The following is a 53,303-nucleotide window of genomic DNA, read 5'->3' on the forward strand; positions in this document are numbered from 1 at the left end:
AGGATCAGGTCCGTGCCGCCCGCGCCCCGGCTCGGCCGCGTCTCGACCGACTTCACCCCGGCCGGCGGATCGACCTTCAATCGCGAGACGTCGGGCGCGGCGGTGGTCCCCAACCGAACGACGACCTTGTCGCCCTCGCGGCTGATGCGCGAGCGCACCCCGATCACGCCGCCGAACTCGACCCGCGTGAACTCGGCGTTTGCGCCGATATTGATGGACAGCGGATCGCGCGAGCGCCCGACTTCCTGGGCCAGCGGCGCCATCGGCGCGAACACGACGGCGCCGGCCGTGGCGGCGGCCACGGTCGTCTTCAGGATGCGCTTTGTCGGCGAGGCCCCGGACATATCTCCCGACCCATGCCGCACAAGGCCTTTAATCGCGGTTAACCGCCGTTCACCGTGATCGCGCTGGATTAGGACAACCCGTCCACGCGACAGGACCGCCACAAAGGTCCATACTCGTCCAATGACCGATTATCCGCGCCTCAGCACCCTGAAGACCGGCCTGGCCTGTCGCTGCCCCCGCTGCGGCAAGGGTCCGCTGTTCAAGGGCTATCTGACGCTTCAGAAGGAATGTCCCGCGTGCGGGCTCAGCTACGCCTTCGCCGATCCGGCGGACGGCCCAGCCTTCTTCGTCATGACGGCCGTCGGGGTGGTGGGGATGATCCTGCTGATGGTGTTCGACTTCACCGTCCACCCGCCGATCTGGGTGCATCTGGTGGTGACCCTGCCGATCCTGGTCGCCCTGTGCCTGGGCTGCCTGCGCCCCTTCAAGGCCTGGCTGGTCGCCGAACAATATGTCCACAAGGCCGCCCCGCCCGAGTTCTCCTCGAACGGCAAGCACGGGCCTTTCTGACACCGTGACGTCGTCATTCCGGGGCCGCGCATCGCGCGGAACCCGGAACCCAGGACCGCGCACTCCGACCTCGCCGCATCCGGCGCCCGGACCGTCCCCCCTGGCTTCCGGGTTCGTCCTGCGGACGCCCCGGAATGACGGTGAATCGGATTAGGGTTCGATCACCGTCAGCTCGGGCCAGCGCGCCCGCGCGCTGTCGACGGCCTTGGCCCAGCCCTTGGCCACCGGCCGGTTCGGGTTGGGCCGGATCGTCAGGGCGAACACATCCTCCAGCCCGAACGGCGCGGCGACGCTGAGGCTGTCGTCGGCCTCCAGCCGCACCCCGACCGCAAAGGTCGGCGCAACGAACCGCCCCAGGGCCTCATCCGTCGAATGCAACGGCGCATAGGGTTCGCCGAACCGGTTCTGGAACCACAGGTGCACCCGCGCCTGGTTGCGGACCTCGACCTGGCTGCGGACCGGTTCGTCGAAGGCGGCGGCGACGCGTTTGATGACGACGTCCTCGGCCTCGTAGGACAGGTCCGAACCGTCGAAATAGGCCAGGTCGTAGTCCTTGACCCCATAGCCCGCCGGCCGCCCCGTCATGGCGTTCCATACGGCCTGATAGACCGCCCCCGACACCAGCCGCCAGTCGGGCAGCTCCAGCGCCCTGACCGTCGTCAGGACGTGCATCAGGCCAGCGTCGGCGCGCACGAGGGCCGCCAGTTCCGCCTCCAGCTCGCTCATCCCCGCACCGGCCAGCCGTGATCCAGCGGCCCGTGTCCGCCGCCCAGGCCTGGCGCCCGGCGGATCGCCTCGCCGACATAGGCCCAGGCTTCGGCCACCGCGACCTCCAGCGGCCGCCCCATCGCCAGCCCGGCCGCACAGGCGCTGGCCAGGGTGCAGCCGGTGCCGTGGGTGTGGCGGGTGTCGACGCGGTCGGCCTCCAGCGCCGTCTCGCCGTCGGGCGTCAGCAGAAGGTCGATCACCGTCGCTCCCGGCACATGGCCGCCCTTCATCAACACCGCCCGCGCGCCCATGGTCAGCAGGGCCTCGCCCGCCCGGCGCTGGCCGTCCAGATCATGCACCGCAAAGCCTGTCAGGGCCTCGGCCTCGGGCGCATTGGGCGTCAGCAGGGTCGCGCGCGGGATCATCAGCCGCTTCACCGCCTCTACCGCCGCATCCGGCAACAGGGGATGGCCGCCCTTGGCCACCATGACCGGATCGACCACCGTCGGGGCGTCCGCCTCGTCCAGCAGGGCCGCGACCGTCTCGACCACTTCGACCGAGCCCAGCATGCCGGTCTTGACCGCATCGGTCCCAATGTCCTCCAGCACGGCCCGCGCCTGGGCCGCGATCAGATCCAGCGGCAGCGGATGGACCCCGTGAACCCCCAGGGTGTTCTGCACCGTGATGGCCGTAATGGCGGTGGCGGCGAACCCGCCCATCATCGTCACGGCCTTGATGTCGGCCTGGATGCCCGCGCCCCCGCCGCTGTCGGACCCGGCCAGGATCAAGACGCGTCCTTGATGAAGCGCGCTCATGCCGCCGCTCCCGAAAACAGTTTCAGTCCGACGATGCCCGCCACGATCAGCAGGATGCACACGGCCCTGATCGCCGTCGCCGGCTCGCCATAGACCAGGACGCCCACCACCGCCGCGCCCACCGCCCCGATGCCGGTCCAGACCGCATAGGCCGTGCCGATCGGCAGCTTCTGCGTGGCGACCCACAACAGGATCATGCTGCCCGCCAGCGCGATCAGAACCGCCAGCGAGGTCCACGGCCGGCTGACGCCCACATTCTTGAGCCCAGAGGCCCAAAGCACTTCCAGCAGACCGGCGACGACCAGCGTCGCCCACGGATTGATCGACATCACCCAGGACATGGCGACCAGATGGAACAGGCCGCGGTCCGGAGCAAGCCGCGATCAGCCGCCCAGCGGCCCCTTGAAGATGAAGAAGGCCCCAAGCGCGATGAAGGCGAAGCCGACCAGATGGTTCACCGTCAGCTTCTCGCCCAGATACAGGACCGAAAAGCCGGCGAAGACCAACAGGGTGATCACCTCCTGCATCGTCTTCAGCTCGGCCGGCGAATAGACCTGGATGCCGATGCGGTTGGCCGGCACCGCCAGCCAGTATTCGAAGAAGGCGATGCCCCAGCTGGCCATGACCAGGATCCACAGCGGCTTGTGATCGAACTTCAGATGGCCGTACCAGGCGAAGGTCATGAAGACGTTCGACAGGCACAACATGACGATGGGGGCGATATAGGCGGTCAGGGGCATGAGGCAGATCAGGGCTGTTGCAGACCTGCCCTCTACACCGGCTGCGACGGTCCGTCGCGGGCCTTTAATCCGCCGCCGTCACCGCCGTTTGAACCTTCAGCGCCTGCACCGTCTCGCGCACGTCGTGGACCCGCACCATCCGCGCCCCGCGCCGCGCGCCTTCCAGCGCCAGGGCCAGTGACCCGCCCAGCCGGTCGGTTGCCGCGACCGCCGTCGCATCGATGGCCTGGATCGTGCGCTTGCGGCTGGCGGCGTACAGCACCGGAAAGCCCAGATCGACCAGCGCCCGCAGCCGCGCCGTCAGCGCCAGATTGTGCGCCAGGGTCTTGCCGAACCCGATGCCGGGATCCAGCCAAACCCGCTCACGCGCCACGCCCGCCGCCATCGCCGCCGCGGCCCGCCCGCGCAGATAGTCCCGCACTTCGACCACCACGTCGTCATAGCGCGGGTCCGCCTGCATCGTCCGGGGTTCGCCCTTCATGTGCATCAGCACCACGTCGCAACCCAGTTCGGCCGCGACCGCCGCACTGTCGGGCGCATGGCTCAGCGCCGTCACGTCGTTCCACATCGTCGCCCCGGCCGCGACGGCGGCGCGCGCGACGCCGGGCTTCATCGTATCGATGCTGATCGCCCCGCCCCACCGCGCGCGGACGCCGGCGATGACCGGCGCGACCCGCTCGATCTCCTCGGCCGCGCCCACCGGCTCGGCCCCCGGCCGCGTGCTCTCGCCGCCGATGTCCAACACGTCCGCCCCGTCCGCGACCAAACGCATGGCCTGGTCCACCGCCGCCTCGACCGAGATCCACCGCCCGCCGTCCGAGAAGCTGTCGGGCGTGACGTTGACGATCCCCATGACCTGAGGCCGTCCCGGTGTTTGACTTTCATGGGCCATGGGACCAGCCTGTAGCCGTGATCGCGCATTTCGTCAGCCAGGCTCGACGCCTTTCCCACGCGGGACGCCTCGTCGCAGGCGACTGACCCGGAACGGCCGCGCGCCCATCGCCCCGTTCCGGGCATTGATCTGAACCCCACTCCTTTTCGCCGCCGCACGACGCCACGCGCGTGCGGCGTCCCATGCCGTCTGCGAGCCCGCCATGACCAAATCCACTCTGCCCCTCCGCCCCGACATCTTTCTCAGCGCACAGGACCACGATACCCTGTCGCGCCTGGTCGGCGACATGCCCGGCGACGGCGTGGCGGGCATGCTTCAGGAGGAACTGGAGCGCGCCGTCATCTGCGAACCGGGCGACCTTCCCAAGGGCGCCGTGCCCCTGAACCGTTGGCTGCACTATATCGACGGCCGCGCGTCCGATCCGCGCCGCATCCAGATCGTCCTGCCCGCAGACGCCGACATCGATGCGGGCAAGGTCTCAGTCCTGTCCCACGTCGGCGCAGGCCTGATCGGCCTGATCGAGGGCCACGCCATCGCCTGGACCGACCCCTCCGGCGCCGCGCGCAGCCTGACGCCGGTGATGATCGAGGACGCGGAAATCCTGCCCGCCTGATCCCCAGCGGCCGCTCATGAAAAACCCGCCGGGAGAGCGATCTCCCGGCGGGCCCATCTTCAGATCAGGCCTTGGTTCAGTGAACCGTCGGCACGCTGGTCGCGGCCGGCGCGGCGACCGGGACCTCGATGTCCGTGCCGTCCGACACCGGCGTCACCGGCACCGAGACCGAAGGCCCGGCGTTGGGGAAGTTGTTCTCGTCACGGTTCGGCGCGACGCCCTTCTCCAGCAGGTCCTTGATCTCCTCACCCGACAGGGTCTCATATTCCAGCAGGGCCTGAGACAGCTTCTCGTGATCCTCGGCCTTGGTGGTCAGGATGGTGCGGGCCTCGTCCCAGCCCGAGGTCACCAGGCGACGGACTTCCTCGTCGATAGTGCGCGCCGTCTCTTCGGAGATGTTCTGGCTGCGGGCGACCGAGTGGCCCAGGAAGACCTCTTCCTGGTTCTCGCCGTAGGCCACCGTGCCCAGCTTATCCGAGAAGCCCCAGCGGGTGACCATGGCGCGGGCCAGCTTGGTCGCCTGTTCGATATCCGAGCTGGCGCCCGAGGTGATGTTTTCCGGCCCGAAGATCAGCTCCTCGGCGACGCGACCGCCTGCCATGATGGCGATCCGGTCGATCATCTGCTGATATTTCATCGAATAGCGGTCGCCTTCCGGCAACTGCATCACCATGCCCAGCGCCCGGCCGCGCGGGACGATGGTCGCCTTGTGCACCGGGTCGGCCGCCTTGACGTTCATGGCGACGATGGCGTGGCCGGCCTCGTGATAGGCGGTCAGGCGCTTTTCTTCCTCGTTCATGGCCATGGAGCGACGCTCCGAGCCCATCAGCACCTTGTCCTTGGCGTCTTCGAAGTCGCGATGGGTGACCATGCGACGGTCCTTGCGCGCCGCCGTCAGGGCCGCCTCATTGACCAGGTTGGCCAGGTCGGCGCCCGAGAAGCCGGGCGTGCCGCGCGCGATCGTCTTGACGTTGACGTCGGCCGCCAGCGGCACGTCCTTCATGTGGACGCGCAGGATGCGTTCGCGGCCCGAGACGTCGGGGTTCGGCACCACCACCTGGCGGTCGAAACGGCCGGGACGCAGCAGGGCCGGGTCCAGCACGTCGGGACGGTTGGTCGCGGCGATCAGGATGATGTTCTCGGACGCCTCGAAGCCGTCCATCTCGACCAGCAGCTGGTTCAGCGTCTGTTCGCGCTCGTCATTGCCGCCGCCGAGACCCGCGCCCCGGTGGCGACCCACGGCGTCGATTTCGTCGATGAAGATGATGCAGGGCGCATTCTTCTTGGCCTGTTCGAACATGTCGCGAACGCGACTGGCGCCGACGCCGACGAACATCTCGACGAAGTCCGAACCCGAGATGGAGAAGAAGGGCACGCCCGCCTCGCCCGCGACCGCGCGCGCCAGCAGCGTCTTGCCGGTGCCGGGAGGGCCGACCAGCAGGGCGCCCTTGGGGATCTTACCGCCCAGACGCTGGAACTTGCCCGGATCCTTCAGGAAGTCGACGACTTCCTGCAGCTCGTCCTTGGCCTCGTCCACGCCGGCGACGTCGTCGAAGGTCTTGCGTCCCTTGTGCTCGGTCAGCAGCTTGGCCTTGGACTTGCCGAAGCCCATGGCGCCCTTCGCCCCACCCTGCATCTGGCGCATGAAGAAGATCCACACCCCGATCAGCAGCGCGATCGGCAGGATGCCCAGCAGCAGGCTCATCCAGATCGACTGACCGCCCGACTTGGCGTCGATCTCGACGTTGGCGGCCAGCATCTGGGCCACCAGCTGTTCGTTCGGATAGACGGTGGTGGAGGTGAAGCGTTCGCCGTTCTTCAGCTCGCCGTTCACCTTGTCCAGGCGGATGGTCACCTGTTTGACCTCGCCCGCGTTCACGCGCTGCACCAGCTGCGAATAGCTGATGGCCTCGGGCTTGCCGGCCGGCTGGCCCGTCACGCCGTTCATGGCGCCGCCCTGCGACAGCGCCGCATAGCCCGCCAGCAACGCCAGAATGATCACGCCGGTGATCGCCAGATTACGCAGGTTCATTGAGGTCCTCGGTCGTCCGCGACCCCGGTGGGATCGACGGTCTGGATGTGTCTGTCTGGGAAAATAGGGGCTTAATCAGCGTTACGCTATCGGGTGGCGGAAATCAGGTCGTCTTCGTGCGTCGTTTCGTCCAGCGCCAGCCTGAGCCGTTCCGCGACAAGGCCGCGCCGTTCGACCCCTTCGCCTGCAAGAACCGGGGCCACCGCGTCGTCCCTGATCAACACAGGCCAGGCCCCGCGCGTCGCCGCCGGCAGCCGATTGATCTCGGCCCTGTCGGCGTCCGACAGGCTGGCCAACCGCCCCCGCGCCGGAACCACAGACCAGCCGGGACGATCGGCGCAGAAGACGAACCGCCCGTCCCACACCGCCTCGACGCCGGGCGTCAGCGCCAGCGGCGAAATGTCTCGGCGGCGAAGTTCGCCGGCCTCGCGCATCAACCGCGCCGTCGCGCCGACAGCCTCGATGCGCGCCCCGCACAGGGTCGCCGCGAAATCCTCGCCCGCCTTCAGCCGCGCCATCAGAGCTTCCAACCGCGCACCCCGAGGCGGCGTCGATCCGCCGCCGACGCAGACCAGGGCCGCCGCCAGCGCCCGCGCGCCCACGTCCCGATCCACACGCACCATGGCCTCGCCGTCGATGATCGATCGCGCCCCGGTTTTCGACGGCGCCTGATTGATCAACCGGGGCGTCGCGCCCGCCAGCGCCTGCCGCGCCCGGCTGCGGCCGAAACGGGGATCGGCGTTGGCGGGATCCTCGATCCAGTCGGCCCCCTGCGCCGCCAGCCAGTCGCGCAAGCCCGCCCGCCGCTCGCCCAGCAGCGGCCGCAACAGCATCAGGCCGCGACCCTCGGGCCAGGCCGGCGACGGCGACCATTCGCGCACCCGTCCCAGCGTCGAGCCTTCGCTGCGCATCAGATCGGCCTCGGCGATGTCGTCGGCGGTGTGGGCGAACAGGACGACCGAGGCCCCCGCCTCGCGCGCCGCATCGGCGATCAGCCCATGCCGCGCCGCCCGCGCCGCCGCCGTCAGACCGGTCGCGGGCTTGTCCGCATCCCAGCTCAACCCGCGCCAGTCGGCCCCGGCGTTCCGCGCCGCCCCGGCCGCAAAGTCGGTCCAGCGGCCGCTGTCCGCATTCAGCCGATGATCGACGGTCAGGGCCAGCACCGAACGCCCGCGCGTCCGCGCCCAGTCTGTCGTCAGCCGCAACAGGGCGATGGAATCTCCGCCGCCCGACAGGGCCAGCGCCAGCGGCCGGCCCGTGTCCCGCGTCAGTCGCGCATCCAGCCGCGCGAAGGCTCGCGCCGTCAGATCGTCCCCAATCGCTGGGCTGGGCGTCAGGCGCAGGAACCCGTGGTCTTCAACTGCGCCGCCCGCGCCTTTTGCGGGTCCGAGGCGGCGGGCGCATAGCGACGCGTGAATTCAGCCAGGGCCGCGCACCCTTGCGGCTTCCTCTGCGTGGCGAACAGGGCGTCGGCCAGTTTCAGCGTCGTATCCGCCGCCCAGCCGATGCGCGGCCAGTCCTTCAGCGCGGCGGCGTAATAGGGCACCGCCCCCGCCTTGTCGTTCGCCGCGACCCGCAGGTCGCCCAGGCGCGAGTTGGCCTCACGCGACTGCGGCGTATCGGGCCAGGCTGCGATCACCGTTTCCAGCGCCCGCTCGCCGCGTGGCTTGTCGGTCGACAGCAGGGCCACCGCCGCCGCCAGGTCGCGCGTCGCATCGCCGGTCGGCGAGGTCGCCTCGATCGGCGCATTCAGTTCGGCCTGGGTCTCCAGCTTCTGCAACCGGCCCTCGGCGTCCGCCAGACGCGTCTTCAGCGTCTCGTTCTCGCGCGTGGCCTCGTCCAGTTGGAAGGTCAGCCGCTCGTTGTCGCCGTTGATCCGGCGCACCGTGGCTTCCAGATCGCCCAGGCGTCGGTCCATCAGGGCGAACTGCCCCTGCAGCGTCACCACCTCGGGGTCCGGCTCGACCAGCACCGGCTGGCCGGCGGCGTTTCTCTGGGTCAGGGCGCGCTCAAGCCGCCGCACATTGCGGTCCAGCTGGTCCAGGCGGCGATTGTCCCACTCGGTCCGCTCCATGATGTTGGGCTGGGCCTGCTGGGCGACCGCGCCGCCCCCGATCAGCAGGACGCCAAGGGCGGCGGCGGCGAGGAGATGAACGCGAGAGATCGAGAGCTTGGTCATCCGTCTAGCTTTCACCGATTTGGGGCCGCCGCAAGGCCGAGCTAGTGGCCGAGACCCAGATAGACGATGGCCGTGACGAACAGGCCGACCACGATGTTGCAGAACACCAACAGCGCGATCGTCCGCCACAGGGCCGAGAACCAGGACAGCGAATAGGCGCCCTTCATCTGGGCGAACACATGCACGGGCACCGCGAGCAGGCCCAATGTAATGACGATGCCGCCCAGCCACCCGGCGATCGTCGCCGACACCACCATCAGCATCAGCAGCATGGCCATGAAGGTCAGCGAATACAGAACGAACACCCCGTGGTCGTACAGGGTGAAGCCACGCTTCCACAGGAACAGCAGGGCCACGAACGGGATGGACAAGGGCACCAGCAGGAAGGCGAACTTGTACATCGTCTGCTGCAACTTATAGACCGCCAGGTCCGGATTCTGCAGCTTCTTCAGCACCGTGGCGACGACGCCGTGCCCCTCCTTATCGGCGTCCTTGCCCATGACCTTGATCTTGGTCTCCCCGGCTTCTTCGGTCGCCATGTCCTTGATGCTGGCCTGCCAGCTGCCGGGCTTCAGACCGTCGGCGCGGCCGTCGCGCTGCTCGACCTCCAGCCGGGCCAGGGCCGCGCGGCGGTCGTCGACCAGCTTCTGTCCGGCGTTGATCGCCATCTGCATCGTCGGGTCCGGCTGGGCGCCGCTTTCCGTCCGCATCTGGACCAGGGCCTTTTCGGCCTCGGCCAGGCCGACGCGCTGGGACGCGATCCGTTCGGCCAGGCCCGCACCGCCGGCCTTTGACTCGGGATGCGGCATGAAGCTGAGCGCGAAGAACATCACGAACAGGGTGAAAAGGAAGATCGCCAGCGGCGAGACATAGCGCGTGCGCTTGCCTTCGACCCATTCGCGCGTCAGTCGGCCGGGGTTCAGCCACAGCAGCGGCAGGGTGCGCCAGATACGGGCGTCGAAATGCATGACCCCGTGCAGCAGCTCTTCGCCCAGGTGCAGCAGGCTGCGATGGACATGGGTCGGCTGGCCGCAGTTTGCGCAGAAATTTCCGCTGGTCTCGGCCCCGCAGTCGGAACAGACGCCGTGGGCGTGATCCTCGCCCGCCTTGCCCGTCGGCTTTTCGATCGCGCCCGCCGCCAGGCCGCTCGTGACGACCGCGCCCGCCCCTTCGATATCCATTCGTTGATCCCCCGATCCCTGTGACGACGTTCTTGCCGCCGGCCCGGCGTCAGGACAAGCGCGGAAACGAAAAGAGGCGCCGACCCTGCGGCCGGCGCCTCCTTCAGATCAGCCGATCAGCCGGTCGTCAGCGCGGCGCGCCCGAGACGATGGCGGTGTGGGCGTTGCGGTTGCGGGCGAAGGCGTCCTCGTTCGAGCCTTCCGCGATCGGCCGCTCCTTGCCGAAGCTGATGGTGTCGATCCGGCCGGCCGGAATGCCCCGGTTGATCAGATAGGTGCGCACCGATTCCGCACGGCGGGCGCCCAGCGCCAGATTGTATTCGCGCGTGCCGCGTTCGTCGGCGTTGCCTTCGATGCGGATCGTCACGGACGGATAGCGTTGCAGCCACTGAGCCTGGGCGTCCAGGCGCGGCATGGCCTCGGGACGGACCTCATAGGAGTCCAGGTCGAAATAGATGCGGTCGCCGACGTTGACGACAAAGTCCTGTTCGGTGCCCGGCGCGGCCGAACCCATGTTTCCGCCGGTCACCGGACCGGTGGGCGCGGTCGGATAGGCCGGGCCCGTCGGTTGCGTCGTGCCGTCGTTCGGACCGGGCACGCCGGTCTCGACCGGGGGCTTTCGGGTGCAGGCGGCCATGGCGGCGACGGCGCAGCCGACCATCGCCAGTTTGAGAATGCGGGAAGTCTTCATGGGGTCGTCTCCTGACGTATCGTTTCTGGCAAGGGGGCGGGCCTCAAGCTTGGCTTTACTGTCTGCCTCGGGCGATTTTTCGACGCCAGAGGTGATAACGCACAGTTGAGCTTTAAGGCTCCGACGGTGTCGGTGCGGCGTTTAGGCCGGGCAGCTGTCGGCGCCCTGGTTCACGCCCAGATTGCTCGGGCCGCGGTCCAGCAGCGGCGACCAGGCCGGGTCGGTCCCGCGTCCGTTATAGCCCGCCTGCGACACCACGCGCCCCGACAGGTCTACGGTCCACAGACGCGTGTCGCCGCCCGGCGTCTGGCGCGCGAACATCACGTAGCGGCCATTCGGCGCCCAGTTCGGCCCCTCCTCGAAATAGCTCGAGGACAGGATGCGCTCGCCGGAGCCGTCGGCGTTCATCACCCCGGTCGAGAACCGGCCGCCGCCCTGTTTGGTGAAGGCGATCAGATTGCCGGTCGGGCTCCAGGACGGGGCCGTATAGATGCCGCCGCCGCGCGAAATCGGCCGCTGGCCCGATCCGTCCGACCGCATGACATACAGCCGCGCCGACCCCGAACGGTCCGAGGTGAAGACGATCTGGCTGCCGTCCGGGCTGAACGACGGCGAGGTGTCGATGCCCGGGTCGCTGGTCAGGCGCGTGATCTGGCGGCTGCGCAGATCCATCACATAGACGTCGGTGTTGCCGCCCCGGATGATCGAAAACGCAATCTTGTTGCCGTCGTTGGAGAAGCGCGGCGCCAGCACCTGACCATCGAACTCGCCCAAGCTCTCGCGGCGGCCGGTCGTCAGATTATACAGGTAGATGCGGCTGTAATCCTTGCCCAGCGCCACATAGGTGATCTCGTCCGGCTGGGACAGCGAGAAGCGCGGCGACATGATCACCTCGTCGCCTTGCGTCAGATAGGTCGGGTTGAACCCGTCCTGATCGGCGATGGTCAGGCGGTTGATCCGGTTCAGCTGCGTGCCCTCCTCGGACACGAAGATCACGCGGGAATCGAAGAAGCCCGCCTCGCCGGTCATGCGCTGATAGATGACGTCGGAAATCTTGTGCGCGATCCGGCGCCATTGCTCCTGGGTCGCGGTGAACTGATAACTGACCAGCTGGCACTGGCGGTAGGGATCATAGAGGCGGAAGCCTACGTCCAGCCTCCCGTCGCCGCGCGTCGTCACCCCGCCGTACAGCACCGCCTGCGCCCCGATCTGGGTCCACTGAGGGAAGTTGGGCGCATTGGCCAGCGTCAGCCCGGTCTCGATGAAGCTGGACGGGTTCAGCGGCTCGAAGAAGCCCGACCGCTTCAGATTGGCGCTGACCACATTGGAGATGTCCGACCCGTGCGTCCCGGCGAACGGCACGACCGCGATCTGAAGCGGGCGCAGCACGCCCTGATCGATCTCGACCTCGACTGGCTGGTTCTGCTGAGGCGTCTGCGCCGCCGTCGTCAGAGGAGCCGCCATCGCGACAGCCGCCACGGAGGCCAGAAGAAGGTTCAGACGCATCAGATGCTCCCATAAGTCTCGAAGGATCGCCGCCCCTTATCGCCGGGCCGTTCGACTTTCGCCAGCTTCACGGGGAATGGGGCGACATTCGGGACAAGCGCGATCATTGATGCGTGATGCGTGATGCATTATCTTGCGTCCATGCGCACCACCCTCGCCATCGATGACGACGTGCTGAACGCCGCACGAGCCATCGCGGTCCATCAGGATCGCACGATCGGCGAAGTCGTGTCCGAACTGGCGCGACAAGCGCTGCAAAAACGGCCGACGACCGTCCGGTTTCGCGACGGTGTCCCGCTGCTGCCTGATCGGCCAGGACCAATGGTCACATTGGAAGACGTCAATGCGCTGCGCGACGAGTTGCCTTGACCTATCTGCTGGACGTCAACGTGCTGATCGCCCTTGTCGATCCGCGTCACGTCTTTCATGACACGGCCAATATCTGGTTCCAGCGTGAAGCCGTCTCGTCATGGGCGACGTGTCCGATAACTGAAAATGGCTTGGTCCGCATCGTCGGCAACAGCCGTTATCGCAACCCGGTCGGAACCCCTTTCGAAGTCATTGGCACCCTAAATCTTCTGCGTGACATGCCGGGACATGTGTTCTGGCCGGATACCCTCAGCCTGGCGGACGCCAGTGTTTTCGATGGTTCGGCGATCACGACGCCTGAGCAGGTCACAGATGCTTATCTGCTGGGGTTGGCGGTTTCGAACGGTGGGCTTTTGGCGACTTTCGACCGCCGCCTGTCGCCTCAGGCGGTCATCGGCGGGCGCGATGCGCTTCACCTTATAGCCCCGCCTCACGCCTAGCGATTGCGGCACGCCCGTTCGGTGTTGAAGGTGGGGCGATAGACACCGCCGGGGAAGCCCTGCGGCACGTCGAAGGGCGCGGTCTGGCGCAGGGCGCGCAGGGCGCCGTCGGCGGCGGCGCGATAGACGTCCGATGATTGGGCGTTGATCAGGCTGGGCCCGCGCGTGATCCGTCCATCGGCCGACAGGGTCAGCTCGACCTGGATGCGCAGCTGGTCCGCGCCGGGGATGTCGCAGGGCAGAATCCAGTTCGGATAGACCTGATTGAAGATGGCCGTGATCTGCGGCCCTGTGGCCTGGGACGCCGCGCCCGCCCCCTGCTGCCCCGTCGCCGGTCGGCCGCGATTGTTGGTCGGGCGCGTCGGTCCGGCCAGGGCGTCCAGGTCCAGGCTCGGCTCGGTGCGCTGGGGCGCGGGGCGGGCGGGTGCGGGCGTCGCCGGGCGCGGGGTCGGCTGGGCCTTGGTCGGCGGCGCCGGCGTCGGCGGCTGGGGTCGAGGCGTCGGACGCGGCGGCGTCGGCGTCGGCGTGGGCTTCGGCGTTGGCGTGGGCGTCGGGGCCGGGCGCGGCGGCGTGGGTCGCGGCGGCGTCGGGGTCGGGCGCGGCTGGGGTTGCGGCGGCGTCGGCTCGGGCGTCGGCGGCACGGGATCGGGCTGCTGCACCGGCGCGGTCGCGGCGTCGTCGGGCGAGGGTTCGGGCTGCGGATTGTCCGCCGGCGCCGCCTGGATCACCTCCTCCGAGACGATGGTCACCGGCACCGAGGCCACCAGCGGCGTCTCGTCCTCGTCCGTCTTGTGCGACACCATCACGAAGGCGAGCGCGATCACCCCGGCGTGCAGGGCGAGCGATCCGAGGATGGCGGGGCTCGGCCGACGCAAAGGATTCAGGCCTCCGGCGCCGTGTCGGTGATCAGGTTCAGCTTGGTGAAGCCCGAGGCGCTCAATCGCGCCATCACCCGCGCCACCGCCTGATAGGGGGCGCGCCCGTCGGCCCGCACGAACACCGGCCGCTCCGCCGCCTTGTCCGCGCCGCCCGCCTCGGTCTGCAGTCGCGCCGATAGCTGTTCGAACGCCGTCTCGCTGTCGCCGACGAAGATCGCGCCCTGCTGGTCGATGCTGACGGACAGGGGTTCGGACTTGATCTCGACCGCGCTGGCCTCGGTCTTGGGCAGTTCGACGGGCACGCCCACCGTCAGCAGCGGCGCCGAGATCATGAAGATGATCAGCAGCACCAGCATCACGTCCACCAGAGGCGTGACGTTGATCTCGGTCAGAGGCCCCTTACGCCCCCTGCGTCCCCGACGCCCGCCGCCGCTCGCACCACCGCCCAGGGCCATGGCTCAGACGCCCCGCTTCAGGCTGAGGTCGCTGGACGGCGGGGGCGGAGGCGGCGGAGCCGACGGGCTGCCCAGGCGGCGCGCCACGGCGGCCTGCAGATCGTCGGCGAAAGCCTCCAGCCGGCCGACGAACTTGCCCGCGTCGATCGAGAACTTGTTGTAGGCGATATAGGCCGGGATGGCCGCCGCCAGGCCGATAGCGGTGGCGAACAGGGCTTCCGCGATGGCCGGCGCCACCGTCGTCAGATTGGTGTTGCCCGCCGCCGCGATCCGCCCGAACGCATTCATGATGCCCCACACGGTGCCGAACAGGCCGATGAAGGGCGAGGCCGTGGCCACCACCGACAGCACGCCCAGGCCATTCTCGATCCGCTGGCCCTCGCGCGAGATCAGGCTGTTCATCGCCTTGTCGATCCGCACCAGCAGCAGGTCGCCCTGATGCTCGTTCAACGCCCCGCGCTGACGCGCCTCGCGCCAGTCCGACAGGGCGATCACCAGCATGCGCGGCAGGGCGTGGTCCGGCTCGGGTCCGGCCTGGGACGCCACCTCTTCCAGCGACCGGCCGGACTGAACCGACTTTTCGAAGTCGTCGGCGCGCTTATTCAGCGCCGTGAACCGAACCGCCTTGTCGATGATGATCGTCCACGACCAGATCGAGGCCGCCGCCAGCCCGATCATCACGCTCTTGACCACCCAGTCGGCGGTCAGGAACAGCTCGACCGGGTTCATCATCGCGGCGTCGACAGGCGTGGTCATTCAGGCGCTCCGGGCGGAATCGAGATCGTCACGTTCCCTCTTCGACCGAGCGGACGTGACCATTGTGTGGCGTCCGGCCCGTTTAGCCCCGACCCGTCCGCCCGTCATCTGACAGGCGCGTCATAAGGGTTAACGGCAGGTTACTCGGACGCCGTCCGCCGCGCATTCGGATCGACCGCAACAGAGACCGGGGCGCCGACGCTGATGATGACGCCCTCGTGGCCTTCCTTGGCGATGGAATAGGTGGCGGCGTCCTTCAGCAGTTGCTCCTCGCACTGGCGATCGCCCGACCGGCCCAGTTCAGCGCAGCCGCGCTTGGCCGCATCGGTCCAGCCCAGGACCCGGCGCGTCGCCGCCTCGGCCCGCTTGATCGCCGCCTCGTCTTCTGCAGCAGCCTGGGCGATCAGGGCCTGGCGCGCGCCCTGCTGATATTGCAGCTCGGCCTGGCCCGCCATCTTGCGCTCCCAGACCTTGTAATAGGGACAGCCTGCCAGCCCGCCGCCGACCAGCAGCACGAACAGCAGGATCGTGACGATCACCGCGCTGGCGGACATCTTGTAGGTTTCTGCGGCCATGACGTTATCCCCCTCGTTGGCGCGATTTTAGTCGGCGGCCCCGCCGGCCGCCAGCCACGGCGTGACCTTCTCGACCAGACCCTTCGACGGCCGTCGCGGCCGCCCGTCCAGATGGATGCATACCGCCGTCACCTCGGCCCGGCACAACACCTCGCCGGCCCGCTCCACGCTCTGGCAGATGATCAGCCGCACGCCCTTCACCTGCTCGTAGACGGTGCGCACCACCAGGGCGTCGTCGATCCGCGCCGGTTTCAGATATTTGATGTTCAACTCCGACACCACGAAGGCCAACGGCTCGGCTTCCTCCAGAAGATCGGCGTGCCCCACCCCGATGGCGCGCAGGAAATCGGACCGCCCTCGCTCGAAATAGCGCACATAGTTGGCGTGATAGACCAGGCCGGTGAAATCTGTGTCCTCGTAATAGACGCGCACCGGCAACAGGTGATCGCGCCCCTCGAAACGGCCGGCGGTGGGTTGGTCGGAGATTGCGGTCACTGAAACCTCGTGCGTCGTGCAGTCGCCATAGCCAGTCCGATCGCGACAAGCCATCCGATCACGGGCGAAGCGCCATATCCCACCACCGGCGCCGGATAGGCGCCCAGCAGATTGGCCGCCGACAGACCGATCCAGAACCCGGCCATGGCCAATCCGACTGAGGCTCCGACGCCTTGCGCGCGCCATCCCATCCAAAGCAGCGGGGCCGACAGCAGGATCAGAGCCATCACCGCCGCCACACCGAGGACCGGCGCCACCGCCCAGACGATCGGCACGACATCCTCGACATAGGGAACGCGCGGCAGGGCCTGCGAACGCGTCAGGCTCCAGAGCGCCAAAATCCAGGACAGGGCCGCCAGCGGCGCCAGCGTCTTCCACGACCCTCTCGCCGCCGTCAGCAATCCGGTCGTTCCCACCGCGAAGGCCAGGCTGGCGGCTCCGTCGAAGCCGAGACCGAACGTCAGGATCGTCAGGGCCGCGACGCCTGCCGTCCACATATCGTCTGCATCCTGCGCCACGAGCCAGAGCAGCGGCGCGCCCAGCAGCGAAGCGGGATGAATCAGAACCGGCCCCAGCGCCAGCCAGCGATGCGCGCCCTGCATCTCCACGCCCATCGTCAGCATCAGGAGGGCGACGACCAGGATCGCCGCCGCCAAGATCAACCTCGGACCCCGGCCCGGCCGCGCCGTCCGCGACGCCGCCCACAGCGCCACGGCCCCGATCAGAAACGCCGCGCCCTGGACCACGACCGACGCCGTCCCCGCCCCGGCCGCCCGGACCGCCAGCAGGCTGATCGCCGCCGTCGCCATTATCTGTGCGATCAGGGCGAGTGCTGGCCCATTCAACCGACGACGGATCACGGCCGGCGGTTCGGCGCGGCCATGAAGCCGGGGCAGTAGCTTTGGCGCATTTCGCGGAACTCGGTCGGGAGGGGGTCGTCGCTGAACAGGATGCGGTTGGGGATGGAAACGAAGCCCACCGCCGGCCCGCCGGCGGCGCGCCCGACATAGCCGCATACCGATCGCCTTTGCCCGTTCTCGGCGTAGCGCAGCTCGGCGCCGCGCCCCGCCTGGGTGCGGATCTGGCGCATCACCCGCGCATCGGCCGCCTCGGGCGACGGGGTATTCGAGGGCTGCATCAGCACCCAGACGCCGACCGCGCACAAGGCCAGAACCAGCGCCGCCGCGATCATCACACGCTGCTGAAGCGGGCTGCGATGGCGCATCACCCTCATGCGGCGGGCGCTTCCAGGGTGAAGTCCAGCGGCGTGTCGGCGGCGGGCAGGCAGGTCCGATCCACCGGCTTGGACGGATCACGCAGGAAGTCGCGCGCCATCTTGCGCGTGCAGGGGCTGGCGTTGATGACGCCGTGGGTCGCGTTGGTCACGATCACCACCTGGCTGTTCGCATAGCCCCTGGCGGCCGCCTCGGTCAGCGGCGGCGGGCAGCCCGGATCGATCTCGGCGGCGACGAACAGGGTCGGGATGTCGGTCTGGACCGGCAGGTTTTCGATCGGCAGCGCCGGCCGTTCACCCACCGCAGCGCAGACGTCGAACAGCCGCGACAGCGACGGAACCAGCACCTCGGCGACCGGATCACCGGCCGCCCCGGCCGCCAGCCGCGCCTTGGACTCGAACGGCAGCTCTTCCTTGCACAGATGGGCCATGTGCTGGCCCTCGAAATAATAGGTGCGGTCCTCTGCGATCTCCGCGACCGGCGTCAGGTCGCCGGCGATGATCTTGTCCAGATCGACCGGCAGGCTGCGCACGCCCGTCGCGCTATAGGTCGTGTCCATCAGGAAGGCCGACAGGTCGTCGACGTTGAAGGTGCGCCCATCCTTGCCCGTCACCGGACCGGCCAGCCATTTGCGCGCCTCGGCCTCGAACCGCGCCTGAAGGTCCGGATGCTGCGCCGCGCAGGCCGCCTGGGCCGCGCATTTGGCCAGGATGATCCTCACCGCCGCCGAGACCTGTTCGGGCGTGCCGACGGCCCAGCTGCCCTCGGGCGGCCAGGGGCTGTCCATCACGGCGGCGCGCACGATCTGGGGCTGGTGGGTGATCACCGCCGCCTCGATGCGCGGCCCGTACGATCCGCCCCACAGGTCGATCTTGGCCAGACCCAGGGCCTGGGCCATGTCCTTCACATCGTCGGCGATGGCGGCGGCGTTGTACTGGTTCAGGTCGATCCCTTGCGCCTGATAGCCCTTCAGACAGGCGATCAGCCCGTCGCGATCCTTGTCGGACGGCGGCCCCGCATCGGTCAGTTCGACGCCCGGACAGTCCATCGACGGGTTGCTCGCCCCGCCGCCCCGCTGGTCGAACAGGATGACGTCCTGATCCACCGCAAAGGCTTCCGGGTTGCGACGCAGCGCCGCCAGCATCCGCCCCGCCCCAGGCGTCAGGGCCCCGCCCGGCCCGCCGTGGAACATCACCATCGGCGGCAGCGCCTGGCCCGAGGCGTCCTTGTACGGCGCGCTGGCCTTGAAGATGACCACCGCGATGTCGATGCGCCGGTCGCTGACCGAGCCGTCGCGCGCCTCGTCCACGGTCAGGGTCCCGCACCGCACCTCGCGCAGCCCTGTCGGCCAATCACTGGGACAGGCCTTGTCGGTGAAGACGGGGGCCGCCGCTCGCGCAGGCGGCGCCAGACCGATCAGGCCGGCCGCAAACGCCATCACGGCCAGGGTGCGCAGGATCATGGGACGAAGGCTCCGGTTCGCCCCCAGCAAACCCCCGCCCGCCCCGCTTGGCAACGCCTATTCGAACAGGTCGCCCGGCACCGGTCCGGCGGCGGGTTGCGCCGGCGCGCTGAGGCCGAGATGCGCATAGGCCTTGGCGCAGGCCATGCGGCCGCGCGGGGTGCGCATGATGAAGCCCTGTTGCAGCAGATAGGGTTCGATCACGTCCTCGACCGCGTCGCGCGCCTCGGCGATGGCGGCCGCCAGGGTGTCCATCCCGACCGGCCCGCCGCCATAGTTCTCGATCAACGCCTTCAGGAAGCGCCGGTCCAGGCTGTCCAGCCCGGCCTCGTCCACCTCCAGTCGCGCCAGCGCCCGCGCCGCCACCAGCTTGGAGATCGTCTCCGCCCCTTCGGCCGAGGCGAAATCCCGCACCCGGCGCAGCAGGCGCCCGGCGATGCGCGGCGTGCCCCGCGCCCGCGACGCGATCTCGCGCGCGCCCGCCTCGTCGATGGCTGCGCCCATCTTGCGCGCCGTGCCGCGCACCACCGCCGTCAGTTCGTCGGGGGTGTAGAACTCCAGTCGCAGCGGAATGCCGAACCGGTCCCTGAGCGGCGTAGCCAACAGGCCCGCCCGCGTCGTCGCCCCCACCAGGGTGAACGGCGCCAGGTCGATCCGCACCGAACGCGCCGACGGCCCCTCGCCGATGATCAGGTCCAGCACATGATCCTCCATGGCCGGATACAGGATCTCCTCGACCTGAGGGCTTAAGCGATGGATCTCGTCGATGAACAGGACGTCGCGCGGCTCGAGGTTGGTCAGGATCGCCGCCAGGTCGCCCGCCTTGGCCAGGATCGGCCCGGAGGTCGCCCGGAACCCCACGCCCAGCTCGCGCGACACGATCTGCGCCAGCGTCGTCTTGCCCAGTCCCGGCGGTCCGAACAGCAGCACATGGTCCAGCGCCTCGGCCCGCCCGCGCGCCGCATCGATGAAGACCTTCAGATTGCCCTTGGCTTGGGACTGGCCGACGAACTCCGACAACGTCTGCGGCCGCAGCGCGCGATCGAAGGATTCGCCGGTCTCGGCCTCGGGGGAGATGACGCGGGTCATACGGAAATCCAGACGTGAGTCGTGAATCGTGACGCGTAAATCATGTCCGTGAGAGACTTCGCGCTCGACTCACGAATCACGACTCCCCCATCACGCCCCCTCACCGCCCCAACTCCTGCAGCGCCGCGCGGATCACCGCCGACAGCTCCGCCTCTTCGCCCAGACGGATCAAAGCCTGATCCACGGCCCGGCGCGCATTGACCTCGGCGACGCCCAGTCCAAGCAGGGCCGACACGGCCTCGCCGGTGATGGACGGAACGGGCGGTGCGATCTCGACGTGCATGCCAGGTGCGACAGGCGCAAAACTGACGTCACCCAAGGGCTTGCCCTTCAGCTCGGTCACGATCCGCAGCGCCAGCTTCGGTCCCACCCCGTTGGCCCGCGCCACCGCCGCCTTGTCCTCGCGCGCCACCGCCGACGCCAGTTCGCCAGGCGGCAGAACGTCCAGCACCGCCAGCGCCGCCTTGGGCCCCACGCCCTGAATGGCCAGCAGGGTCGTGAAGGCCCGCCGCTCGTCGCGCGTCAGAAATCCATACAGGCGCGGCCCCGCATCCTCGCTCCACTGGGAATGGACATGCACCGTCGCCTCGTCGCCCGGCGCCGGCAGTCGCCCCAGCGTCCGCGCCCCGCACGACACGACATAGCCCACGCCGGCGCAGTCGATCAGGCATTCCGCCTCGCCGACCTCGGCCAGCACGCCTCTCAACCGCCCGATCACGCCGCCCCCCGGTGCATCGCTTCCAGCAGGGACCGCTTCCTGAGCTGCGCATGGGTGATCGCAACCGCCAGGGCGTCGGCCGCATCCGCCTTCACGTCGCCCGCGGTCGGCAGCAGCCGTTTGACCATGAAGGCGATCTGGCTCTTGTCCGCATGGCCTGCGCCCACCACCGCCTTTTTGATCAGGTTCGGCGAATATTCCGCCACCGTCAGGCCCGCCTTGGCCGGCGCCAGCATCACCGCCGCCCGCGCATGACCCAGCTTCAGCGTCGAGGACGGGTTCACATTGACGAACACTTCTTCCACCGCCGCCTCCTCGCAGCCGTGGTCGGCGCAGATCGTTCCCAGCGCCTCGAAAAGATGCAGCAGACGCTCGCTGAACGGCGCGGTCTCGGGCGGGGCCACCACCCCGTGCGCCACCCACCTCAGGCGCGCGCCATCCGACACGACGACCCCCCAGCCGGTGCGTCGCAGACCGGGGTCCAGGCCGATGATTCTGACAGGTTCGTTCGCCATCCGTTCCCCTCATGCCGCAAAGAGGGTTATCGGGCAATGAACGGTTTCAGTCGTCGCGCGGGTCCAGGCTGTAGGCGACCACGCCCGGTATGGCGCACAGCTGTTCCGCCAGCCGCTTCAGCTGGCTTTCCTCGGCAGCCTTCAATCGCCAAGTCCGTCGAACGGTCTGTCCATCGATCAGCTCGAACCGGTCGTGTCGCGCGTCCGCATCGATGGCTTTCAGCGCCGCCTCGATCGCCGGCTCCGGAGACGCCTCGCGCCGTTCCCAGCACACTTCTGCGTCCACCACCGTGCGCGCCGGCAAACGCCCATTGATCAGCCTCAAGCCGATCAGAATCAGCGCCGTGACCGCCGTCGCCGCCGTCCCCAGCGCATAGAGGCCTGCCCCGAACAGAATGCCGATCGCCGAGTTGATCCACAGCGACGCCGCCGTGGTCAGCCCGTGGATCGAAAACCCGGTGCGGAAGATCACGCCTGCGCACAAGAACCCGATCCCCGTCAGCACGCCGTGCGCCATCCGCGTCGGGTCTGTGACGATGTTCTCGTCGGGCAGGGCGCGGAACGCCCAGTCCGCCTGCGACATGGCCGCCAGCATCAGCAGGGCCGACGCCAGGCTCACCAAGATGTGCGTTCTCAGGCCCGCCGCCCGGCCCCGCCATTCGCGCTCGAAGCCGATGACCCCGCCCGCGATCACCGCGCCGAGGATCGGCAGGACGGCGCCTTCCAGACTACCCAGATTCATCCGCGCTCAACGACGGGCCGACCGCGGATGTTCCTTGGACGGACGATGCTGCGACATCGTGGTCGCAGCGGCCGCCTCAGCCGTGCTTTTCGATATAGGTCTCGGGGTCTTTGTTCACCGGCTTGACGCCGGTGATGTACTCGGCCTCGAAGGCGGCGAACTTCACCGCCAGCTCATGGCGCGTCTCGACATCGGCGTTCATGCGGAAGTCGGTCAGCCCCTGCCGCTCTTCCTCGCCCATGTGTTTGGAGTTGACGACGTTCGCCTCGCCCACGGCGTCGAACCAGGCCTTGGTGCCGACCTTGTGCTTTTCGACAGCCTTGACGGCATCGCGCAGCTTGTTGTGGTCCTCGATGGCGTCCTCGGTCTCGCCCTCGACCGTGCCGTCCTCGGCGTCATTGGCGCCCTCGCCCTGCTTCAGCAGCTCGGGATAGAAGAACCGCTCCTCGGCCTCGGCGTGCACATCCAGGAACGCCGACAACCGCGACCAGACGGCGCTCAGCGCATCGGTGTCCTTGGGGTCGATCTGTTCGATGATCGCAAACAGCCGACGCTGTTCGGCATGGTCGTCGAGGATCAGCTGGGTGATGTCCATTGGGGGCTCCAGGCGTAACGGTGAAGCCTCGTTACGCCCGGCGCACGGCCCGGTTCCGTGCGAACGACTCGCGCCCTATTTCGGCTGATGTTCCCGCTGCGGCTCGTCGCCAAGAACCGCAGTTGCGGCGGCGATCAAATCGTTCAGCTCGCCGTGCACAATCGCCCAAACGCGGCTTTCCGCGACGTTCTGATAGACGTGCCGGAAGACGTTGCCGGAATCCTCGATCTGCCGCCAACGGATGTTGGGATGGTCCGACTGTTGCGCGCCCCGAAGACGCCGCGCGGCTTCCGATACGATCTCAAGACACCGCGTGACCGCATAGAAGGTCTTGCGATCCGCCGCGAATTCGGCGGCGGTCAGGGTCTCGCAGAAGCTCTGCGCCAAAAGGCAGTTGTCCAGAATTGCACGCCAAGCCAGCCGCTCTTTGCGATCCGGTTCAGAAGGCAAAGATCGCCTCGCGCTCGGCCTCGCGACGCACGGGTTCGATCAGCATCTCGCGATCTGACACATCCGCGCGCCCGGCGAACAAGTCGCCAATGAACTGGGTGATGCCGACATAGTCGTACAGGTTCACCTCAGCTGCCGGGTCGATCTCGACCATGATGTCCAGATCGCTGTCGGGCCGTGCCTCGCCCCGCGCGACCGATCCGAACAGGGCGGCATGCGTGACGCCCTGACGACGCAACTCCCCCTCGTGCTCGCGCAGGACGGCAATGACGGCGGCGCTGTTCATGCCGCCAGTCTAGCGCGAAGACCGCTCCGACGCGAGAGCGCCGAAATCAGCCCGCGTACTTGGCCGCGTCCTCGTCGGAGATGTCCTCGTTCGAATAGACCGCCGAGACGTCGTCCTCGGCGTCCAGCGCGTCCAGCAGCTTGAACAGGGTGCCGACGGCCTCGCCCGTCACCGGCACTTCGGACTGCGGCTTCCAGACGATGGCGGTGGACTTGGGATCGCCCAGCACCTTGGACATGGCCTCGGCGACGTCGTTCAGGTCCTCGAAGGCGGTCCAGATCGTGTGGCCCGGCGCGTCCTCATAGATGTCGGGTTTGACCAGATCGCTCTCGACGTCCTGGGCGCCGGCCTCGATGGCGGCTTCCATCACGGCGTCTTCCGAACCGGCCTCTGCGGCGTAGGTGATCTTGCCCACCTTGTCCCACATGAAGGCGACCGAGTTCATCTCACTCAGCGCGCCGCCGTTCTTCTTGAAGGCCGCGCCGATGTTGGACGCCGCGCGATTGCGGTTGTCGGTCAAGGCCTCGACGATGATGCCCACGCCGCCCGGACCCCGGCCCTCGTAGCGGACCTCTTCCATCGTATCGACGTCGCCGCCGGCGGCCTTGTTGATGGCGCGCTGGATCACGTCCTTGGGCAGGCTTTCGGCCTTGGCGTTGTTGACCGCCAGGCGCAGGCGCGGGTTCGCCGCCGGATCCGGCAGGCCCGACTTGGCCGCCACGGTGATGTCGCGCGACAGTTTGGAGAACAGCTTGGAGCGCTGCGCATCGGCGCGCCCCTTGCGGTGCATGATGTTCTTGAATTTCGAGTGGCCGGCCATGGGATCGTCTTTGAGCGTTCTGAACCTGAGCCGCGCCTCCTAAACGAAGAGCGGCATCCTGTCACGATACGCCGATCGGGGGCGACAGGGGTGGAACCTGTACCGTTTGGGCGTATTGATCCGGACAAGACAGACGGAGCGTAAAGTCATGACCGCAGACGACACCATCTATGAAGCCGAGGGCTATATGGACGACGACCTGCGCGAGGCCGACATCGTCGAGTGGTACGAAGCCCGCCCGGTCACCGTCTCCACCGCCGTCGCCACCGGCGCCATCGTCACCGCCTTCACCCTGGGCGCCCTGACCGCCGTCGGCGCCCTGTTCCTGATCGGCCGTCTGGACGATTAAGGCGCTAGACGCTCAGGCGTAAGGCCAGGGCCGCCAGGGCGACGCCCAGGACAGGCAAGGTGAGCACCACGCCCACCTTGAAATAATAGCCCCAACCGATCTTCACGCCCTTTCGCGCCAGGACGTGCAGCCACAGCAATGTGGCCAGCGAACCGATCGGCGTCATCTTCGGCCCCAGGTCGCTGCCGATGACATTGGCGTAGATCATCGCTTCTCGGGCCGCGCCGGTGGCGCCCGAGGCGTCGATCGACAGGGCGCCGATCAGGACCGTCGGCATATTGTTGGCGATGGCCGACAGGAAGGCCGTCAGGAACCCGGTTCCGAAGGCCGCGCCCCAGACCCCGCCCTGCGCGAATCCGTCCAGCAGGCCCGCGATCTGGCCTGTCAGGCCGGCGTTGCCCAGTCCATAGACGACCAGATACATCCCCAGTGAGAAGATCACGACCTGCCACGGCGCCTCGCGCAGCACCTTCGTCGTGCTGATGACCGCGCCGCGGCCCGCCACGACCAACAGGACGACCGCCCCCGTCGCGGCGACGGCGGACACCGGCACCCCTCGCGGCTCCAGCACGAAGAAGCCGATCAGCAGAAACGCCAGGATGATCCAGCCCCACAGGAAGGTCGCCCGGTCCTTGATCGCGCTGGACGGCGTGGCCAGGCGCTCCACGTCATAGGCCTTGGGAATATCGCGCCCGAACACCACAAACAGCACCATCAGCGTCGCCGCGATGCTCGCCAGGTTCACCGGCGCCATGACCGCCGCATAGCGGTCGAAGCCGATGTCGAAGAAGTCGGCCGAGACGATATTGACCAGGTTGGACACCACCAGCGGCAGGCTGGCCGCATCCGCGATGAAGCCCGCCGCCATGACGAAGGCCAGCGTCGCCTTGGGGCCATAGCCGAGTGCCAGCAGCATGGCGATGACGATCGGCGTCAGGATCAGCGCCGCCCCGTCGTTGGCGAAGACCGCCGACACCGCCGCGCCCAGCAGGACGAACAGGACGAACAGCCGGCGCCCATGGCCGCCCCCCCATCGCCCGACATGCAGCGCCGCCCATTCGAAGAAGCCGGCCTCGTCCAGCAACAGGCTGATTATGATGATCGCGACGAAGGTCGCCGTGGCGTTCCAGACGATGTCCCAGACCACGGGGATGTCGGCCAGGGTGACGACACCCAGCAACAGCGCCGCCGCCGCACCGCCCATCGCGCTCCAGCCGATCTGCAGGCCCTTCGGCTGCCAGATCACCAGGGTGATGGTGACCGCGAAGATCAGAAAGGCGACGATCATGGGCGGCTCCATCCCGGTCGACCGACGACCGCAGCGCCCCCTCTAGCTTGCACGACATCATATTTCCAGTATCTTGGAATAATGGAATCCGAACCCGCCATTCTCGCGCTCGCCGCCCTGGCGCAATCCACGCGACTGGACGCCTTCCGGCTGCTGGTCCGCCATGCGCCGGACGGCCTGCCGGCCGGAGAGATCGCCGATCGGCTCGCCGTTCCGACCAATACGATGTCGGCGCATCTGGGCGTGCTGTCGCGCGCCGGACTGATCGCGTCCCAGAGGCGCAGCCGGTCGATCATCTACCGCGCCGATCTGGATCGACTGGGAGAGGTCGTGCTGTTCCTCCTCAAGGACTGCTGCCAGGGCCGCGCCGAGCTTTGCCAACCCTTGCTGGCCGAACTGGCCCCCTGCTGCGACTGAGGCCAATGGACGTCGTCATCTATCACAACCCCGCCTGCGGCACGTCGCGCAACACCCTGGCCCTGATCCGCCACGTCGGGATCGAACCGCATGTGATCGAGTATCTGAAGACCCCGCCCAGCCGCGCGCTGGTGGCCCAACTGGTCGAACGGATGGGCGGATCGTTGCGCGATATCCTGCGCGAAAAGGGCACGCCCTACGCCGACCTCGGCCTGGACGACACAAGCCTGTCGGACGAACAGCTGCTGGACGCCATCGCGGCGCACCCGATCCTGATGAACCGCCCCATCGTCGTCTCCCCCCTGGGCGTCAAACTGTGCCGCCCGTCCGAGGCGGTGCTGGACCTGCTGCCTCAAGAGGGACTGAAGCCCTTCACCAAGGAAGACGGCGAGGTCGTCGTCGACGCCGACGGACGCCGCGTGATCGGATGAGCCGCCTTCGCGCCCTGCCTGATCCCGACCATCTGCCGGCGCTCGATCCGGCCTATCTTTCGGATACGCCCGCACAGGGCCTGGGTCCGGGCGATCCCGCGCCGCGCATCCTGCTGCTCTACGGCTCCCTGCGCGAGCGGTCCTTCTCGCGCCTGTGCGTCGAGGAGGCGGCGCGGCTGCTGCAGGTCATGGGGTGCGAGACGCGCATCTTCGATCCGTCCGACCTGCCCCTGACCGATCAGGTCGCGGGCGACGACCATCCGGCCGTCCACGCCCTGCGCGAGCACGCCATGTGGTCCGAAGGCATGGTCTGGTGCAGCCCGGAACGCCATGGCCAGATCTCGGCGATCATGAAGCTTCAGATCGACCACCTGCCGCTGAACATGGGCGGGATGCGACCGACGCAGGGGCGCACCCTGGCGGTGATGCAGGTCTCGGGCGGGTCCCAGAGCTTCAACGCCGTCAACACCCTGCGCCTGCTCGGCCGCTGGATGCGGATGATCACCATCCCCAACCAATCCAGCGTCGCCAAGGCCTTCATGGAGTTCGACGACGCAGGCCGCATGAAGCCGTCGGCCTATTACGACCGGATCGTCGACGTGATGGAGGAGTTGGTGCGATTCACGGTCCTCACCCGGCCCCATGCCGCGCAGCTCGTGGATCGCTACTCCGAGCGAAAGGCGCAAGGTGCGCCGATCGATCCGTCCAAGGACCTGTCCGCCATCGCCGTCAGGCCCTAGCCCTCACCCCGCGCGAAGGTTCTCCACCACGCTCCTCAGCCGCGCCGGCAACGGCTTGGGCCGGCGGGTTTCGGCGTCGACATAGACGTGGACGAAATGGCCGATGGCGGCGGGGACGTCGACGCTGCGCTTGAAGACCGCAAAACCGTAGGTGACGCTGGAGGTGCCGATCGCATCGACCTTGATCCCGACCTCGATCACATCGGGGAACTTCAGCGACGAGGTGTAGCGACAGCCCGAATCCACCACCAGGCCGATCGATTCCGTCAGCGCATTGGCGATCAGCAGATGGGCGTTCACCGCCGAATCGACGAACTCATAGAATTTGGCGTTGTTGATATGGCCGTACTGATCGTTGTCGGCCCAGCGGGTGGAGACCATGTGAAAGGCCTTGTAGGTCGCCCGTTGCGCCAGCGCGCCCTCGTCTCGTTTCGGCATCGTCGTCTCCCTCGGCGACGCGAACCGTCGCTCTCGATCCCGACGCTCTAGCTTGGACGACGTTAGGTCAAGCGACTATCGGTAACAGTCTGATCACGAACGCGCTCAAGAAGCGGCCGACCGCGTCGGCGGCGTTAGCACAAGAATGAGCTTGACCATGACCCTGACGACCCGCGCCGCCGTCCTGTCTGACAGGGGCGCCGCCCGCCCCTACGCCGACAGCCGCCCCCTGTCGGTCCAGACCGTGACGCTGGACCCGCCCGGCCCCGGCGAGGTCCTGGTCGCGATCAAGGCGGCGGGCCTGTGCCACTCGGACCTGTCGGTCATCAACGGCGACCGGCCCCGTCCCCTGCCCATGGCCCTGGGGCACGAGGCGGCGGGCGTGGTGGAGGCGCTGGGGGACGGCGTCATCGATCTGGCCATCGGCGATCACGTCGTCATGGTCTTCATGCCGTCGTGCGGCCACTGCAATCCGTGCGCCGGCGGCCGTCCCGCCCTGTGCGAGCCCGGCGCCGCCGCGAACGGCCGGGGCGAGCTTCTGTCCGGCGCCCGGCGCGTCTTCCGCGAGGGCGAGCCCGTCAACCACCACCTGGGCTGCTCCGCCTTCGCCGAGCGGGCCGTCGTCTCGCGCCGCTCCCTGGTCAAGATCGATCCCGACCTGTCCTTCGAGGAGGCGGCCCTGTTCGGCTGCGCCGTCCTGACCGGCGTCGGGGCCGTGGTGAACACCGCCGGCGTCAAGGCGGGCCAGAGCGTCGTCGTCATCGGCCTGGGCGGCGTGGGCCTGGCCAGCGTGCTGGGCGCCCTGGCTTCGGGCGCCAGCCCCGTCGTCGCCGTCGACCTGTCCGAGGACAAGCTGGCCCTGGCCCGCACCCTTGGCGCGGTCGAGACCGTCAACGCCGCCGACCCCGATGCGGTCGATCAGGTCCGCGCCCTGACGAACGGCGGCGCCGACTTCGCCTTCGAAATGGCCGGCTCGGTCCGGGCGCTGGAGGCGGCGTGGAAGATGACCCGGCGCGGCGGAACCACCGTCACCGCCGGCCTGCCGCCGCCCGATGCGGCCCTTGCCGTCAATGTCGTCTCCCTGGTCGGCGAGGAGCGCACGCTGAAGGGTTCCTACATCGGAACCTGCGTCCCCAGCCGCGACATCCCCCGCTACGTCGCCCTGTATCGCCAGGGCCGCCTGCCGGTGGATCGCCTGATGAGCGGCGTCATTCCCCTGGACGACATCAACGCCGGCTTCGACCGCCTGCACGCCGGCGAGGTGGTGCGGCTGATCGTCAGACCCTGACGACACTGTAATCCTGCCGCCCGGTTTCGGCCGCAAATCCGCAGACCAATGTCCGCTCAAGCTTCAGCGGAGATCACCCATGCGCCCGTCTCGCCTGTCCTGCGCCGCCGCGATGTCGGCCATCGCCCTCGCCTTCGCCGTCCCGGCCCTGGCGCAGGAGACCTCGCCGCAAAACAACGCGGAAATGGCCGCCATCTTCGCCGCCGACCAGGCCGTGCGTCAGAATCTGGCGCCCGACTTCTTCAAGGATCGCGCGCGCATGACCGAAATGATCACGGGCGACGCCGCGCGCCGGGTCCAGACGCGCGCCCTGCTGGACGCCGGGGCGCTCCAGACCGGCGAGGACTACCGCGCCGCCGCCTTTGTCTTCCAGCACGGCTCCACGCCCGAGGATTATCTGCTGGCCCATAGCCTGGCCGTCGCCGCCGTCGCCAAGGGCTCGCCCGAAGGCGCCTGGATCGCCGCCGCCACCCTCGACCGCTATCTGCAGATGACCGAAAAGCCGCAAATCTACGGCACCCAGACCCGCAAAACCCGCGACGCCCCGGCCACCCTCGATCCCTACGACCGCGCCCTGATCCCCGACAGCCTGCGCACCGTCTTCGGCGTCCCGCCCCAGTCGGAACAGGACGCCCGTCTAGCGGCCGTCAACGCCGCGGCGGAGGCCGCGGCGTCCAAGCCCTGATCGCTCAGTTCGCGGCTGGCTTCGGCGGGGCGTTCTTCACATACTGGTCCAGCCAGCGGGTCATCTCCCACAGGGTGTGGCCCACGGATTCCCGCGCGCGGTATCCATGCGCCTCCAGCGGCAGGGTGACGTAACGCGCCGTCGCCCCCAGCCCCTTCAGCGCCGCATAGAAGCGCTCGGACTGCACCGGGAAGGTGCCCGAGTTGTCGTCCGCCTCGCCGTGGATCAGCAGGATCGGCTCGTTCAGCTTGTTCGCATAGGTGAAGGGCGACATCTCGGTATAGATCTCGGTCGCCTCCCAATAGTTGCGCTGCTCGGACTGGAAGCCGAACGGCGTCAGGGTGCGGTTATAGGCCCCCGACCGCGCGATCCCGGTGCGGAACAGATCGCTGTGCGCCAGCAGGTTCGCGGTCATGAAGGCGCCGTAGCTGTGGCCGCCGACCGCGATCCGGTCGCGGTCCGCCACGCCCATGCCGACCACGGCGTCGACCGCGGCCTTCGCATCGGCGACCAGCTGCTCGACATAGGTGTCGTTCGGCTCGGCCCCGTCCTTGCCGATGATGGGCATGGAGGGGTTGTCGAAGATCGCGTAGCCCTGCGTCAGCAGGAACAGGTGGCTGGACCCGCCGGGCCGCACAAAGCGGTTCTGCACGTCCACCGTCTGGCCCGCCACCGCCGCATCGGTGAACTCGGCCGGATAGGCCCACATCAGCAGCGGCAGCGGCCCGTCGCGATCCTTGTCGTAGCCGGCCGGCAGATACAGCGTCCCCGACAGTTTGACCCCGTCGGCCCGCTCATAGGTCACCAGCTGCCGCGTCGCCTCGGCCAGCTGCGGCGCCGGATCGGGGAAGTTGGTCAGCCGCGTCGTCTGGCCCGTCGTCAGATCACGGATCTGCAGGTTGGGCGGATCCAGCCGCGTCTCGCGCTGCGTCACCACCCGCTTGCCGTCCGCATCCAGGAAGCCGACCACGGCCTCGTAGTCCGTATTGGCCGAGGTCCACAGCCGTTCGCTGCGTCCCGTCGCCGGGTCCATCGCGGCCAGGAACGGGAACTCGCCCTGCGGCGTGGCGCCGGCGCCTGACATCAGGATGCGCCCCTGCGGATCGAAGCGGATCACCGACCGGCCCTGCGCATTCGGCTGGGTCACCGGCTGGCCCGGATTGTCGTAGCGCGCCTGATAGTTCCGCTCCAGCAGCACCCGGCCCTCGCCCGGATTGGACGGATCCACCACGAAGCGCGTCTCATGCCGGGTGTTGAACCAGCGACTATTGACGATGGCCAGGTCGTCCCGGCCCCAGACGACGCCGCCAAACCGTTCCTTCAGGTCGATCAGCTTCACGGGCTCGGCCGTGAACGGCGCGGCCTGCATGAAGACCCGGTCCCGGAACTCGGCCGCCTTGCGGATGTCCCCGCCGTCCAGCGCCTCCACCCAGGTCAGGGTCGCCGGCGCATCGGCCCGCCATTCGACCGAGCGCGGCCCCGGCGCCACGGCGTCGAAGGCGGTCGGCACATCGTCCCTCAGCGGCAGGTCGGCGACCGTGCGCACCACGCGACCGTTCATATCCGTCACCACGATCTCAGTCGGGAACAGGTCGTCCGGCACGACATAGCTATACGGCCGCTTGGCGATCTCATGCAGGATGTATTTGCCGTCCGGCGACACCGAACTGTCCAGATAGACCGCCGGCGCCCCGATCGTCCGTGCACGGCCGTTCAGCGGAACCAGGGTCAGCTGCGATGTGAAATAATGGTCGAACAGGGCCTCGTCGCCGGGGTTCGACAACAGGTCCTGATAGGTCCGCACCGGCGCGACCCGCCCGGCCGTCTCCTCGATGTTCGGCCCCGTGGGTGCGGCCGTCACGTCCGGCGCCGGACCGCGCCCCGCCGGGACCGCCTCGACCAGCAGGCCCGAACTGTCGGGCAGCCACTCATAACCCGTCCCGCCCGTCATATTGACCACCGGATCGGTCAGCTTCCTCGCCCGCGCCGAGGCCACGTCCACCACCCACAGCTCCAGCCCCGTCGGCCGGTCCAGCACGAAGGCCAGCGACTTGGCGTCCGGCGAGAACCGCGGCGCCGTGAACCGCGCGCCATCGGGCAAGGCCACGACGCGAGGTTGCCCCCCATCCACCGCCTGCAGGCTCAGACCCGTCAGCCACGCCACCCGGCTTTCGGCCGCGCCATTATTCCTCGGATTGATCCGCGTCCCCGCCAGCCGCAGCATCGGCTCGGCAAGGGCCTTGATGCTGGGCAGGTTGGACCGATCCATCAGCACCAGCGTCCGCCGATCCGGGCTCAGCATCGACGACGGCGTCGGCTTGGCGTCCAGGATGTCCGCGATCGGCGCCGGCGGCTGCTGATAGACCATCGGCCCCGCAGCCGGCGCCGCGTTCTGGGCTAACGCCCCACCCGCCACGCCGCTCAGCAGCACCGCCGCCAGAACCAGCCCAACCCCACGTCCACGCATCATCATCGTCTGAAGTCCCCACAAATCCCGAACCCAAGACCTACCCCCGCCCGCACGCCGACGCCAACCTGTTTTGGCGTTACAGTGTCACATGGCCGCTGATCTCACTTCTGTCCGCTCATCCCCGCTTTCGCGCGCATGCAGAGAGGACTGACGCCCTCAAATCGTCATTCCGGGACCTCGCGCAGCGAGGAACCCAGGACCAGCGCCTCGCTATGGAAACAGCAGGCATCCAGCTCCCACTCCTGGCTTCCGGGTTCGTCCTTCGGACGCCCCGGAATGACGACTTTAGAGGGCCAGCAGCGCCTCCACCTGATCGCGCTCCGGCGCCGACGGCTGCGCGCCCGGGCGGGTCGCGGCAAAGGCTCCGGCGGCGCAGGCGAAGCGCAGCGCCTCGGCCGGGTCCATGCCTTCCAGCAAAGCGACGGTGATGGCGGCGACGAAGGCGTCGCCTGCGCCCGTTGCATCCACCGCCTCGACGGCCGGCGGGGTCGCCCAGGCCATTTCGACGCCGCGCTGATACATGGCCGCGCCCCGTGCGCCCTTGGTGACGACCACCCGTCCCCCGCCCCGGTGCAGGCCGTCGCCATAGAAGGCCGCCTCGGTCTCGTTGACGACGATCAGGTCGGCGCGGCGCAGCAGCAGTTCCGACACCGGCGCGGCGGGCGCCAGATTGGCGCAGACGAAGCCTGTCGCCCGGCCCACCGCCGCCTCGACCGTCTCGATCGGCAGCTCCAGTTGCACGATCAGCGCGCCCTCGATCCGCTGCGGCAGCTGTTCAGGGGTGACCATGTGGTTGGCGCCGGCCGCGACCACGATCTGGTTCTCGCCGGTCGGATCGACGGCGATCAAAGCCACCCCCGTCGGGGCCGCCACATCGACCTCCACACCCGCCAGATCGACGCCCAGATCCTCCATCAGGGCCAGGGCCTCGCCGGCCATGGCGTCGTTCCCAACCCGGCCGATCAGACAGACCTCGGCCCCCAGCTTCTCGGCCGCCAGCGCCTGGTTGGCGCCCTTGCCGCCGGGATGCCGCGCCAGGGTCGCCCCCGTCACCGTCTCGCCCGGCGCCGGCAGCTGGGGCGCGGTGGCGACCAGATCCAGGTTGATCGAGCCGACGACGGTGATCCTCATGCGCCGGCCTCCAGCGCCTCAGCCTCCAGAGTTTGGGCCTTCAGCTTGGCGACGATCAGATCGAACACCCCTTGCGCGTCCGCCGCGACCGCCCAGCGATGCCGCGCCGTCGCCGGATCGATCCGGAACTCGACCGCCGTATGCCCGCGCGTCAGGTCCGAACCCGTCTCCACCTCGATCCGGCAGGGCTTCGTCTCGAACAGATCGGGCTTGATCAGCCAGGCGATGGGACAGGGGTCATGCAAGGGGGCGCCCCAATCGAAAGTGGGCCAGCCCACGATCTCGCGCTCCACCCGCTGCGAGAACCGCAGCGTTGACGCCGCCGCCCGCGCGGCCTCGCTGTCGATGGACTCTATCGCCACGATCCGGGCCTCGGTGGCGCGCACCTGATGGGTCGCATCCAGGCCGAAGGCGACCACCTGACACCCCGATCCGAACACCACCGCCGCCGCATCCGGATCGGCCCAGATGTTGAACTCGGCGGATGCGGTGACATTGCCGCCTTCCGACCGCGCCCCGCCCATGACGACCACCGGCCCCAGCCGCTCGGCCAGCCGCCGCTCACGCCGCATCGCCAGCGCCAGATTGGTCATCGGCCCCAGGACGGCGATGGCGACCGAGCCTTCGGGCCGGCTCATCACCAGATCGACGATGGCGTTCGCGGCCGGCCCGTCGCCGACGATCCCCGTCGGTTCGAACGGCTCCAGATCACCCAGACCCTCGACGCCGTGAAACGCGCCCGCCCCCGCCGGAGGACGTTTCAGCGGCCGCTCGGCTCCGCCGAAAACCGGCACGTCCTCGCGCCCGGCGATCTGGCGGATGATCCGCGCATTGCGCTGGGTCTTGGCGCCGGGGACATTGCCCCCGACCGTGGTGACGGCCAGCAGCTCCAGCTCGGGCGCGGCGAAGGCCAGAAACAGCGCCACGGCGTCATCCACGCCGGGGTCGCAATCGATGATCAGGGACTGAATAGACACCGCCCATGACTAGGCAGGCCGGCCGCGCGGAGCAAGCCGCAACCGCGCCTCAGCCCCGACACGCCTTCACACACGCTTGGGCCAGCACCTCCGCCGAATCCGTCAGGGGCGCGGCGGCGTCTTCGGCGCGCAGCAGCAGCGGAACCTCGGTGCATCCGGCGATCAGCCCATGCGCGCCCGCGTCCGCCAGGGCCTGCGCCAGCCGCGACATCCCTGCCCGCGCCGTCTCGCCGACATCGCCGCGCTTGACCCCATAGACCAGGCCCATGAAGGCCTCGCGGTCCGCGCCCTCCAGCAGCACCGTCTCGACCCCGCGCGCCGCCAGCGCCTGCGTATAAAGCCGCTCGCCCCCCGGCGTCGCCAGCACCCCGATCCGCCCCACGCCAGACGCGACCGCCGCGTCCGCCGTCGCCGCGATCATGTCGATGAAGTTCAGGCCCCGCGCCTCGCACGCCGCGCGTATCCCGCCCGCCTGTCCATGGGCGGTGTTGCAGGGCATGGCGATCACCTCGGCCCCCGCCGCCGCCAGCCCCTCGGCCATCCGCCCCAGCACCACCTCGGCCTCGCCCGGCCGGGTGTTGCGATCGGGAACCTGGGGGTTCAGGTCCATAACCACCCGGATGTGATCGGCGTCGCCTTCCGCCGGCGTCAGCGCCTGCACCCGCGCCAGAAACGCCACCGTCGCGGCCGGTCCCATGCCGCCGATGACGCCCAGAATTTTGCTCATGCGGCGGCGCCCTTGCCGTTCGACGGATCCCGCTGGGCGAACAGGCGCGTCACCTCGGCCATGTTCTCCGTCCCCCATGTGCATAGCGGCACCAGCGCCTGGGCCAGACTGACCCCCAGCGGCGTCAGCCCATAATCCACCCGCGGCGGCACCTCCTTGTAGTCGGTGCGCATGATCAGACCATCGGCTTCCAGCTCCTTCAGATGCTGGATCAGCACCTTGTCGCTGACGTCGCGTATCGCGCGACGCAGCGCGCCGTACCGGGTGGGACCGTCCTGCGCCAGGAAATAGAGGATCAACGGCTTCCACTTGCCGGACACGATCCGAAGTGTGGCGTCCAGCCCGCAGGTGAAGCCCGGCAAGGTCGGTGTGCAAACCGAGGTCGAGGGCGAGGCGGCGCTTTCGAGATCATCGCGTAACATTTTTCGACACTTACCAAATGGTGCATACTTGTCGATAGGTGGGCGGATCGTCAGCTCAGTGCAACCTCATTGAAGGAGAGCACATCATGAGCAGACTACACGGCAAGACGGCCGTCATCACGGGCGGCGGGAGCGGCATCGGGCTGGGCGCGGCCAGACGCTTCGTCCAGGAAGGCGCCTTCGTCTACCTCTTCGGACGACGCCAGGCTCAGCTTGAGGCGGCCGTCGCCGAACTGGGCGCTGACGCCCGCGCGATCAGCGGCTCGATCACTGACCCCGCCGACCTCGACCGACTCTATGCGACGGTGAAGGCCGAACGTGGCGGCCTCGACATCCTGTTCGCCAATGCAGGAACCGGATCGTTCGCGGCGCTGGGCGAAATCACGCCCGACCATTACGACCAGACCTTCGACGTCAATGTGAAGGGCACGGTCTTCACGGTTCAGAAGGCCCTGCCCCTGATGTCGGCTGGCGGCTCGATCATACTGACCGGCTCCAGCACCGGCGTGATGGGCACGCCCGCCTTCAGCATCTACAGCGCGACCAAGGCCGCGATCCGAAATCTGGCGCGCACCTGGGCGCTGGACCTCAAGGGGACCGGCATCCGCGTCAACGTTCTGTCGCCCGGACCGACCACGACCGAACTTGCGGCCGAAGTCCTGGGCGAAGAGGGCCTTGCCGCCATCGGCGCCTCCACCGTCCTGGGCCGCATGGGCGACCCGTCGGAAACCGGCGCCGTCGCCGCCTTCCTCGCCTCGTCGGACAGCAGCTTCATGACCGGCGGCGAAGTCTTCGTCGACGGCGGCCTGGCGCAGGTCTGAGCCGACGCATCAGGGCTTCGATCATCGGATCGAAGCCCTGATGCGCCTCGTTCCACAGTTTCCGGGCCGTTCATTTGCTCGCGCGCGCGATCCGATACGGTCCCGCACGCATCGCCAGCGGCCGCCCCTTCCAGCTCAATTGCACCGCGCCCTCATCCACCAGGGCGTCCACCGCAGCATGAACGTCAGGCATCGCCTCGCGCCACGCGCCGGCCTCGCCCGCGACCGCCCGCGCGACCTCGCTGGGGCAGACGGTGGCGTCCTCGGACCGGGCGGCCAGAAGCGCCAGCGTGGCCTCGCGCGGGTCCATGACGCGCGCCGCCTCTACAGCGCGCCTTCGATTTCGGTCTGATAGCCGAACAACCCCTGCGCCCCGCCGGTGTGCAGGAACACCACCGTCTCGCCCTTGAACCGGCCGGCGCGCGCCAGGGCGATCAGCCCCTTCATCGCCTTGCCGGAATAGACCGGGTCCAGCACGATCCCGTCCAGACGCGCGGCCAGGGTCAAGGCGTCGATCACCCCCTGGTCGATCAGGCCATAGCCCTCGCCGACATAGTCGCAGTCGGCGACCACCTGCTCGCGCGTCACCCGTCCCGGCTGCCCCAGCAGGGCCGCCGTCTCCTCGGCCAGTTTGAAGACGTTCGCCTCCTGCCTGTCCTTGGGCGCCCGCACCCCGATGCCCAGCACGGGAATGTCCGCCCCCATGACCGCCAGCCCGGCGACCAGGCCCGCATGGGTGCCGGCGCTGCCCGTCGCCGTCACGATCCGGTGGACCTCCAGATCCATCTCATCGGCCTGGACCACGATCTCGCGCGCGCAATCGACATAGCCCAAAGCACCCGTAGCGTTCGATCCGCCGCCGGGAATGACATAGGGCTTGCCGCCCCGCGCCCGCACCTCGGCGGCCGTCTTCTCGAGCTCGGCGACCATGTCCGTCCCGCTTGGCACGGTGCGCAGGGTCGCGCCGAACAGCCGGTCCAGCAGCACGTTGCCGTTGCCGACATAGTCCGTCGCCCTGGACCCCGTCCGATCTTCCAGAATGATCTCGCACGCCAGACCATGCGCCGCCGCCGCCGCCGCCGTCTGGCGCACATGGTTCGACTGCACCGCCCCTTGCGTCACCAGGGTGTCGGCGTCCGCTTCGAACGCCGCGCCCAGCAGGAACTCCAGCTTGCGGGTCTTGTTGCCGCCGCCGGCCAGGCCGGTGCAGTCGTCGCGCTTGATCCACAGATCCAGGCCCAGCTCTTCCGACAGGCGGGGCAGCGGCTCCAGCGGCGTCGGCAGATGGGCCAGGCGGATACGGGCGAAACGGGCGAGATGCATGGGACGGTTTCCTGTTCGCCGTCTTGATAGCCCGCGCCCGTGACATTCAAAAGCGCCAGACCCAAGCTGGCGGCCCCTACGCTCCGCCCTCGACCTCAGCCCGGCGCGCCGGCCTCGGCCACACGCGTCGGCGCGACGAAGGCGGCGTCGCACAGGGCCTGAGCGAAGGCGTGGGACGTGACCGCCTGGCGATCCATCAGGGCGTCCAGCACCCCGGCCCCCGCATCCACCGTCACGACCAGCGGATAACGTCCGACCACCTGACCGCCCTGCGCCGGATCGCGCAGTTCCGCCGTCGCCCGCATCCGGTGTTCGGCGCGATCGCCCGCCAGAATGGCCAGGCGCGGCGCGCGGCTCAGCGCCTCGACATGGATGCTCAGGTTCAGCCGATGCCGGCCATTGGCGCAGAAACCCATCTCGTTCAGCACCTCGTCGTTGAAGGTGTCGGCGAAGTCTTCCTCGGCGTCCAGCCAACTGGTCGTGGTCGTGACGCTGCCGATCCGCGCCTGCTCGGCCATGGCCGGCGACAGGGCCATCGGCTCGCCGCCGACATCCACCGAGGCGCAGGCCGTCAGTCCCGCGCACGCCAGAACCGCCAACAAGGCGGTCGTCTTGATCTGTTTCATGGTTCCCTCTCCCTAGAGGCCTTCACCAAGCATGACAAAAAATGAACCCCGCCTGAACGCTGTTCGACAAGCGCCCGGCATGATCCTCGTCCTCCCGCCAATGGCCTTCGGACAGTCTGGCTAACGACGGGCCTTTCCGATGCCACGCCGCGCGATCACGCCTCAGTGGACGCCGCCCTGCCGATGGGCCCCAGATGGGTCTGGTCGAACGATCCTGCGATCTTCAACCCATAACCGAGCATCCGATCCAAACCGATGTGCGCGCCCCAGATCAACGCCAGCGGCGTCAGCATGGGCGCCACCCACAGACCGGCCAGACCCAGCACCACCGGACCCGCCTGGCTGTGCGCCACATTGTAGGCCAAGGCCCCGATGCGGCCGCCGAACAGATAGCCCGCGAACGACAGGTCAGGCGCCAGGAAGGCCGCCGCAAACAGCCACCACGGCGCGCCGATATGGGCGTAGAGGCCGACGCACAACACCAGGATCGCTAGGCTTTCCAGCCTCAGCCAGTTCCGGATCGCGGGGACCGTCGTCATGCCGGTCATCAGGCGCTCCATATGTCCCGCTTGTGGGACATATGGATATGTCTCATGCATGGGACATGTCAACCGCACCCCCAAAGGTTCGCCCCCGCGATCGATCCGCGACCGAAACCGCCATCGTCGAGGCCGCCCGCCGACTACTCCTCCGCGACGGCTGGACAGCGCTGAATGTCCAGGCTCTGGCCGCCGAGGCGGCCGTGGATCGCAAGTTGATCTATCGCTATTTCACCGATCTCGACGGCGTGGTCGAACGCCTGGCCGCACGAGCAGACATCTGGCTGGGCCAGGCTCTGGCGGAACGGCCGCCGTCCATGGCGAGCACCTATCGCGACTTCATGCGCGAGTCGGTCCTGGCCTATCTGCATGTCCTGCGCACCCAGCCTCTGGTTCTGCGGATGCTGGCCTGGGAGATTGCGCAGGACACGCCGCTTCTGCGACGGCTGGAGGCGGCCCGGTCGCGCGTGATGCAGGACTGGATGGCCGCGCGTCGCCCTCAGATCGCTCTTCCTGCCGATGGGGACGCGGTCGCGCTGAACGTCATCGTTCTGGCGGCGGTTCAGCACCTGGCGCTGGCGGCTGACGCGCGGGGCCGCTTCGCCGGCGTTGAACTGGACGACCAGGGGTGGGCCCGGATCGAGGCCGCGATCGATCGCCTGATGCAGGTCTGGCCGGATTGATCGCCGTGGCGACGGGCGCCGGGAGCCAAAGCCGGCGCCCAAGCGTTGCCGCCGCATGACCGCCGCCGCGCCCCCTTTGGATCTGCAACGCGAGCGCGCCTATGTCCGCGATCTGGGCCGCGCCTTCGCCGGCGCCCTGGTGTTCAACATCCCGCTGTTGATGACGATGGAGATGTGGGCGCAGGGCGTGATCATGGACCGCTGGCGGTTGCTGACCTTCATCGTCGCCGGCCTGCCGCTGCTTTACGGCCTGGCCTATTACGCCGGCTTCTCGAAACGGCGCGGGCCGGTCAACGAAGCGCTGGACACCGCCGTGGCCCTGGCCGTCGGCTTCATCACCGCCTCCATGCTCCTGATCCTGTTCGGCGTCGTCGAATGGGACGCGCCGCCCCGCGAGGGCCTGGGCATGGTCGCGCTTCAGGCCATTCCCGGCGCCATGGGCGCGCTTCTGGCCCGGCGTCAGCTCAGCGGCGACGGCGGGGGCGACACCGATGAAGATCAGGCCTCCTATTTCGGCGAACTGTTCCTGATGGCGGCCGGCGCCTTGTTCTTCGCCCTGAACGTCGCCCCGACCGAGGAGATGATCCTGATCGCCTACAAGGCGACGCCCGCCCACATCCTGGCCCTGATCGCCGTCTCCATCCTTCTGCTCCACCTGATCGTCTTCAAGGCGGGCTTCGCCGGTCAGGAAGAGGCCGATCATCCGATCAAGGCCTTCCTGCATTTCACCCTGCCCGGCTACGCCATCGCCCTGACCGTCAGCCTGTTCACCCTGTTCCTGTTCGGCCGCACCGACGGCCATGCCGTCGCCGGCGTGGTCCAGACCATGGTCGTCCTGGGCTTCCCCGCCGCCATCGGCGCCGCCGCCGCCCGTCTGTTGGTCTGACCCCATGCCCACGAAGAAGAAGCCCGCCGCCTCGACCCGCCCTCTGTTGCAATGGGGCATGGCCTTGCTCGGCGCCGTCATCACCCTGACCGCCATCGGCATCGTGGTGTGGGAGGCGCTCCAGCCCACAGCCCCGCCCGCGCTCAGCGCCCGCATCGTCGCCGTGGACGTCACCGCCGCAGGCCAGGTCGCGACCGTCCGTGTCCAGAACGACGGCGACGACACCGCCGCCGCCGTGGATATCGAAGGGGTTCTGGGCGACCAGACCGCGACCGCCAGCCTGGACTACGTCCCCGGCCACGGCCACGCTAAGGCCTACCTCCGCTTCGACGCCGATCCGCGCGCGGCGGCCGTCTCGGTCAAGGGCTGGTCGGCGCCCTGAGCCTGGGTTATGGTGGCGACGTTCTCCGGGGGGTCGCAATCGAGCGGCTGAGATAGAGGTTTCTCCTCTGACCCGTCGAACCTGATCCGGGTCATGCCGGCGAAGGGATGAGTAACGCTATCGGTCCTGACGTCACAGGACCCCTCGCGCCCGACGTCGGCGGACCTCAAACCGTTTGAGGCCGCCATGAACATCCAAGTCACCCCGCCCGCCCTGCCCGAAGAGCCCAATGTCGAGTTGGCTCTGAAAGACGCCCGCGAGGAGGTCATGCGCGAGACCGGAACCATCCCCACCGGCGAACGCGCCGGCTCCCGCAAGGTCTATGTCGCTGGCGAACTCTACCCCGACATCCGGGTCCCCTTCCGCGAGGTCGCCGTCCACCCGAGCGCCAACGAGCCGCCGGTGACCATCTATGACTCCTCCGGCCCCTACACCGACCCCACGGTCACCATCGACATCAAGAAGGGCCTGCCCCTCGTCAAATCGAGCTGGCAGCTGGATCGCGGCGACATCGCCCCCGTCCTCAACCCGCGCGAAGTGAAACCCGAGGACAACGGCCACGCCTCCGGCCGCCACCTCGCCCCCCGCTTCGACGTCTCCAACCACAAGGTCTTCAAGGGCGTTGAAGGCCGCCCCGTCACCCAGTACGAATACGCCAAGGCCGGCATCATCACGCCCGAGATGGAATATGTCGCCATCCGCGAGAACCTGCGCCGCGAGCAGAACAGCCCCTGCATCCGCGACGGCGAGGACTTCGGCGCCAGCATCCCCGACTTCGTGACGCCCGAGTTCGTCCGGCAAGAGATCGCGCGCGGCCGCGCCATCATCCCGCACAATATCAACCACCCCGAGGTCGAGCCGATGATCATCGGCCGCAACTTCCTGGTGAAGATCAATGCGAACATCGGCAACTCCGCCGTCCTCAGCAGCGTCGACGACGAGGTGGACAAACTGGTCTGGGCCACCCGCTGGGGCGCCGACAATGTCATGGACCTGTCGACGGGGAGGAACATCCACAACATCCGCGACTGGATCATCCGCAACTCGTCCGTCCCCATCGGCACCGTGCCCATCTATCAGGCGCTGGAGAAGGTGAACGGCATAGCCGAGGATCTGACGTGGGAGGTGTTCCGCGACACCCTGATCGAACAGGCCGAGCAGGGCGTGGACTATTTCACCATCCACGCGGGCGTGCGCCTGCCCTTCGTGCCGATGACGGCCAAGCGGGTGACGGGCATCGTCTCGCGCGGCGGCTCCATCATGGCCAAATGGTGCCTGGCGCACCACAAGGAGAGCTTCCTCTACGAGCATTTCGAGGACATCTGCGACATCATGCGCGCCTATGATGTCAGCTTCAGCCTGGGCGACGGCCTGCGCCCCGGCTCCATCGCCGACGCCAATGACGAGGCCCAGTTCGCCGAGCTGCGCACCCTGGGCGAACTGACCAGGATCGCTTGGGCCAAGGGCTGCCAGGTCATGATCGAGGGCCCCGGTCACGTACCGATGCACAAGATCAAGCAGAATATGGACGAGCAGCTGAAGCACTGCCACGAGGCGCCCTTCTATACGCTTGGCCCCCTCACCACCGACATCGCGCCGGGCTATGACCACATCACGTCCGCGATCGGCGCGGCCATGATCGGCTGGTTCGGCACGGCCATGCTCTGCTACGTCACGCCCAAGGAGCATCTGGGCCTGCCGGATCGTCAGGACGTCAAGGACGGCGTCATCACCTACAAGATCGCCGCCCACGCCGCCGACCTGGCCAAGGGCCACCCCGCCGCCCGCCTGCACGACGACGCCCTGTCACGCGCCCGGTTCGAGTTCCGCTGGGAGGATCAGTTCAACCTGGGCCTGGATCCCGAAACCGCCCGCAAATACCACGACGCCACCCTGCCCAAGGAGGCCCACAAGACCGCCCACTTCTGCTCCATGTGCGGCCCGAAATTCTGCTCGATGAAGATCAGCCAGGACATCCGCGACGCCGCCGCCGCCCAGAACGACGCCGGCGCCTCCCTGTCGGAAGCCGAAGCCGGCATGGCGGAGATGTCGGCGAAGTTCCGGGCGGGGGGAGGCGTGGTGGAGGTGAAGGTGTAAACACCTAGACAGCGCTTTAGGCCGGGGCCAATAGTCTAGTCATGACCGCATCTAAACAAACCTACCGACTTCGCGACGTCTTCACGCCAGGCGGCTTGCCTTCGGTAACCTACGTCGGTCGTGAGCACCTTGACCTAGAAGGAAAGATTTCTAGAGCTCGTGCAAAAGGTTACGCTTTCAACGTCGTGACGGGACCTACAAAGTCAGGCAAATCAGTCCTTTGCCATAAAGTTCTAGATGACTCCCCCCTGATCGTCATCGAGGGCGGTCAAGTTAAATCTGAAGACCAGTTCTGGCAGCAAATAGCCTACAAATTGAACCTCGCTTCCGCCGCGTCTAAGGGCCGCGCGGATACTACAAGCATCACGACTACAGGTGAGGTATCTGGCGGAATACCCGGCATTTTGGGCGGCAAAGGAAGCGGTTCACTTTCGGATGCAGCGCAAGACTCATCAAGCCTAACCTACACGAACGTCCCAATCATCGCGTCACTTGACAAGATGATAAACGAAGAAATATCCCTGCTTGTTGACGACTTCCACTACCTAGATCATTCGGTTCAAAAATCAGTTATACAAGCTCTAAAGGGAGCCGTCTTTAAAGGACTTACTGTTTTTTTACTCGCCGTTCCTCACCGAGCATTCGATCCCATTACGGTGGAAAATGAAGTTGAAGGTAGGTTCAAGCATATCGAAATTCCTGAGTGGAGCATCGATGACCTAGTCCTCATTCCACAACGAGGTTTTGCAGCTCTTGGCGTTGCCGTCGATGATAAATCGATTAAGGAAATTTGCGACGAGGCCTTCGGGAACCCGCTCCTGGTCCAAGAGTCGTGTAGCGAATTCTGTCTTCAGAACGGCGTTGAGAAAACAGAGACAGAAAACCCTCCTAAAAAGCTAGATCGAAAAAAGCTATACCTAGCCTTCGGGGAGATCGCAGAGAGCAAGGGCTTCCCAAAGTATCAAAAGCTCAAAAAAGGACCGAATCCGAAGAAGGAACGGTTAGGCCGCAATTTAAAAGGTGGCGCTTCGGATGACATCTATTCCGTCATCATGTCTGCCGTGGCCAGCCTTGGACCTAAAGCCAGCACATCCTACATAGAAATTCGTGGCGCGATCAAAGAACTTCTTGCTGATGGAGAACCAACGCCGCAGAAGAACGAGATTACATCAGCTCTTGCACATATGAGTAAGATCGCAAAAGACAAAATTCAAGGTGAACCGCCTCTTGAATGGGTTAGAGGAGAAGATTCGCTCGTTATAACTGATCCATTTCTACTATTTTACATGAAATGGGCTATTAGAAACAAAGGCGCTCTAGAGGTGGTGCCTGATATGCTTCTCTAGAGACCGCAAGTTGCCCACCCTCGTCCTCCTCGCCGGACCCAACGGCGCCGGTAAAACCACCTTCATCAACGGGTTTCTGCGGGAGCGGACAGAGGCGTTTCAGTTCGTCAATCCGGATGAAGTCGCGCGAGGCCTGACCGGGGACGGCCCGGCGCGTGATCTGGCGGCCGGGCGGCTGGTGCTGGAGCGGCTGGACGCGCTGACGCGCGCCGGGGCAGATGTGATCCTTGAAACCACTCTGGCGACGCGCTCGCACGCCGTGCGCATTCGCCATTGGCGGGCACTCGGCTATCGGGTGGAACTGGTCTATCTGCGCCTGCCTAGCGCCAACTATTCGGTTGCGCGCGTCGCGCGCCGGGTCGCGCGCGGGGGACATGGCATTCCCGAAGATACCCTGCGCCGCCGCTTTTTGCTCAGCGCCGAGTATCTCGAAACGACCTACAAGGCAGCCGTCGATGCCTGGAAAATCTACGCCAATGGCGACGACGGTCTCGATCTGCTAGATTGGGGACCGCGATGAACAAGATGCTGATTGACCACGAAACCGCGCTGAAGGCCGCGCGCCGCGCCGCCGAGATGGCGAAGCATGGCACGCGCGAGGAGCAGTCCGGCAAGTTCCTGCCGCCGCCCGGCTGGAAGGGACATCTGGTCACCGCCGCCGACGCCGCGCCTGCGCCGAAGAAGCGGGCCTAAGCTTTCCCTCTCCCGTTGGGAGAGGGCTTGAGCGTCCAGGAGCGAAGCGATTGGAAACGCGAAAGGGTGAGGGTCGGACCTCGCCCCAGACGCACGCCCCTCACCCTTTCGGCTTGCGACGCGCTTCGCTTGCCGAGCCTCAAGCCCTCTCCCAACGGGAGAGGGACGAGCGATCTTGCCACCTCCTTTCGTCATCCTCCGGCAAGCCGCGTCTTCGCGGCGCAGACCGGGGGACCCAGCGGCGCGCGCGAGCGCGACCCTGTCGCGGACTCCGTTTTCAACATCGCGCGGCGGACATCGCCTTCGGCGCCGCTGACTTCCGGGTCTTCCCCCCGCTTTCGCGAGGGTTCGCCCGGAGGATGACGAAAGGCAGGGAATGCACAGCTAGCCCCTCTACCTATGCACGACGTCCCTGCACCGGCCGTTGAAATCCCTCGTCTTTCGCGAAATCGACGCCCTCTACCCGATCACGCTTCGGGGCGGCCTTAGACTGGCGGCGCGTCCTGTGTCGGGCGCGGGCGACAGGCCGGGGATGGGATGGACGACGACCACAGCTATGACGACGGCGGGTTCGAGGGGCCGCGCGATCCGTTTTACGATGCGATGACCCAGCAGGCGCTGGATCAGATCCGCATCCTGCGCGAGGCGGGTCTGGAGCAGACGTATCGCGACGCCCTGCATCACGATTCCTCGCCCGAGGCCGAGGCGGCCTTCTGGCGCGCGCACGGCCTGCCGATGCATCTGTTGCGGCTGCCCGATCTGGTCACCTCGGACCCCGCCGCGCGCGCGGCCGACCGGGTGCAGAACCGGGGCTATCGCCGTCTGTCGAAAGAGGCGTGGGAGGCGGCGGGCACGGCCTATCTGGCCGGGTCCACGGCCGAGGAGGTCAGCGCCGTCTATGGCATGGCGGTCAGCACCTTTCGCGCCCGCGCCAGGGACGAAGGCTGGCGGCGCGAGGATCAGCCCGATCCGCTGCGCGAACCGATCGACCTGGAGGCCGAGACGGCCGACGGCCTGCCCGACTATGGGGCCATGGCGGCCCACGCCCTGATGCGGCTGAACCGGGCGCTTCAGGCCGGGCGCGCGCTGGAGGCTGCGCGCTGGGTGCGGCTGCACGCCGACCTGACCCGCATGTCGGCCGCCCCGCCCGCACCTTCGTCTCCGCCGCCGCCGAAGCCGCCGACGCCGCCCAAGGAACCCGACCTGGGCGAGCGCGCCGCCGCCGTCGCCGAACAGGTCGGCCTGATCGCCCGCGAAGCCTGCGCCCTCAAACGCGGCGATTACGCCGGCCGCGACGCCCTGATGGCCCGCCTCGAGGCGCTCGACGACCTGAGCCAGGCCCCGAGATTAGACGAATTAGACGAAATAGACGGTGTTTTTGCCGGGGCGGTGGCGAGTGGCGAGTGGCGAGCGAAGCGGCGCGCAACGCACGGCCTCTGGTTCACGCTAACCCCTCGTCACTCGTCACGCGCCACTCGCCACTCGGCTCTCACACCTCCGACGCGATCTTGCGCAGGGCCTCTTCGAACACCGAGGCCGGCTGGCCGCCCGAGATCAGATATTTGCCCTCGACCACCACGGCCGGGACGGAGGTGATGCCGCGTGCGCGCCACAGGTCCTCGGCCTGGCGCACGGCCTGGGCGTAGCGGCCCGAGGTCAGAACCTCGCCCGCCTCGGCCCGGTCCAGCCCGGCCTTTTCGGCGGCGGTGGTCAGGACCCCGGCGTCGGTCAGGTTGCGGTTCTCGGTGAAGTGGGCGGTGAACAGCGCCTGTTTCAGGGCCTTTTGCTTCTCCGGCGCCGTCTCATGCGCCCAGTGCAGCAGCCGGTGGGCGTCGAAGGTGTTCCAGATGCGGCTGTCGTCGGTCATGCGCATGTCGAAGCCCACCTCGCCCGCCCGCTCGCGGATCATGGCGCGGTTGGCGGCGGACTGCTCAGGGCTCGCGCCGTATTTGCGGCCGATGTGTTCGACGATGTTCTCGCCCTCGGGCGCGATCTGGGGGTTCAGCTCGAACGGCTGAAAGGCGATGTCGGCGGCGATCCCCTCGTCCTTCAGGGCGTCCAGGGCCGTGTCCAGCCCGCCCAGGCCCACGACGCACCAGGGGCAGACGACGTCGGAGACGAAGTCGATCTTCAGGGTCTTGAGCGGAGCGTTCATGGCGCGGCCTTCTGGAACAGCGTGTGTTGCATAAGGATATGGCGACGCTGCGCCGACCGGCAAGGGCTAACCCAGGCTCAAATCCCGGGGCGGACGAATGCGGCGCCAGCGCGCCTCCACGAAGGCGAAGGCGCCGAAGGCCATCAGCCCCGCCGCCGTCAGCCCCAGGATCCACGATCCGCCCGGCTGGGCCTCCAGCGCGTCCAGCGCCGCCGCCGTCGTCGTCACCTCGCCCGAGCGCGCATGCAGCCCCGCCAGAACCACGAACACCCCCAGCGGCAGATAGGCGAACCCGCGCGCCGCATAGCCCGCCCGCGCCAGCGCCGTCGCCGTGCCGCAGAAGGCCTTAGGGCAGGCCAGGGCGTCGTCGAAGTCGTCGCGGATCGCCCGGACGATGTTGCCGACGCCGACGCCCAGCACCACCAGCCCCGCCCCGATCAGCAGCACCTCGCCGAACGGCATCCCCAGCAGCATGGCCGCCTTCTCCTGGTTCTCGGCCACGCTCTCGGCCTGGGCCGCCGAGGCGTTCGTCGCCTCGCCGAACTCGTCCAGGTATTCGAACACCCCCGACGCCAGCATGCCGTAGAACAGTCCGCTGACCGCCTGGCCCGCCCGGGTCGTCCAGCCCTTAAGGTCCGTCCCTTCATGGTCTGCGTCGAACACCGCCTGCAACACCCGCCAGCCGACGAAGGCCCACAGGCCCAGTCCCAGCAGCACCAGCCAGACCTTGCCGAACGGCTGCTCGGCCAGCCAGCCCGCCGCTCCGCTGGTCCCCACCGCATCGCCGATCCGGTCCGTCGCCGCCAGCAGGGTCAGCGCGCCGGCCGACAGGTAAACGAAGCCCCGCGCCCCATAGCCGACCCGCGCCGCCCATTCGATCAGGGTCGCCAGCGGCGGCAGGCGAACGGACTTGGCAGCGTTCATGAGGCGTCTCTGGGCGGCGTCAGGACGCCCTCAACGCTGTGACGACGACAAAGGCTCCGCTTCACCCTGTGTCGACATCCGACAGACGCCCGCAGGCGTATGCCGCTAAGGTTCGCGTCCTTGGGAGGCGTTCAGTTGAACATCTACGAGTTTCACTTTTTCGACGAGGCGGATCGCCGCCCCCTTCTCGACTTCTTCGACGGGGCCGACGACGCATCGGCGTTGGAGGCGGCGAGGACGCAGCTCTCGCATCATGCCTCCTGCGCGGGAGTGGAGGTGCTGGAGGCAGGTCGTCTGGTCGGGCGCGTCACCCGCTGAGCGTCCACCCCGCTCTGCTCGCTGGCGTACACAATACGGTAAACACACGACTTTTCCCCAGCAAGCCGCGTGACATATAGCAACGCTGTGTCGAGTTTCGACAGACGCCGCGCTCAGATCGCCTTATGCGCGCACTCATGAACCGCCTTTCGCCTGGCAACCGATTGATCCAAGGGCTGAACCCCGACGATCGCGACGCTCTCCTCGCCATCGCCACTCCGGTGGAATTCGCGCCCGGCCATGTGTTCAGCGAACCTGACGACGCCATCGAACACCTGCATTTCATCGACAGCGGCTTCTGCTCCTCGGTCGCGGTGCTGGAGGACGGCCGCACCGTGGAGACTGTCATGATCGGGCGAGAAGGCGTGCTGGGCGTCGTCGCCTCGGTCGTGCCGCACCATGCCCACACCCGCAGCGTGGCCCAGGTCGCCGGGACGGCGCGCCGGGTGGACGCCGCCAAGTTCCGCGCCCTGTCGGCTCAACGGCCGGGAGTTCGCGACGCCGTCGCCGAATACATGGCCCGACTTCAGGGCGAGTTGGAGCAGTCGGCCGCCTGCAACGCCCTGCACCACGCCGGGCAGCGGTTCGCCAAATGGCTGCTGCGCTGCCACGACCGGGTGGAGGGCGACACGCTGAACCTGACGCAGGAGTATCTGGCCTCCATGCTGGGCTCGCAGCGGACCACGGTGAACGAGGCGGCGCAGGGGCTTCAGAAGGCGGGGGCCATCGCCTATTCGCGCGGCCGGATCACCGTGCTGGATCGCGCCGCCTTGGAACGGGCGGCCTGCGAATGCTACCGCCGGGGCGGAGACCGGCAGCCCTAGTCGACCTGGGCAGCCGGCAGTTCGAGCACCGCCTTCAGCCCGCCCATGTCGCTGTCCGACAGCATCAGCCGCCCGCCATAGGCGCGCGTCAGGTCGTCCACGATCGACAGGCCCAGGCCCGAGCCCGGCGCGCTCTCGTCCAGCCGCGCGCCGCGCTGCATGACCGTGTCGCGCTGATCCGCAGGCAGCCCCGCCCCGTCGTCCTCGACCACCAGGATCATCTGGCCCAGGCCGCTGCCGCCCGCCGAGACGCGCACCCGGCGCCGGGAGAACTTGGCGGCGTTCTCGATCAGATTGCCCAGGATTTCCTGCAAATCCTGACGCTCGCCCAGGAAGGACAGGCTGTCGGGCGCGCGCCAGTCGATCTCGACGTTCTTGTCGCGGAACACCTGTTCGATCATCACCGCCAGCTCGTCCAGCACCTCGGCGACGGGCGTCGTCTCGCCCAGACCGTGGGCGGCGCGGGCGGCGGCGCGGGCGCGGCGCAGGTGGTGATCGACCTGCCCCTGCATGATCCTGGTCTGGCGCCGCACCAGTTCGGGCAGAGCGCCCTCGCTCGTCCCCGCCTCGGCCAGCATGACGGAGATCGGCGTCTTCAACGCATGGGCCAGGTTGCCGACGTGGGTGCGCTGGCGATCCACGACCTCCTGATTGTGATCCAGCAGGCGATTCACCTGCTCGGCCAAAGGCTGGATTTCCTGAGGGTATGAGCGGCCGATCCGCGCCGACCTGCCCTTGCGCACATCCGCGATCTCGTCGCGCAGGTCGAACAGGGGGCGTAGGCCGATCCGCACCTGGATGAAGACCGCCGATACGAGTCCGAGCCCCAAAATCAAAAAGGCGATCCACGTCACGCGCGCGAACTGGCGCGTATCGGCATCGACGTCGGAGCGATCCAGCGCGGCGATGAAGATGACCGGATGTTCGTGCCGGGGGATGGACTTCATGCTGGCGGCGACGCGCAACGGCTCGCGCGTCTCGGCGTCGTCCTTGGGGCCGGTGGTGTTGAAGGTGATGACGTCGCCGAAGGCCGCATCCAGGCGCGCGGGCAGGTCGGCGGGCAGGGCGAGGTCATAGCTCCACAGCGAGTTGGAGCGGGCGAGATTGACCAGCCGGCCGTCGGGGCGAACCTCCATGATCTGCCAGTATTTGCCCGACAGCAGGCGCAGAGTTCGGGCGTCCTGAATCTGCGGAATCGCTTCGCCCTGCGGCGTGCGACTGGCGCCGACCACGATCTCGTCGATCGTCTCGTTCAGCATGGCGCCCAGACGCCGCAGGGCGGATTCCTGGAAAGCCTGGGTCAGCACCAGCGCTGAAATGACCAGGGCGACCACGATCCAGGCCGAGGCCAGCCAAATCAGCCGGCGGGTCAGGGAGCGACCGGGGCGACCGAACCAGCGGCCCCAGTCGTGGAGCCCGCCGGCTTTAGGTTTCGACGTCGTCGCCTCGGTCACGCCGGGTCGGATTCGCCCGCCAGCGGCGTCAGCCGATAGCCGAGGCCGCGCACAGTCTCGATCCGGTCCGATCCGACCTTCTTGCGCACCCGGCCGATGAAGACCTCGATGGTGTTGGAATCACGGTCGAAGTCCTGATCGTAGAGGTGTTCGACCAGCTCGGTGCGGCTGATGACCCGGCCCTGATGCATCATCATGTAGTGAAGCAGCCGGTATTCCAGCGAGGTCAGGCGCAGGGGCTCGCCATTGACGCTGGCCCGCGCCGCGCGAGGATCAAGCCGCAAGCCGCCGCACGACAGGGTCGCAGAGGCGATGCCCGCCGACCGGCGCAGCAGCGCCCGCAGACGAGCAAGCAGTTCCTCGGTATGAAAAGGCTTGGTCAGATAGTCATCGGCGCCGGCGTCGAAGCCCGCCACCTTGTCCGACCAGGCGCCGCGCGCCGTCAGGATCAGGACCGGCGTCGTCTTGCCCTCGCGCCGCCAGCGCTCCAGCACCGACACGCCGTCGATCTTGGGCAGGCCCAGGTCCAGGACGATGACGTCATAGGGTTCGTTCTCGCCCAGATAATGGGCTTCCTCGCCATCGGGCGCGTGGTCCACGGCATAGCCCGCGTCGCCCAGCGCCGCCTTAAGCTGACGCGACAGATCCGCGTCGTCCTCGACCAGAAGCACGCGCATCAGTTCGGCCTGCGACGTTGATTGTTGTTGTCGGGACGCGCCTGTCCGGTCTGGCCGTCGACCACGACCTCGCGCACGCGTCCGTCGCGTTCGACCAGGACGGAATAGTTTCCGTCGCGGCGCGGTTGGGTGTCGATGGGGCGACCGCCGCCTGCCTCGCCGCCCCGACGACGAGCCTCGTCGGGACTGACGCGCGGACCACGGTCCTGCGAGCGCGGATCCTGATCGCGCGACTGGGCCTGCGCCGACGTCGTCATGACGGGCGCAAAAGCCAGACCCAGAGCCAGTGCCAGGGCCGGAGGGGCGATCAGGAGAGGGGCGGGTTTGCGAAACATGGCGACCGATCTAGTCCCGATCATCTGAACGGGCGCTGAATACGTCGTATAGTTTAAAGCGAACGCTGCTCCAAACCGGAGACCAAATCAGAAGACGGCGGTGTGACGTCTTTTTCATCCAGATGAACCGAACCTGATCGATTCTGTTCAGAACCAGCTCAGTCGCCGGGTGCTCAAATCGCCTCATCGCTGGTCACCCCGACCGGCAGAACATTTGAGGAGATCGCCATGCGCAAGCTCATCGTCCCCGCCATCGCCCTGGCCGCCGCCTCGGTCGCCGCGCCGTCCTTCGCCCAATCCTATCACCACCGCCCGGCCCCGCCCCATCACGCCAGCTATGGCTCGTGGCAGTCGATCAATGCCCGCCAGGCCAACCTGGACCGCCGCATCGACCAGGGCTACCGCAATGGCCAACTAAGCCGCCGCGAGGCCATCCGCCTGCGCAGCGAGTTCGACAGCCTGCTGCGCCTGGAAGCCAACTATCGCCGCGGCGGCCTGACCGCCTGGGAACGCCAGGACCTTGACCGTCGCTTCGACCGCCTGTCGGCCCAGATCCGCTACGAGCGCCGCGATCACGACAACCGTCGCGGCTGAGCCTTAAGTAAAAAGATGAGAGGCGCGGTCGAAAGGCCGCGCCTTTCTTCTGTTCCAGCCTCAGTTGTCTACCGTCGGACCGATGACATCACACGGCGAAGATGGCGACCCCGGCAGGACTCCAACCTGCGACCTCGGCTTTAGGAAAGCCTTGCTCTATGCAGCTGAGCTACGGGGCCACGCACGACGCCGTAGCGGGTCGGGGCCGTTGGGGGAAGTCGGGGCGGCGAAAAAGTCGGCGGGCTAGTCGGGCGCTTGTGGTTAAGGGGTCTTAACCTACCAGATATCGCGGTGAACAAAGAACGAAACGGGCGATGTCAGCGATTCGGTCCTGATTCGTTTCGCCCTTGTTCCGCGAGAACGGAACGACCGTTAACCGACGGGCGGGACGTGGGCGATCAGGGCGCGCAGGCCCTCCAGAAGGCGGTCGGAATCGGCACTGGCCTGACCCTGGGCGGCGAGCGTCAGGCGAAGCGCGCGGACGTGGACTTCGACCGACGGCCAAGACCATGCGCCGGCGTCCTGCATCCGGTCGGCGATCTCGCAGAGGCTGAAGGCGGCCTCGAAGAAGGTCGGCACATCCAGATAGCCGGCCATGTCGACCATGGCCGAGGCCAAGGCGTAGATCTGGACCGGAGCATCGTCGGAACGCGTAGCGCATAGGGCCGCGATGGCGTCGACGTTGGCCGCCAATAGGGCGAAGACGTTGTCGCGCTGTTCGTCCAGCGCCTGGTTGGCGCGAGACTCAGCCTCGACGATCAGACGACCGCCCGGACGCGCCATCTGGCGCTGGAGCGAGGTGTGGACACGGCGGATCTTGGCCGGCTTGGGCGCGGCGGCGGACCCGGTCACAGGCTGACCTTCATCGGCTTCAACAGCATGTCGATCTCGTCCTGATCCATGTTTTCCTCCACCGCCTCGCCCAGGTCGCCGGACAGATCGCTTTCGCGACGACCATCGGTGCCGGGCGGCGGGCCGTAGTTGTGTACCCGGCGGTCGGGGCCGATGTAGTGTTCGGTCTCGACGAAATCCCGGTCCTCGCCGCCCAGCCAGATGATCCGCTTAAGCAGCAGCGAAGGCGACAGAGGCTTGGCGACGATGAAGCTGGCCCCGCAGTCGCGGCCCTGGTGAACCTTAGCCTGGGAGGCGTGACCCAGGATCATGATGACGG

68 protein-coding genes, 1 tRNA gene and 1 riboswitch (2 of these 70 only partly in view) are annotated in these 53,303 nt (G+C 67.8%); of the genes, 22 read left to right on the top strand and 47 right to left on the bottom strand.

Annotation, left to right across the window (positions count from 1 at the left end; translation table 11 throughout):
• Positions 1-344, bottom strand: partial view of a tetratricopeptide repeat protein gene (locus tag JX001_RS15645; RefSeq protein WP_241004685.1) — the 5' end (the start) only. It extends 2,506 nt beyond the left edge of the window; 344 of the gene's 2,850 nt are visible here — the first part of the coding sequence; its start codon is at positions 342-344; the stop codon falls past the left edge of the window.
• 121 nt (positions 345-465) lie between these two features.
• Here JX001_RS15645 and JX001_RS15650 point away from each other — a divergent pair, with 121 nt between their 5' ends.
• Positions 466-855: a DUF983 domain-containing protein gene (locus JX001_RS15650; RefSeq protein ID WP_205681712.1), complete on the top strand. Its 390-nt coding sequence runs from the start codon at positions 466-468 to the stop codon at positions 853-855.
• 150 nt (positions 856-1,005) lie between these two features.
• Here JX001_RS15650 and JX001_RS15655 read toward each other — a convergent pair whose 3' ends face one another.
• From JX001_RS15655 to folP, 5 genes are all read right to left on the bottom strand, one after another.
• A complete protein-coding gene (locus tag JX001_RS15655; protein WP_205681713.1) occupies positions 1,006-1,581 on the bottom strand; it encodes a nucleotidyltransferase family protein in 576 nt (191 codons plus the stop codon).
• Complete coding sequence (thiD, locus tag JX001_RS15660; protein WP_205681714.1) at positions 1,578-2,378, bottom strand: bifunctional hydroxymethylpyrimidine kinase/phosphomethylpyrimidine kinase; 801 nt, start codon at positions 2,376-2,378, stop codon at positions 1,578-1,580. Before thiD ends, JX001_RS15655 begins: the two co-directional genes overlap by 4 nt.
• Complete coding sequence (locus JX001_RS15665) at positions 2,375-2,719, bottom strand: DMT family transporter (RefSeq protein ID WP_205681715.1); 345 nt, start codon at positions 2,717-2,719, stop codon at positions 2,375-2,377. Before JX001_RS15665 ends, thiD begins: the two co-directional genes overlap by 4 nt.
• 42 nt (positions 2,720-2,761) lie before the next feature.
• Positions 2,762-3,118 carry a DMT family protein gene (locus JX001_RS15670; RefSeq protein ID WP_174087068.1) on the bottom strand — a complete coding sequence of 119 codons (357 nt, stop codon included), beginning with the start codon at positions 3,116-3,118 and terminating at the stop codon, positions 2,762-2,764.
• Between the two features lie 64 nt (positions 3,119-3,182).
• The gene (gene folP, locus JX001_RS15675) at positions 3,183-4,010 is read right to left on the bottom strand and encodes a dihydropteroate synthase (RefSeq protein WP_241004686.1); all 828 of its coding nucleotides are present in this window, start codon (positions 4,008-4,010) and stop codon (positions 3,183-3,185) included.
• A 202-nt stretch (positions 4,011-4,212) separates the two neighbouring features.
• On the opposite strand from folP, the gene JX001_RS15680 reads away from it, so the two are divergent.
• Positions 4,213-4,623: a GreA/GreB family elongation factor gene (locus JX001_RS15680; protein WP_205681716.1), complete on the top strand. Its 411-nt coding sequence runs from the start codon at positions 4,213-4,215 to the stop codon at positions 4,621-4,623.
• A 76-nt stretch (positions 4,624-4,699) separates the two neighbouring features.
• Here JX001_RS15680 and ftsH read toward each other — a convergent pair whose 3' ends face one another.
• The 6 genes from ftsH to tolB form a co-directional block, all read right to left on the bottom strand.
• Complete coding sequence (ftsH, locus tag JX001_RS15685; protein ID WP_205681717.1) at positions 4,700-6,655, bottom strand: ATP-dependent zinc metalloprotease FtsH; 1,956 nt, start codon at positions 6,653-6,655, stop codon at positions 4,700-4,702.
• A gap of 86 nt (positions 6,656-6,741) precedes the next feature.
• Positions 6,742-7,998 (bottom strand): tRNA lysidine(34) synthetase TilS, encoded by a 1,257-nt coding sequence (tilS, locus tag JX001_RS15690; protein WP_491523256.1) that lies wholly within the window; start codon positions 7,996-7,998, stop codon positions 6,742-6,744.
• On the bottom strand, positions 7,989-8,834 hold the full coding sequence (locus JX001_RS15695; protein WP_165118315.1) for a tetratricopeptide repeat protein: 846 nt from the start codon (positions 8,832-8,834) through the stop codon (positions 7,989-7,991). The genes tilS and JX001_RS15695 overlap by 10 nt, the downstream gene beginning before the upstream one ends.
• A 41-nt stretch (positions 8,835-8,875) precedes the next feature.
• Positions 8,876-10,015 carry a DUF3667 domain-containing protein gene (locus JX001_RS15700; protein ID WP_205681718.1) on the bottom strand — a complete coding sequence of 380 codons (1,140 nt, stop codon included), beginning with the start codon at positions 10,013-10,015 and terminating at the stop codon, positions 8,876-8,878.
• Between the two features lie 127 nt (positions 10,016-10,142).
• Positions 10,143-10,706 (bottom strand): peptidoglycan-associated lipoprotein Pal, encoded by a 564-nt coding sequence (gene pal / locus JX001_RS15705; protein WP_055753951.1) that lies wholly within the window; start codon positions 10,704-10,706, stop codon positions 10,143-10,145.
• Between the two features lie 141 nt (positions 10,707-10,847).
• Positions 10,848-12,212: a Tol-Pal system beta propeller repeat protein TolB gene (tolB, locus tag JX001_RS15710; protein WP_112861281.1), complete on the bottom strand. Its 1,365-nt coding sequence runs from the start codon at positions 12,210-12,212 to the stop codon at positions 10,848-10,850.
• A 141-nt stretch (positions 12,213-12,353) separates the two neighbouring features.
• Between tolB and JX001_RS15715 the strand changes: the two genes are divergently transcribed.
• Both JX001_RS15715 and JX001_RS15720 read left to right on the top strand, forming a co-directional pair.
• Positions 12,354-12,581 (top strand): CopG family transcriptional regulator, encoded by a 228-nt coding sequence (locus JX001_RS15715; RefSeq protein ID WP_205681719.1) that lies wholly within the window; start codon positions 12,354-12,356, stop codon positions 12,579-12,581.
• Positions 12,578-13,021: a TA system VapC family ribonuclease toxin gene (locus JX001_RS15720; protein ID WP_205681720.1), complete on the top strand. Its 444-nt coding sequence runs from the start codon at positions 12,578-12,580 to the stop codon at positions 13,019-13,021. The genes JX001_RS15715 and JX001_RS15720 overlap by 4 nt, the downstream gene beginning before the upstream one ends.
• On the opposite strand, the gene JX001_RS15725 is transcribed toward JX001_RS15720, so the two are convergent.
• From JX001_RS15725 to JX001_RS15800, 16 genes are all read right to left on the bottom strand, one after another.
• The gene (locus JX001_RS15725) at positions 13,018-13,896 is read right to left on the bottom strand and encodes a hypothetical protein (RefSeq protein WP_205681721.1); all 879 of its coding nucleotides are present in this window, start codon (positions 13,894-13,896) and stop codon (positions 13,018-13,020) included. The two genes, JX001_RS15720 and JX001_RS15725, sit on opposite strands and share 4 nt — an antisense overlap.
• Positions 13,897-13,901: 5 nt before the next feature.
• Positions 13,902-14,354 (bottom strand): protein TolR, encoded by a 453-nt coding sequence (gene tolR / locus JX001_RS15730; RefSeq protein WP_205681722.1) that lies wholly within the window; start codon positions 14,352-14,354, stop codon positions 13,902-13,904.
• A 3-nt stretch (positions 14,355-14,357) separates the two neighbouring features.
• Complete coding sequence (gene tolQ, locus JX001_RS15735) at positions 14,358-15,110, bottom strand: protein TolQ (protein WP_205681723.1); 753 nt, start codon at positions 15,108-15,110, stop codon at positions 14,358-14,360.
• Positions 15,111-15,250: 140 nt separating this feature from the next.
• Complete coding sequence (locus JX001_RS15740) at positions 15,251-15,685, bottom strand: hypothetical protein (RefSeq protein ID WP_205681724.1); 435 nt, start codon at positions 15,683-15,685, stop codon at positions 15,251-15,253.
• A 27-nt stretch (positions 15,686-15,712) separates the two neighbouring features.
• Positions 15,713-16,171, bottom strand: a complete 459-nt coding sequence (ybgC, locus tag JX001_RS15745; protein ID WP_205683223.1) for a tol-pal system-associated acyl-CoA thioesterase — start codon at positions 16,169-16,171, stop codon at positions 15,713-15,715.
• A gap of 5 nt (positions 16,172-16,176) precedes the next feature.
• The gene (locus JX001_RS15750) at positions 16,177-17,040 is read right to left on the bottom strand and encodes a hypothetical protein (RefSeq protein WP_205681725.1); all 864 of its coding nucleotides are present in this window, start codon (positions 17,038-17,040) and stop codon (positions 16,177-16,179) included.
• Entirely contained in the window at positions 17,037-17,405 is a 369-nt protein-coding gene (locus JX001_RS15755) for a hypothetical protein (RefSeq protein WP_241004688.1), read from the bottom strand. Before JX001_RS15755 ends, JX001_RS15750 begins: the two co-directional genes overlap by 4 nt.
• A 5-nt stretch (positions 17,406-17,410) precedes the next feature.
• Positions 17,411-18,877, bottom strand: a complete 1,467-nt coding sequence (locus JX001_RS15760) for an alpha/beta hydrolase (RefSeq protein WP_205681727.1) — start codon at positions 18,875-18,877, stop codon at positions 17,411-17,413.
• Positions 18,878-18,934: 57 nt separating this feature from the next.
• On the bottom strand, positions 18,935-19,966 hold the full coding sequence (ruvB, locus tag JX001_RS15765; protein ID WP_017506438.1) for a Holliday junction branch migration DNA helicase RuvB: 1,032 nt from the start codon (positions 19,964-19,966) through the stop codon (positions 18,935-18,937).
• Between the two features lie 100 nt (positions 19,967-20,066).
• Complete coding sequence (gene ruvA / locus JX001_RS15770) at positions 20,067-20,684, bottom strand: Holliday junction branch migration protein RuvA (protein WP_055753941.1); 618 nt, start codon at positions 20,682-20,684, stop codon at positions 20,067-20,069.
• Positions 20,681-21,199, bottom strand: coding sequence for a crossover junction endodeoxyribonuclease RuvC (gene ruvC / locus JX001_RS15775; RefSeq protein WP_055753940.1), 519 nt, complete (start codon positions 21,197-21,199; stop codon positions 20,681-20,683). Before ruvC ends, ruvA begins: the two co-directional genes overlap by 4 nt.
• Positions 21,200-21,245: 46 nt before the next feature.
• Positions 21,246-21,941, bottom strand: coding sequence for an MgtC/SapB family protein (locus tag JX001_RS15780; protein WP_205681728.1), 696 nt, complete (start codon positions 21,939-21,941; stop codon positions 21,246-21,248).
• A gap of 76 nt (positions 21,942-22,017) precedes the next feature.
• Positions 22,018-22,536, bottom strand: a complete 519-nt coding sequence (locus JX001_RS15785) for a hemerythrin domain-containing protein (protein WP_055753938.1) — start codon at positions 22,534-22,536, stop codon at positions 22,018-22,020.
• 75 nt (positions 22,537-22,611) lie between these two features.
• Positions 22,612-22,986, bottom strand: a complete 375-nt coding sequence (locus JX001_RS15790; protein ID WP_112862636.1) for a HepT-like ribonuclease domain-containing protein — start codon at positions 22,984-22,986, stop codon at positions 22,612-22,614.
• The gene (locus JX001_RS15795; RefSeq protein WP_017506444.1) at positions 22,976-23,272 is read right to left on the bottom strand and encodes a nucleotidyltransferase family protein; all 297 of its coding nucleotides are present in this window, start codon (positions 23,270-23,272) and stop codon (positions 22,976-22,978) included. The genes JX001_RS15790 and JX001_RS15795 overlap by 11 nt, the downstream gene beginning before the upstream one ends.
• Positions 23,273-23,318: 46 nt before the next feature.
• Positions 23,319-24,092, bottom strand: a complete 774-nt coding sequence (locus JX001_RS15800) for a YebC/PmpR family DNA-binding transcriptional regulator (protein WP_055753937.1) — start codon at positions 24,090-24,092, stop codon at positions 23,319-23,321.
• 148 nt (positions 24,093-24,240) lie between these two features.
• On the opposite strand from JX001_RS15800, the gene JX001_RS15805 reads away from it, so the two are divergent.
• Positions 24,241-24,441, top strand: a complete 201-nt coding sequence (locus JX001_RS15805) for a hypothetical protein (protein WP_112862638.1) — start codon at positions 24,241-24,243, stop codon at positions 24,439-24,441.
• Positions 24,442-24,445: 4 nt separating this feature from the next.
• Here the strand turns inward: JX001_RS15805 and JX001_RS15810 are convergent, their stop codons facing one another.
• Complete coding sequence (locus JX001_RS15810; RefSeq protein WP_205681729.1) at positions 24,446-25,729, bottom strand: arsenic transporter; 1,284 nt, start codon at positions 25,727-25,729, stop codon at positions 24,446-24,448.
• A gap of 81 nt (positions 25,730-25,810) precedes the next feature.
• Here JX001_RS15810 and JX001_RS15815 point away from each other — a divergent pair, with 81 nt between their 5' ends.
• Genes JX001_RS15815 through arsH form a run of 3 tightly spaced genes read left to right on the top strand, consistent with a single transcriptional unit; the run spans position 25,811 to position 27,317 of the window.
• Positions 25,811-26,146: an ArsR/SmtB family transcription factor gene (locus JX001_RS15815; RefSeq protein WP_017506449.1), complete on the top strand. Its 336-nt coding sequence runs from the start codon at positions 25,811-25,813 to the stop codon at positions 26,144-26,146.
• Between the two features lie 5 nt (positions 26,147-26,151).
• Entirely contained in the window at positions 26,152-26,577 is a 426-nt protein-coding gene (arsC, locus tag JX001_RS15820) for an arsenate reductase (glutaredoxin) (protein ID WP_205681730.1), read from the top strand.
• On the top strand, positions 26,574-27,317 hold the full coding sequence (gene arsH / locus JX001_RS15825; RefSeq protein WP_205681731.1) for an arsenical resistance protein ArsH: 744 nt from the start codon (positions 26,574-26,576) through the stop codon (positions 27,315-27,317). The genes arsC and arsH overlap by 4 nt, the downstream gene beginning before the upstream one ends.
• Positions 27,318-27,320: 3 nt before the next feature.
• On the opposite strand, the gene JX001_RS15830 is transcribed toward arsH, so the two are convergent.
• Positions 27,321-27,755: an acyl-CoA thioesterase gene (locus JX001_RS15830; protein ID WP_017506452.1), complete on the bottom strand. Its 435-nt coding sequence runs from the start codon at positions 27,753-27,755 to the stop codon at positions 27,321-27,323.
• A gap of 157 nt (positions 27,756-27,912) precedes the next feature.
• Between JX001_RS15830 and JX001_RS15835 the strand changes: the two genes are divergently transcribed.
• Together JX001_RS15835 and JX001_RS15840 are read left to right on the top strand one after the other, a co-directional pair.
• On the top strand, positions 27,913-29,043 hold the full coding sequence (locus JX001_RS15835; protein WP_205681732.1) for a zinc-dependent alcohol dehydrogenase family protein: 1,131 nt from the start codon (positions 27,913-27,915) through the stop codon (positions 29,041-29,043).
• A 79-nt stretch (positions 29,044-29,122) separates the two neighbouring features.
• Entirely contained in the window at positions 29,123-29,728 is a 606-nt protein-coding gene (locus JX001_RS15840) for a hypothetical protein (protein ID WP_205681733.1), read from the top strand.
• 4 nt (positions 29,729-29,732) lie between these two features.
• Here JX001_RS15840 and JX001_RS15845 read toward each other — a convergent pair whose 3' ends face one another.
• The 5 genes from JX001_RS15845 to JX001_RS15865 all read right to left on the bottom strand — a co-directional run bounded on the left by JX001_RS15845 (position 29,733) and on the right by JX001_RS15865 (position 35,455).
• Complete coding sequence (locus JX001_RS15845) at positions 29,733-32,201, bottom strand: S9 family peptidase (RefSeq protein WP_205681734.1); 2,469 nt, start codon at positions 32,199-32,201, stop codon at positions 29,733-29,735.
• 282 nt (positions 32,202-32,483) lie between these two features.
• Positions 32,484-33,329, bottom strand: a complete 846-nt coding sequence (locus tag JX001_RS15850; RefSeq protein ID WP_205681735.1) for a ribokinase — start codon at positions 33,327-33,329, stop codon at positions 32,484-32,486.
• Entirely contained in the window at positions 33,326-34,306 is a 981-nt protein-coding gene (locus tag JX001_RS15855) for a nucleoside hydrolase (RefSeq protein ID WP_205681736.1), read from the bottom strand. Before JX001_RS15855 ends, JX001_RS15850 begins: the two co-directional genes overlap by 4 nt.
• A gap of 49 nt (positions 34,307-34,355) precedes the next feature.
• Entirely contained in the window at positions 34,356-35,033 is a 678-nt protein-coding gene (cuyB, locus tag JX001_RS15860; RefSeq protein ID WP_205681737.1) for a cysteate racemase, read from the bottom strand.
• Positions 35,030-35,455 (bottom strand): winged helix-turn-helix transcriptional regulator, encoded by a 426-nt coding sequence (locus JX001_RS15865; protein ID WP_205681738.1) that lies wholly within the window; start codon positions 35,453-35,455, stop codon positions 35,030-35,032. The genes cuyB and JX001_RS15865 overlap by 4 nt, the downstream gene beginning before the upstream one ends.
• An 86-nt stretch (positions 35,456-35,541) precedes the next feature.
• Here JX001_RS15865 and JX001_RS15870 point away from each other — a divergent pair, with 86 nt between their 5' ends.
• Positions 35,542-36,276, top strand: a complete 735-nt coding sequence (locus JX001_RS15870) for an SDR family NAD(P)-dependent oxidoreductase (RefSeq protein WP_205681739.1) — start codon at positions 35,542-35,544, stop codon at positions 36,274-36,276.
• 70 nt (positions 36,277-36,346) lie between these two features.
• On the opposite strand, the gene JX001_RS15875 is transcribed toward JX001_RS15870, so the two are convergent.
• The 4 genes from JX001_RS15875 to JX001_RS15890 all read right to left on the bottom strand — a co-directional run bounded on the left by JX001_RS15875 (position 36,347) and on the right by JX001_RS15890 (position 38,773).
• Complete coding sequence (locus JX001_RS15875; RefSeq protein ID WP_205681740.1) at positions 36,347-36,586, bottom strand: DUF3253 domain-containing protein; 240 nt, start codon at positions 36,584-36,586, stop codon at positions 36,347-36,349.
• A gap of 14 nt (positions 36,587-36,600) precedes the next feature.
• A complete protein-coding gene (cuyA, locus tag JX001_RS15880) occupies positions 36,601-37,599 on the bottom strand; it encodes a D-cysteate sulfo-lyase (protein ID WP_205681741.1) in 999 nt (332 codons plus the stop codon).
• A 95-nt stretch (positions 37,600-37,694) separates the two neighbouring features.
• Entirely contained in the window at positions 37,695-38,225 is a 531-nt protein-coding gene (locus JX001_RS15885; RefSeq protein ID WP_205681742.1) for a hypothetical protein, read from the bottom strand.
• Between the two features lie 155 nt (positions 38,226-38,380).
• Complete coding sequence (locus JX001_RS15890) at positions 38,381-38,773, bottom strand: DUF4260 domain-containing protein (protein ID WP_241004689.1); 393 nt, start codon at positions 38,771-38,773, stop codon at positions 38,381-38,383.
• 56 nt (positions 38,774-38,829) lie between these two features.
• Here JX001_RS15890 and JX001_RS15895 point away from each other — a divergent pair, with 56 nt between their 5' ends.
• The 8 genes from JX001_RS15895 (at position 38,830) to JX001_RS15930 (ending at position 46,447) form a co-directional block, all read left to right on the top strand.
• A complete protein-coding gene (locus JX001_RS15895) occupies positions 38,830-39,447 on the top strand; it encodes a TetR/AcrR family transcriptional regulator (protein ID WP_205681743.1) in 618 nt (205 codons plus the stop codon).
• A gap of 55 nt (positions 39,448-39,502) precedes the next feature.
• A complete protein-coding gene (locus tag JX001_RS15900; RefSeq protein ID WP_205681744.1) occupies positions 39,503-40,333 on the top strand; it encodes a TIGR02587 family membrane protein in 831 nt (276 codons plus the stop codon).
• A gap of 4 nt (positions 40,334-40,337) precedes the next feature.
• Positions 40,338-40,715 (top strand): hypothetical protein, encoded by a 378-nt coding sequence (locus tag JX001_RS15905; RefSeq protein WP_017506465.1) that lies wholly within the window; start codon positions 40,338-40,340, stop codon positions 40,713-40,715.
• A 16-nt stretch (positions 40,716-40,731) separates the two neighbouring features.
• Positions 40,732-40,841: riboswitch (TPP riboswitch) on the top strand.
• Positions 40,842-40,982: 141 nt separating this feature from the next.
• Complete coding sequence (thiC, locus tag JX001_RS15910) at positions 40,983-42,812, top strand: phosphomethylpyrimidine synthase ThiC (protein WP_205683225.1); 1,830 nt, start codon at positions 40,983-40,985, stop codon at positions 42,810-42,812.
• 41 nt (positions 42,813-42,853) lie between these two features.
• Positions 42,854-44,158 (top strand): hypothetical protein, encoded by a 1,305-nt coding sequence (locus JX001_RS15915; RefSeq protein ID WP_205681745.1) that lies wholly within the window; start codon positions 42,854-42,856, stop codon positions 44,156-44,158.
• A gap of 10 nt (positions 44,159-44,168) precedes the next feature.
• Positions 44,169-44,678 carry an ATPase gene (locus JX001_RS15920; protein WP_205681746.1) on the top strand — a complete coding sequence of 170 codons (510 nt, stop codon included), beginning with the start codon at positions 44,169-44,171 and terminating at the stop codon, positions 44,676-44,678.
• Positions 44,675-44,851, top strand: a complete 177-nt coding sequence (locus tag JX001_RS15925) for a hypothetical protein (protein ID WP_157076466.1) — start codon at positions 44,675-44,677, stop codon at positions 44,849-44,851. The genes JX001_RS15920 and JX001_RS15925 overlap by 4 nt, the downstream gene beginning before the upstream one ends.
• A gap of 537 nt (positions 44,852-45,388) precedes the next feature.
• A complete protein-coding gene (locus JX001_RS15930; protein WP_205681747.1) occupies positions 45,389-46,447 on the top strand; it encodes a hypothetical protein in 1,059 nt (352 codons plus the stop codon).
• Here JX001_RS15930 and JX001_RS15935 read toward each other — a convergent pair.
• Together JX001_RS15935 and JX001_RS15940 are read right to left on the bottom strand one after the other, a co-directional pair.
• Entirely contained in the window at positions 46,341-47,006 is a 666-nt protein-coding gene (locus JX001_RS15935) for a DsbA family oxidoreductase (protein ID WP_205681748.1), read from the bottom strand. The two genes, JX001_RS15930 and JX001_RS15935, sit on opposite strands and share 107 nt — an antisense overlap.
• 66 nt (positions 47,007-47,072) lie before the next feature.
• Positions 47,073-47,930 carry a DUF1206 domain-containing protein gene (locus JX001_RS15940; RefSeq protein ID WP_205681749.1) on the bottom strand — a complete coding sequence of 286 codons (858 nt, stop codon included), beginning with the start codon at positions 47,928-47,930 and terminating at the stop codon, positions 47,073-47,075.
• A gap of 135 nt (positions 47,931-48,065) precedes the next feature.
• Between JX001_RS15940 and JX001_RS15945 the strand changes: the two genes are divergently transcribed.
• Positions 48,066-48,248 (top strand): hypothetical protein, encoded by a 183-nt coding sequence (locus JX001_RS15945; RefSeq protein ID WP_205681750.1) that lies wholly within the window; start codon positions 48,066-48,068, stop codon positions 48,246-48,248.
• Positions 48,249-48,385: 137 nt separating this feature from the next.
• Positions 48,386-49,072 (top strand): Crp/Fnr family transcriptional regulator, encoded by a 687-nt coding sequence (locus JX001_RS15950; RefSeq protein WP_205681751.1) that lies wholly within the window; start codon positions 48,386-48,388, stop codon positions 49,070-49,072.
• Here the strand turns inward: JX001_RS15950 and JX001_RS15955 are convergent.
• From JX001_RS15955 to JX001_RS15965, 3 genes are read right to left on the bottom strand one after another with little or no spacing between them, the layout of a single operon-like run.
• Positions 49,069-50,526 carry a sensor histidine kinase gene (locus tag JX001_RS15955; RefSeq protein WP_205681752.1) on the bottom strand — a complete coding sequence of 486 codons (1,458 nt, stop codon included), beginning with the start codon at positions 50,524-50,526 and terminating at the stop codon, positions 49,069-49,071. The two genes, JX001_RS15950 and JX001_RS15955, sit on opposite strands and share 4 nt — an antisense overlap.
• Positions 50,523-51,203 (bottom strand): response regulator transcription factor, encoded by a 681-nt coding sequence (locus JX001_RS15960; protein WP_017505887.1) that lies wholly within the window; start codon positions 51,201-51,203, stop codon positions 50,523-50,525. The genes JX001_RS15955 and JX001_RS15960 overlap by 4 nt, the downstream gene beginning before the upstream one ends.
• On the bottom strand, positions 51,203-51,538 hold the full coding sequence (locus JX001_RS15965; protein WP_112862662.1) for a hypothetical protein: 336 nt from the start codon (positions 51,536-51,538) through the stop codon (positions 51,203-51,205). The genes JX001_RS15960 and JX001_RS15965 overlap by 1 nt, the downstream gene beginning before the upstream one ends.
• 228 nt (positions 51,539-51,766) lie before the next feature.
• On the opposite strand from JX001_RS15965, the gene JX001_RS15970 reads away from it, so the two are divergent.
• The gene (locus JX001_RS15970; RefSeq protein WP_017505890.1) at positions 51,767-52,132 is read left to right on the top strand and encodes a hypothetical protein; all 366 of its coding nucleotides are present in this window, start codon (positions 51,767-51,769) and stop codon (positions 52,130-52,132) included.
• 102 nt (positions 52,133-52,234) lie between these two features.
• Here the strand turns inward: JX001_RS15970 and JX001_RS15975 are convergent.
• From JX001_RS15975 to JX001_RS15985, 3 genes are all read right to left on the bottom strand, one after another.
• Positions 52,235-52,311 (bottom strand) — tRNA-Arg (locus JX001_RS15975).
• Positions 52,312-52,504: 193 nt separating this feature from the next.
• Positions 52,505-52,984, bottom strand: a complete 480-nt coding sequence (locus JX001_RS15980; protein ID WP_241004690.1) for a hypothetical protein — start codon at positions 52,982-52,984, stop codon at positions 52,505-52,507.
• Positions 52,981-53,303 carry the 3' portion of a response regulator gene (locus JX001_RS15985; protein ID WP_017505892.1) on the bottom strand. Its footprint extends 268 nt past the window's final position, so 323 of the gene's 591 nt are visible here — the last part of the coding sequence; its start codon lies off the right edge, out of view; the stop codon is at positions 52,981-52,983. The genes JX001_RS15980 and JX001_RS15985 overlap by 4 nt, the downstream gene beginning before the upstream one ends.

The sequence above is a fragment of the Brevundimonas fontaquae genome, assembly GCF_017086445.1.
Classification (GTDB): Bacteria; Pseudomonadota; Alphaproteobacteria; order Caulobacterales; family Caulobacteraceae; genus Brevundimonas; species Brevundimonas fontaquae.

Coding starts and splice junctions, on each gene's coding strand:
- JX001_RS15650 (WP_205681712.1), top strand. CDS start 466: ATGACCGATTATCCGCGCCTCAGCACCCTGAAGACCGGCCTGGCCTGT.
- JX001_RS15655 (WP_205681713.1), bottom strand. CDS start 1,581: ATGAGCGAGCTGGAGGCGGAACTGGCGGCCCTCGTGCGCGCCGACGCT.
- thiD (WP_205681714.1), bottom strand. CDS start 2,378: ATGAGCGCGCTTCATCAAGGACGCGTCTTGATCCTGGCCGGGTCCGAC.
- JX001_RS15665 (WP_205681715.1), bottom strand. CDS start 2,719: ATGTCCTGGGTGATGTCGATCAATCCGTGGGCGACGCTGGTCGTCGCC.
- JX001_RS15670 (WP_174087068.1), bottom strand. CDS start 3,118: ATGCCCCTGACCGCCTATATCGCCCCCATCGTCATGTTGTGCCTGTCG.
- folP (WP_241004686.1), bottom strand. CDS start 4,010: ATGGCCCATGAAAGTCAAACACCGGGACGGCCTCAGGTCATGGGGATC.
- JX001_RS15680 (WP_205681716.1), top strand. CDS start 4,213: ATGACCAAATCCACTCTGCCCCTCCGCCCCGACATCTTTCTCAGCGCA.
- ftsH (WP_205681717.1), bottom strand. CDS start 6,655: ATGAACCTGCGTAATCTGGCGATCACCGGCGTGATCATTCTGGCGTTG.
- JX001_RS15695 (WP_165118315.1), bottom strand. CDS start 8,834: ATGACCAAGCTCTCGATCTCTCGCGTTCATCTCCTCGCCGCCGCCGCC.
- JX001_RS15700 (WP_205681718.1), bottom strand. CDS start 10,015: ATGGATATCGAAGGGGCGGGCGCGGTCGTCACGAGCGGCCTGGCGGCG.
- pal (WP_055753951.1), bottom strand. CDS start 10,706: ATGAAGACTTCCCGCATTCTCAAACTGGCGATGGTCGGCTGCGCCGTC.
- tolB (WP_112861281.1), bottom strand. CDS start 12,212: ATGCGTCTGAACCTTCTTCTGGCCTCCGTGGCGGCTGTCGCGATGGCG.
- JX001_RS15715 (WP_205681719.1), top strand. CDS start 12,354: ATGCGCACCACCCTCGCCATCGATGACGACGTGCTGAACGCCGCACGA.
- tolR (WP_205681722.1), bottom strand. CDS start 14,354: ATGGCCCTGGGCGGTGGTGCGAGCGGCGGCGGGCGTCGGGGACGCAGG.
- tolQ (WP_205681723.1), bottom strand. CDS start 15,110: ATGACCACGCCTGTCGACGCCGCGATGATGAACCCGGTCGAGCTGTTC.
- JX001_RS15740 (WP_205681724.1), bottom strand. CDS start 15,685: ATGGCCGCAGAAACCTACAAGATGTCCGCCAGCGCGGTGATCGTCACG.
- JX001_RS15755 (WP_241004688.1), bottom strand. CDS start 17,405: ATGCGCCATCGCAGCCCGCTTCAGCAGCGTGTGATGATCGCGGCGGCG.
- JX001_RS15760 (WP_205681727.1), bottom strand. CDS start 18,877: ATGATCCTGCGCACCCTGGCCGTGATGGCGTTTGCGGCCGGCCTGATC.
- ruvB (WP_017506438.1), bottom strand. CDS start 19,966: ATGACCCGCGTCATCTCCCCCGAGGCCGAGACCGGCGAATCCTTCGAT.
- ruvC (WP_055753940.1), bottom strand. CDS start 21,199: ATGGCGAACGAACCTGTCAGAATCATCGGCCTGGACCCCGGTCTGCGA.
- JX001_RS15780 (WP_205681728.1), bottom strand. CDS start 21,941: ATGAATCTGGGTAGTCTGGAAGGCGCCGTCCTGCCGATCCTCGGCGCG.
- JX001_RS15785 (WP_055753938.1), bottom strand. CDS start 22,536: ATGGACATCACCCAGCTGATCCTCGACGACCATGCCGAACAGCGTCGG.
- JX001_RS15795 (WP_017506444.1), bottom strand. CDS start 23,272: ATGAACAGCGCCGCCGTCATTGCCGTCCTGCGCGAGCACGAGGGGGAG.
- JX001_RS15800 (WP_055753937.1), bottom strand. CDS start 24,092: ATGGCCGGCCACTCGAAATTCAAGAACATCATGCACCGCAAGGGGCGC.
- JX001_RS15805 (WP_112862638.1), top strand. CDS start 24,241: ATGACCGCAGACGACACCATCTATGAAGCCGAGGGCTATATGGACGAC.
- JX001_RS15810 (WP_205681729.1), bottom strand. CDS start 25,729: ATGATCGTCGCCTTTCTGATCTTCGCGGTCACCATCACCCTGGTGATC.
- JX001_RS15815 (WP_017506449.1), top strand. CDS start 25,811: ATGGAATCCGAACCCGCCATTCTCGCGCTCGCCGCCCTGGCGCAATCC.
- arsC (WP_205681730.1), top strand. CDS start 26,152: ATGGACGTCGTCATCTATCACAACCCCGCCTGCGGCACGTCGCGCAAC.
- arsH (WP_205681731.1), top strand. CDS start 26,574: ATGAGCCGCCTTCGCGCCCTGCCTGATCCCGACCATCTGCCGGCGCTC.
- JX001_RS15830 (WP_017506452.1), bottom strand. CDS start 27,755: ATGCCGAAACGAGACGAGGGCGCGCTGGCGCAACGGGCGACCTACAAG.
- JX001_RS15835 (WP_205681732.1), top strand. CDS start 27,913: ATGACCCTGACGACCCGCGCCGCCGTCCTGTCTGACAGGGGCGCCGCC.
- JX001_RS15840 (WP_205681733.1), top strand. CDS start 29,123: ATGCGCCCGTCTCGCCTGTCCTGCGCCGCCGCGATGTCGGCCATCGCC.
- JX001_RS15845 (WP_205681734.1), bottom strand. CDS start 32,201: ATGATGATGCGTGGACGTGGGGTTGGGCTGGTTCTGGCGGCGGTGCTG.
- JX001_RS15850 (WP_205681735.1), bottom strand. CDS start 33,329: ATGAGGATCACCGTCGTCGGCTCGATCAACCTGGATCTGGTCGCCACC.
- cuyB (WP_205681737.1), bottom strand. CDS start 35,033: ATGAGCAAAATTCTGGGCGTCATCGGCGGCATGGGACCGGCCGCGACG.
- JX001_RS15865 (WP_205681738.1), bottom strand. CDS start 35,455: ATGTTACGCGATGATCTCGAAAGCGCCGCCTCGCCCTCGACCTCGGTT.
- JX001_RS15870 (WP_205681739.1), top strand. CDS start 35,542: ATGAGCAGACTACACGGCAAGACGGCCGTCATCACGGGCGGCGGGAGC.
- JX001_RS15875 (WP_205681740.1), bottom strand. CDS start 36,586: ATGGACCCGCGCGAGGCCACGCTGGCGCTTCTGGCCGCCCGGTCCGAG.
- cuyA (WP_205681741.1), bottom strand. CDS start 37,599: ATGCATCTCGCCCGTTTCGCCCGTATCCGCCTGGCCCATCTGCCGACG.
- JX001_RS15885 (WP_205681742.1), bottom strand. CDS start 38,225: ATGAAACAGATCAAGACGACCGCCTTGTTGGCGGTTCTGGCGTGCGCG.
- JX001_RS15890 (WP_241004689.1), bottom strand. CDS start 38,773: ATGACCGGCATGACGACGGTCCCCGCGATCCGGAACTGGCTGAGGCTG.
- JX001_RS15895 (WP_205681743.1), top strand. CDS start 38,830: ATGTCAACCGCACCCCCAAAGGTTCGCCCCCGCGATCGATCCGCGACC.
- JX001_RS15900 (WP_205681744.1), top strand. CDS start 39,503: ATGACCGCCGCCGCGCCCCCTTTGGATCTGCAACGCGAGCGCGCCTAT.
- JX001_RS15905 (WP_017506465.1), top strand. CDS start 40,338: ATGCCCACGAAGAAGAAGCCCGCCGCCTCGACCCGCCCTCTGTTGCAA.
- thiC (WP_205683225.1), top strand. CDS start 40,983: ATGCGCGAGACCGGAACCATCCCCACCGGCGAACGCGCCGGCTCCCGC.
- JX001_RS15915 (WP_205681745.1), top strand. CDS start 42,854: ATGACCGCATCTAAACAAACCTACCGACTTCGCGACGTCTTCACGCCA.
- JX001_RS15925 (WP_157076466.1), top strand. CDS start 44,675: ATGAACAAGATGCTGATTGACCACGAAACCGCGCTGAAGGCCGCGCGC.
- JX001_RS15930 (WP_205681747.1), top strand. CDS start 45,389: ATGGACGACGACCACAGCTATGACGACGGCGGGTTCGAGGGGCCGCGC.
- JX001_RS15935 (WP_205681748.1), bottom strand. CDS start 47,006: ATGAACGCTCCGCTCAAGACCCTGAAGATCGACTTCGTCTCCGACGTC.
- JX001_RS15940 (WP_205681749.1), bottom strand. CDS start 47,930: ATGAACGCTGCCAAGTCCGTTCGCCTGCCGCCGCTGGCGACCCTGATC.
- JX001_RS15950 (WP_205681751.1), top strand. CDS start 48,386: ATGAACCGCCTTTCGCCTGGCAACCGATTGATCCAAGGGCTGAACCCC.
- JX001_RS15960 (WP_017505887.1), bottom strand. CDS start 51,203: ATGCGCGTGCTTCTGGTCGAGGACGACGCGGATCTGTCGCGTCAGCTT.
- JX001_RS15965 (WP_112862662.1), bottom strand. CDS start 51,538: ATGTTTCGCAAACCCGCCCCTCTCCTGATCGCCCCTCCGGCCCTGGCA.
- JX001_RS15970 (WP_017505890.1), top strand. CDS start 51,767: ATGCGCAAGCTCATCGTCCCCGCCATCGCCCTGGCCGCCGCCTCGGTC.